Annotated in this window: 50 protein-coding genes and 1 pseudogene (1 of these 51 running past the window's edge); 29 read left to right on the forward strand and 22 right to left on the reverse strand. The window is 68.9% G+C overall.

Features of this window, described 5'->3' with window-relative positions; all coding sequences use genetic code 11:
- Positions 1-108 precede the first annotated feature (108 nt).
- Both HWX62_RS06310 and HWX62_RS06315 read left to right on the forward strand, forming a co-directional pair.
- The gene (locus tag HWX62_RS06310) at positions 109-963 is read left to right on the forward strand and encodes a DJ-1/PfpI family protein (RefSeq protein ID WP_175931923.1); all 855 of its coding nucleotides are present in this window, start codon (positions 109-111) and stop codon (positions 961-963) included.
- Between the two features lie 67 nt (positions 964-1030).
- Entirely contained in the window at positions 1031-1504 is a 474-nt protein-coding gene (locus HWX62_RS06315) for a nuclear transport factor 2 family protein (protein ID WP_175931922.1), read from the forward strand.
- Between the two features lie 99 nt (positions 1505-1603).
- Here HWX62_RS06315 and HWX62_RS06320 read toward each other — a convergent pair whose 3' ends face one another.
- Positions 1604-2551 carry a helix-turn-helix domain-containing protein gene (locus tag HWX62_RS06320; protein WP_175931921.1) on the reverse strand — a complete coding sequence of 316 codons (948 nt, stop codon included), beginning with the start codon at positions 2549-2551 and terminating at the stop codon, positions 1604-1606.
- A gap of 159 nt (positions 2552-2710) precedes the next feature.
- Positions 2711-3232 (reverse strand): GNAT family N-acetyltransferase, encoded by a 522-nt coding sequence (locus tag HWX62_RS06325; protein WP_175931920.1) that lies wholly within the window; start codon positions 3230-3232, stop codon positions 2711-2713.
- A gap of 280 nt (positions 3233-3512) precedes the next feature.
- Between HWX62_RS06325 and HWX62_RS06330 the strand changes: the two genes are divergently transcribed.
- Positions 3513-3896: a hypothetical protein gene (locus HWX62_RS06330; RefSeq protein WP_175931919.1), complete on the forward strand. Its 384-nt coding sequence runs from the start codon at positions 3513-3515 to the stop codon at positions 3894-3896.
- A gap of 167 nt (positions 3897-4063) precedes the next feature.
- Here HWX62_RS06330 and HWX62_RS06335 read toward each other — a convergent pair whose 3' ends face one another.
- A complete protein-coding gene (locus HWX62_RS06335) occupies positions 4064-4921 on the reverse strand; it encodes a helix-turn-helix transcriptional regulator (RefSeq protein WP_175931918.1) in 858 nt (285 codons plus the stop codon).
- Between the two features lie 95 nt (positions 4922-5016).
- Between HWX62_RS06335 and HWX62_RS06340 the strand changes: the two genes are divergently transcribed.
- A complete protein-coding gene (locus HWX62_RS06340; RefSeq protein WP_175931917.1) occupies positions 5017-5910 on the forward strand; it encodes an SDR family oxidoreductase in 894 nt (297 codons plus the stop codon).
- Between the two features lie 44 nt (positions 5911-5954).
- Here HWX62_RS06340 and HWX62_RS06345 read toward each other — a convergent pair whose 3' ends face one another.
- Positions 5955-6944: a zinc-dependent alcohol dehydrogenase family protein gene (locus tag HWX62_RS06345; protein WP_175931916.1), complete on the reverse strand. Its 990-nt coding sequence runs from the start codon at positions 6942-6944 to the stop codon at positions 5955-5957.
- Between HWX62_RS06345 and HWX62_RS06350 the strand changes: the two genes are divergently transcribed.
- Together HWX62_RS06350 and HWX62_RS06355 are read left to right on the forward strand one after the other, a co-directional pair.
- Positions 6943-7236 (forward strand): hypothetical protein, encoded by a 294-nt coding sequence (locus HWX62_RS06350; protein ID WP_175931915.1) that lies wholly within the window; start codon positions 6943-6945, stop codon positions 7234-7236. The two genes, HWX62_RS06345 and HWX62_RS06350, sit on opposite strands and share 2 nt — an antisense overlap.
- A 64-nt stretch (positions 7237-7300) precedes the next feature.
- The gene (locus HWX62_RS06355) at positions 7301-10336 is read left to right on the forward strand and encodes an amino acid adenylation domain-containing protein (RefSeq protein WP_175931914.1); all 3036 of its coding nucleotides are present in this window, start codon (positions 7301-7303) and stop codon (positions 10334-10336) included.
- Here HWX62_RS06355 and HWX62_RS06360 read toward each other — a convergent pair.
- The 3 genes from HWX62_RS06360 to HWX62_RS06370 all read right to left on the reverse strand — a co-directional run bounded on the left by HWX62_RS06360 (position 10290) and on the right by HWX62_RS06370 (position 13413).
- Positions 10290-11192: a LysR family transcriptional regulator gene (locus HWX62_RS06360; protein WP_175931913.1), complete on the reverse strand. Its 903-nt coding sequence runs from the start codon at positions 11190-11192 to the stop codon at positions 10290-10292. The two genes, HWX62_RS06355 and HWX62_RS06360, sit on opposite strands and share 47 nt — an antisense overlap.
- A gap of 80 nt (positions 11193-11272) precedes the next feature.
- A complete protein-coding gene (locus tag HWX62_RS06365; RefSeq protein ID WP_175931912.1) occupies positions 11273-12652 on the reverse strand; it encodes an FAD-containing oxidoreductase in 1380 nt (459 codons plus the stop codon).
- Between the two features lie 182 nt (positions 12653-12834).
- Positions 12835-13413, reverse strand: a complete 579-nt coding sequence (locus HWX62_RS06370) for a hypothetical protein (RefSeq protein ID WP_175931911.1) — start codon at positions 13411-13413, stop codon at positions 12835-12837.
- Positions 13414-13682: 269 nt separating this feature from the next.
- On the opposite strand from HWX62_RS06370, the gene HWX62_RS06375 reads away from it, so the two are divergent.
- From HWX62_RS06375 to HWX62_RS06395, 5 genes are all read left to right on the forward strand, one after another.
- A complete protein-coding gene (locus HWX62_RS06375) occupies positions 13683-14321 on the forward strand; it encodes a LysE family translocator (RefSeq protein ID WP_175931910.1) in 639 nt (212 codons plus the stop codon).
- A gap of 308 nt (positions 14322-14629) precedes the next feature.
- Complete coding sequence (locus tag HWX62_RS06380) at positions 14630-15424, forward strand: DUF3348 domain-containing protein (protein ID WP_175931909.1); 795 nt, start codon at positions 14630-14632, stop codon at positions 15422-15424.
- 10 nt (positions 15425-15434) lie between these two features.
- Entirely contained in the window at positions 15435-18242 is a 2808-nt protein-coding gene (locus HWX62_RS06385; protein WP_175931908.1) for a DUF802 domain-containing protein, read from the forward strand.
- Between the two features lie 3 nt (positions 18243-18245).
- Positions 18246-18890: an OmpA family protein gene (locus HWX62_RS06390; protein WP_175931907.1), complete on the forward strand. Its 645-nt coding sequence runs from the start codon at positions 18246-18248 to the stop codon at positions 18888-18890.
- Positions 18887-19513 carry a DUF2894 domain-containing protein gene (locus HWX62_RS06395; protein ID WP_175931906.1) on the forward strand — a complete coding sequence of 209 codons (627 nt, stop codon included), beginning with the start codon at positions 18887-18889 and terminating at the stop codon, positions 19511-19513. The genes HWX62_RS06390 and HWX62_RS06395 overlap by 4 nt, the downstream gene beginning before the upstream one ends.
- A 33-nt stretch (positions 19514-19546) precedes the next feature.
- On the opposite strand, the gene HWX62_RS06400 is transcribed toward HWX62_RS06395, so the two are convergent.
- From HWX62_RS06400 to HWX62_RS06420, 4 genes are all read right to left on the reverse strand, one after another.
- A complete protein-coding gene (locus tag HWX62_RS06400) occupies positions 19547-20119 on the reverse strand; it encodes an NADPH-dependent FMN reductase (protein WP_175931905.1) in 573 nt (190 codons plus the stop codon).
- Positions 20120-20173: 54 nt separating this feature from the next.
- Complete coding sequence (locus HWX62_RS06405; RefSeq protein ID WP_175931904.1) at positions 20174-20764, reverse strand: histone acetyltransferase; 591 nt, start codon at positions 20762-20764, stop codon at positions 20174-20176.
- 454 nt (positions 20765-21218) lie between these two features.
- On the reverse strand, positions 21219-22502 hold the full coding sequence (locus tag HWX62_RS06415; RefSeq protein ID WP_175931902.1) for an isoprenylcysteine carboxylmethyltransferase family protein: 1284 nt from the start codon (positions 22500-22502) through the stop codon (positions 21219-21221).
- Between the two features lie 127 nt (positions 22503-22629).
- Entirely contained in the window at positions 22630-24963 is a 2334-nt protein-coding gene (locus HWX62_RS06420; protein WP_175931901.1) for a collagen-like triple helix repeat-containing protein, read from the reverse strand.
- A 364-nt stretch (positions 24964-25327) separates the two neighbouring features.
- Here HWX62_RS06420 and HWX62_RS06425 point away from each other — a divergent pair, with 364 nt between their 5' ends.
- Positions 25328-25726, forward strand: a complete 399-nt coding sequence (locus HWX62_RS06425) for a carboxymuconolactone decarboxylase family protein (protein WP_126367561.1) — start codon at positions 25328-25330, stop codon at positions 25724-25726.
- Between the two features lie 58 nt (positions 25727-25784).
- Here HWX62_RS06425 and HWX62_RS06430 read toward each other — a convergent pair whose 3' ends face one another.
- The 3 genes and pseudogenes from HWX62_RS06430 to HWX62_RS06440 all read right to left on the reverse strand — a co-directional run.
- Entirely contained in the window at positions 25785-26768 is a 984-nt protein-coding gene (locus HWX62_RS06430) for an alpha/beta fold hydrolase (protein WP_175931900.1), read from the reverse strand.
- 7 nt (positions 26769-26775) lie between these two features.
- Positions 26776-28359: an NAD(P)/FAD-dependent oxidoreductase gene (locus tag HWX62_RS06435; protein WP_175931964.1), complete on the reverse strand. Its 1584-nt coding sequence runs from the start codon at positions 28357-28359 to the stop codon at positions 26776-26778.
- Positions 28360-28413: 54 nt separating this feature from the next.
- Positions 28414-29259: pseudogene (locus tag HWX62_RS06440) on the reverse strand (SDR family NAD(P)-dependent oxidoreductase); the annotation flags it as partial.
- Between the two features lie 88 nt (positions 29260-29347).
- Between HWX62_RS06440 and HWX62_RS06445 the strand changes: the two are divergent.
- The 3 genes from HWX62_RS06445 (at position 29348) to HWX62_RS06455 (ending at position 30691) form a co-directional block, all read left to right on the forward strand.
- Positions 29348-30007 (forward strand): TetR/AcrR family transcriptional regulator, encoded by a 660-nt coding sequence (locus HWX62_RS06445; protein ID WP_175931899.1) that lies wholly within the window; start codon positions 29348-29350, stop codon positions 30005-30007.
- 85 nt (positions 30008-30092) lie between these two features.
- On the forward strand, positions 30093-30365 hold the full coding sequence (locus HWX62_RS06450) for a type II toxin-antitoxin system Phd/YefM family antitoxin (RefSeq protein ID WP_175931898.1): 273 nt from the start codon (positions 30093-30095) through the stop codon (positions 30363-30365).
- A complete protein-coding gene (locus HWX62_RS06455) occupies positions 30362-30691 on the forward strand; it encodes a type II toxin-antitoxin system RelE/ParE family toxin (RefSeq protein ID WP_175931897.1) in 330 nt (109 codons plus the stop codon). Before HWX62_RS06450 ends, HWX62_RS06455 begins: the two co-directional genes overlap by 4 nt.
- A 30-nt stretch (positions 30692-30721) precedes the next feature.
- Here HWX62_RS06455 and HWX62_RS06460 read toward each other — a convergent pair whose 3' ends face one another.
- Positions 30722-31663, reverse strand: coding sequence for a LysR family transcriptional regulator (locus tag HWX62_RS06460; RefSeq protein WP_175931896.1), 942 nt, complete (start codon positions 31661-31663; stop codon positions 30722-30724).
- Positions 31664-31789: 126 nt separating this feature from the next.
- Here HWX62_RS06460 and HWX62_RS06465 point away from each other — a divergent pair, with 126 nt between their 5' ends.
- The 11 genes from HWX62_RS06465 to HWX62_RS06515 all read left to right on the forward strand — a co-directional run bounded on the left by HWX62_RS06465 (position 31790) and on the right by HWX62_RS06515 (position 47796).
- A complete protein-coding gene (locus tag HWX62_RS06465; RefSeq protein WP_175931895.1) occupies positions 31790-32434 on the forward strand; it encodes a glutathione S-transferase in 645 nt (214 codons plus the stop codon).
- A gap of 36 nt (positions 32435-32470) precedes the next feature.
- On the forward strand, positions 32471-34540 hold the full coding sequence (locus HWX62_RS06470) for a pyridoxamine 5'-phosphate oxidase family protein (protein ID WP_175931894.1): 2070 nt from the start codon (positions 32471-32473) through the stop codon (positions 34538-34540).
- Positions 34541-35131: 591 nt separating this feature from the next.
- On the forward strand, positions 35132-37363 hold the full coding sequence (locus HWX62_RS06475) for a TonB-dependent siderophore receptor (RefSeq protein WP_175931893.1): 2232 nt from the start codon (positions 35132-35134) through the stop codon (positions 37361-37363).
- Between the two features lie 60 nt (positions 37364-37423).
- On the forward strand, positions 37424-38068 hold the full coding sequence (pnuC, locus tag HWX62_RS06480) for a nicotinamide riboside transporter PnuC (RefSeq protein WP_175931892.1): 645 nt from the start codon (positions 37424-37426) through the stop codon (positions 38066-38068).
- A 36-nt stretch (positions 38069-38104) separates the two neighbouring features.
- Positions 38105-39295: a phosphotransferase gene (locus tag HWX62_RS06485; protein ID WP_175931891.1), complete on the forward strand. Its 1191-nt coding sequence runs from the start codon at positions 38105-38107 to the stop codon at positions 39293-39295.
- Positions 39296-39535: 240 nt separating this feature from the next.
- The gene (locus HWX62_RS06490; protein WP_175931890.1) at positions 39536-40855 is read left to right on the forward strand and encodes a TolC family protein; all 1320 of its coding nucleotides are present in this window, start codon (positions 39536-39538) and stop codon (positions 40853-40855) included.
- A 26-nt stretch (positions 40856-40881) separates the two neighbouring features.
- Positions 40882-42351, forward strand: a complete 1470-nt coding sequence (locus HWX62_RS06495; protein ID WP_175931889.1) for an efflux RND transporter periplasmic adaptor subunit — start codon at positions 40882-40884, stop codon at positions 42349-42351.
- On the forward strand, positions 42344-42487 hold the full coding sequence (locus HWX62_RS06500; protein WP_175931888.1) for a hypothetical protein: 144 nt from the start codon (positions 42344-42346) through the stop codon (positions 42485-42487). Before HWX62_RS06495 ends, HWX62_RS06500 begins: the two co-directional genes overlap by 8 nt.
- Entirely contained in the window at positions 42480-45692 is a 3213-nt protein-coding gene (locus tag HWX62_RS06505) for a CusA/CzcA family heavy metal efflux RND transporter (RefSeq protein ID WP_175931887.1), read from the forward strand. Before HWX62_RS06500 ends, HWX62_RS06505 begins: the two co-directional genes overlap by 8 nt.
- Positions 45692-46375, forward strand: a complete 684-nt coding sequence (irlR, locus tag HWX62_RS06510) for a heavy metal response regulator transcription factor IrlR (protein ID WP_175931886.1) — start codon at positions 45692-45694, stop codon at positions 46373-46375. The genes HWX62_RS06505 and irlR overlap by 1 nt, the downstream gene beginning before the upstream one ends.
- On the forward strand, positions 46372-47796 hold the full coding sequence (locus tag HWX62_RS06515) for a heavy metal sensor histidine kinase (RefSeq protein ID WP_175931885.1): 1425 nt from the start codon (positions 46372-46374) through the stop codon (positions 47794-47796). The genes irlR and HWX62_RS06515 overlap by 4 nt, the downstream gene beginning before the upstream one ends.
- 37 nt (positions 47797-47833) lie before the next feature.
- Here HWX62_RS06515 and HWX62_RS06520 read toward each other — a convergent pair whose 3' ends face one another.
- Positions 47834-48121, reverse strand: coding sequence for a DUF4148 domain-containing protein (locus tag HWX62_RS06520; RefSeq protein WP_175931884.1), 288 nt, complete (start codon positions 48119-48121; stop codon positions 47834-47836).
- Positions 48122-48287: 166 nt separating this feature from the next.
- On the opposite strand from HWX62_RS06520, the gene HWX62_RS06525 reads away from it, so the two are divergent.
- Entirely contained in the window at positions 48288-48647 is a 360-nt protein-coding gene (locus HWX62_RS06525; protein ID WP_244135980.1) for a hypothetical protein, read from the forward strand.
- Between the two features lie 298 nt (positions 48648-48945).
- A complete protein-coding gene (locus HWX62_RS06530) occupies positions 48946-49557 on the forward strand; it encodes a hypothetical protein (protein ID WP_244135981.1) in 612 nt (203 codons plus the stop codon).
- A 22-nt stretch (positions 49558-49579) separates the two neighbouring features.
- Here the strand turns inward: HWX62_RS06530 and HWX62_RS06535 are convergent, their stop codons facing one another.
- Together HWX62_RS06535 and HWX62_RS06540 are read right to left on the reverse strand one after the other, a co-directional pair.
- Entirely contained in the window at positions 49580-50305 is a 726-nt protein-coding gene (locus HWX62_RS06535; RefSeq protein WP_175931883.1) for a hypothetical protein, read from the reverse strand.
- A 164-nt stretch (positions 50306-50469) separates the two neighbouring features.
- Positions 50470-51765, reverse strand: coding sequence for an aminotransferase class I/II-fold pyridoxal phosphate-dependent enzyme (locus HWX62_RS06540; protein ID WP_175931882.1), 1296 nt, complete (start codon positions 51763-51765; stop codon positions 50470-50472).
- A gap of 133 nt (positions 51766-51898) precedes the next feature.
- Here HWX62_RS06540 and HWX62_RS06545 point away from each other — a divergent pair, with 133 nt between their 5' ends.
- The gene (locus HWX62_RS06545) at positions 51899-52567 is read left to right on the forward strand and encodes an O-methyltransferase (RefSeq protein ID WP_175931881.1); all 669 of its coding nucleotides are present in this window, start codon (positions 51899-51901) and stop codon (positions 52565-52567) included.
- 9 nt (positions 52568-52576) lie between these two features.
- Here the strand turns inward: HWX62_RS06545 and HWX62_RS06550 are convergent, their stop codons facing one another.
- The 4 genes from HWX62_RS06550 to HWX62_RS06565 form a co-directional block, all read right to left on the reverse strand.
- On the reverse strand, positions 52577-53728 hold the full coding sequence (locus tag HWX62_RS06550; RefSeq protein WP_175931880.1) for a DUF1176 domain-containing protein: 1152 nt from the start codon (positions 53726-53728) through the stop codon (positions 52577-52579).
- Between the two features lie 174 nt (positions 53729-53902).
- The gene (locus tag HWX62_RS06555) at positions 53903-55126 is read right to left on the reverse strand and encodes an RtcB family protein (protein ID WP_175931879.1); all 1224 of its coding nucleotides are present in this window, start codon (positions 55124-55126) and stop codon (positions 53903-53905) included.
- A gap of 199 nt (positions 55127-55325) precedes the next feature.
- A complete protein-coding gene (locus HWX62_RS06560) occupies positions 55326-56078 on the reverse strand; it encodes a class I SAM-dependent methyltransferase (RefSeq protein ID WP_175931878.1) in 753 nt (250 codons plus the stop codon).
- 13 nt (positions 56079-56091) lie between these two features.
- A protein-coding gene (locus HWX62_RS06565) for a LysE family translocator (RefSeq protein ID WP_006490488.1) crosses the window boundary here: on the reverse strand, positions 56092-56427 show its 3' portion. 291 nt of this gene lie beyond the right edge of the window; only the last 336 of its 627 coding nucleotides appear in the window; its start codon lies beyond the right edge, outside the window; it ends in the stop codon at positions 56092-56094.

A 56427-nucleotide genomic window follows, 5' to 3' on the forward strand; every position in this document is an offset into this window, starting at 1 on the left:
CGTCGACATCCCGATTTCATGTCCGCCACGCCATTCGCCGTGACGGTTATTTCATCCGGCCGGCGGGGTTGCGCTCGCCCATGGGCCGAAGTGCAAGGAGAAATCATCTTGACCGACAGTAGCGACAACCATGCGCCCGCCGGGCCACTCACACGGGCAGGCCGTTCCCGCCGCGATGTCCTGAAGGTCGGCGGCGCCGCGACGCTCGGCGCCGTGCTGGGCGGCGGCGCGTGGCTCGGGCACGCCGCGCCCGTGCCGGCACCGACGAACAGCGCGGGGCTGCTTGCCCCGAACGAGCCGCTCGATATCCTGATCGTCAATTACGACGGCGGCACGCTGCTCGACTTCGCGGGCCCCAGCGAAATCTTTCACCGGCTGCCGAATACGAACGTTCGCTACGCGAGCCTCGATGGCGGCAACGTGACGCTCGAATTCGGCGTCGTGTACGGCAAGACCGAGCGATTGGCGGATATCGACAAGACCGACGTGATCCTCGTGCCCGGCGGGTCCGATTTGTCGGCGCCGATGCGGCCGGCGTATCAGGCGCAAATCCGGCGTCTGGCGGAAAGCGCGAAACACGTGACGTCGGTGTGCAACGGCTCGCTCGTGCTCGCCGCGACGGGCGTGCTCGAAGGCAAGCGCAGCGCGTGCCATTGGGCGTTCGTCAACAAGCTGGCCGAATACGGCGCGATTCCCGTTCCCGAGCGCTTCGTCGAAGACGACAACGGCCGCTTCATGAGCGGTGGCGGCGTGACGGCGGGCATCGACTTCGCGCTGCGCGTGGCAGCGAAGCTGCGCGGTCAGCCGGCGGCCGAATACACGCAGCTCGTGATCGAATACGATCCCGCTCCGCCGTTCCACTCCGGTCATCCGGGAGATGCACGGCCCGAACTCGTCGCGATGGTCGACAAGAAGCTGCCGGGCGCATCGAAGGGGCTCGCGTGTATTCCCGGCGTGCGCTGACACGCTTGCCGGCAACGCGCGCAGCGTTGCCGCCTCTTCAATTCAAACCCTGTTCGGAAATCACCCGATGCGACAGATTCATCCGTGTACGGCTGCGCTTGCAGCCTGCGTGTCCTTGTTTGCACTCACGACGCCGGCGCTCGCCGCAGGTTCGCCACGCCCGCCCGAAGCGGCCATCAAGGCCGAAAACGCGCGATGGGCGGATGCCTTTGCGCGAGGGGATTACGACGCGATCGGCCGCCTCTATACCGACGACGGCGCGCTCTTGCCGCCGGGAGGCGATAAGGTCATGGGCCGCCGCGCGATCACCGAGTACTTCACCAACGCGTATGCCGGATCGAAACCCGGCACCGTATCGTTCAGCAATGACGAGTTCTACGGCAATGAGCGGGTCGTGACGGAGGTGTCGGATGCGGAGGTTCGCGACGGTGATGGAAAGCTGAAGGTCCGCGCCAAGCAGACGCTCGTCTTTCTGAAGCAGGGCGGCGTGTGGAAGCTGCATCGCGACATGTGGAACGCTTACCCGCCGGTCAAGGATTGACGTTCGTCGACGTCCGGCGCAAGGGCGCGCGACGTGCCCATGCGCCCATCGCCGGTTAGCGGGAAGCGGACCGCGCGGCGCGCCGATCGGCACGCTCGATCAGCGCGCCGCGTTCGACCTGCTCTCGCGTCGAATCGCCTGCGGCGGGTGTCCGAGCAGCTTGATGAAGGCTCGGCGCATCCGTTCCGGATCGCTGAATCCCACCGCCAGCGCAATCCGTTCGATCGGTTCGCTGCCGCCCTGCAGCCGCAGCTTCGCCGCTTCTACCCGTAGACGCTCGACGGCCCGCGCCGGCGTCTCGCCGGTTTCCCGGCGAAATGCGCGCCCGAACTGGCGCACGCTCAAGCTCGCCGCATCGGCGAGCCGTTCGACCGGCAACGCTTCGGTCAGATGCTCGCGGGCGAAATTCAGCGCGATGCGGATGCGATCCGATTCCGGCTCCATTTGCGACATCGCGGAGAATTGCGACTGCCCGCCGGGACGGCGATACGGAACGACCAGAAGCCGCGAGACTTCGCGAGCGACCTCCGCACTCAGATCCCGTTCGATCATGCCGAGCGCCAGGTCGATGCCGGAGGCGATGCCCGCCGACGTCCAGACGCGGCCTTCGACGACATAGATGCTGTCGCCGTCGACGCGCGTGCGAGGGAAGCGCGACTGCAACTGCGCGGCGTATCGCCAGTGCGTCGCCGCTCGCAAACCGTCGAGCGAACCGGTTTCCGCGAGCAGGAATGCGCCCGTGCACACGCTTGCCACCCGCGACGCCCTGGCGGCCAGCTTGCTGGCCGCGGCGATATTGTCCGACGTCTGCATCGGCGCGATATCGCCGCCGACGAACACGACGGTGTCGAACGCGCGCCGTCCGATCGGTTTCGTGTCGATCGACAGGCCGGTATTGCCGGGAATCGGGCCGCCGGACGGCGAGATGACGTGAAGATCGTATGGCGTGTGGCCGGCGGCCGTGGCCACCTGATTGAAGGCCGACAGCGGCCCGCCGAGATCGAGCGCGTCATGGCCGCGGCAGACGAAGAATCCAATTCGATGCATGACGAAGCAATGAGTCGATCATCCCGGAACGGCCGATTTTACCGGGAACCCTCGCATCACGACAGTTGGCGCGAAACGTGGGAAAAACGTCCTTTACGCCGTCGTCGATCGACTGTATCCGCTCGCGGCGGGCCGATGCAATGCCGCCAGAGGCGACGCTCAGCGGCGGTAGATGAACTCCAGATCGGTCGATTCGCCGACCTTGAAATCGTACGTGCCGACACGCTTGAAGCCGGCCTTCTCGTAGAACGCGATGGCCTTCGCGTTGCCCGACCACACACCGAGCCATACCGGGCCGGGGCGCGTCGCGGCGAGATATGCGAGCGCGGCGTCGAACAACGCGCGTCCGGCGCCGGTTCCCTGCGTGCCGCGTCGAAGGTAGATCTGGTGGATTTCCCCCGCACCGTCGGCCACTTCCGGGTGCGGCAGCTTGCACGGCCCCGCGTGCGCGTATCCGACGAGCGTGCCGTCGTCGTCTTCCGCGACCCACGTCCGGCACTGCGGGTCGCCGAGCTGCCGGGTGATCGTTGCAACCGAGTAGGTACGGGCTTCGTATTCGGCCAGATCGTTCGGCGGGTAGTCGATGCCGAACCCGTCCTGCAGAAAGGTTTCGCGAAAGGTATCGCGTTTCAATTCGGCAAGCGGGACGGCGTCGGCCAGTGTCGCAACGCGGATCAACATGGAGCCTCTGTCGGTTCGGTGTCGGGCCGACAGTTTATCCCGCGATCCCGGGCCGGCGCATCGCCACGTGTCGGCGCGCGACCGTCGCGGTCGGCCGCACGACGATCGCGTGCACATCGGCGGGAAAACGCGATCTTGCAGCGCAGCGAAACGCGGCGACGCTCGCGTTGCCGCGCCTGCGTAACGAACCGAAACCGCCCGTGCGACGATCATGCGGATGCCGATGGTTGACCGCCGGCGGACATGCTAGGATTTCCGTCAAACAACTCCGGAGACTGCGATGCCGTTCATCTGCGAAAACGTTGAATGTCGTGCCGTGCTGGCTCGCGGGCAGGTCAGGCACCATCAGGAGGGCGCGGGCTGGTGCTTTTATTGCCCCGACTGCAACACCCGAAACGAGTTGATGAACATCGGCATGGCCGGCGGCCCGGTCGAGCTGGTGCAGCCGGAGCGGGCGAGCCCGCCGCACAAGGTCGTCGCGAGGGCCCGGCCGCTGGATGACGGCCGATACGCGGCGCAGTTGAGCGTCCAGCGGGCGCTCGCCGTGAAAGGGACCTACGCGGCCGAAGAGCACTGGGATCAGCTCGGCATATTCGGCGACGCGCAGGAAGCCGTCGCGCATGCGAAGTCGTTCGCCACGGACTTGCTGCAGCGCGCCGCGTAGTCGACGCATTGCCGTGAATGAACAAGGGGCGTCGCGCATTCGTGCGCGACGCCCCTTCGCGTTGTGCGCCCGCGTTCGTCAGTCGAGAAAACCGAACGAGCAGGACGGCGTCATGATCCGCTGATACGCGCGGTCCTGAATCAGGCGCCCAGGAAAGCCGCGTGCGCTCACGCAGCCGGCGCCTGCGCTGCGCGGGTCCGTTCGCGCGCCGCGACGAGTTCCCGGATTCGCGCACGGTCGGCCGGCGTTGCCGGCGTGAAGATCACGAGGCTCAGTTCCGGGTTGCCGGTGACCGAGAACGCCGAATAGTCGAGCGCGATCCGGCCGGCTCGCGGATGGCGGATCTCCTTCGTTCCTTCGTCGTGCGTACGAATATCGTGGTCGCGCCACATCGCGTCGAATTCGGCGCTCGTCGCGCGCATCTCGTCGACGAACGCCTGCACGGCCTGCGTCGCGCCGCTGCGCGCGACGTCCGCCCGAAACGCGCCGACCGCGAACCGCGCGACGCGCTCCCAGTTCGGCTGCGCATAACGCACGCCCGCGTCGACGAAGATCAGCCGCAGGATGTTGCGTGCGGCGGGCGGCAGCGCCGCATAGTCGGTCAGCGTCGCGGCCGCCGCGTCGTTCCACGCGACGACGTCCCACGTCGCGGACCGTATGATCGCGGGGCTCGCATCGAGCGAATCGAGCACGCGCTGCAACCGCGGCGTCACGCCGGCCGGCGCGTGATAACGCACCTCGGGCGGATGCCCGAGGCCGAGCAGGAACAGGTGCTCGCGTTCGGCTTCGTTGAGCATCAGCGCGCGGGCGAGCCGGTCGAGCACGTCGGCCGACGGCGCGCCGCCGCGCCCCTGTTCGAGCCACGTGTACCACGCGGCGCTCACGTGCGCGCGCTGCGCGACTTCCTCGCGGCGCAGGCCCGGCGTGCGGCGGCGCGTGGCGGGCAGCCCGAGCGCGACCGGGTCGAGTTTCTCGCGGCGGTCCCGCAGGTACGCGCCGAGCAGGTTGTCGGGAGCGTCAGCCATATCCTGTTAGTTCGTTTACCGGTAAACCGTCACGGCTTCACCGCGACCGGCCATCGGCAGATAGTAAGCCTCCATTTCATCCGGAGGTGCTGAACATGCGTGTCTTTGTTACGGGAGCGTCGGGATTCGTCGGCTCGGCCGTCGTGGCCGAACTCATCGCTGCCGGGCACTCGGTGCTCGGGCTCGCGCGGTCCGACGCGGCCGCGGCGTCGGTTGCCGCGGCCGGCGCCGACGTCCATCGCGGGTCGCTGGAGGATCTCGACAGCCTGACGCGCGGCGCCGAAGCCGCCGATGCGGTGATCCACACGGGATTCAATCACGACTTCTCGCGTTTTGCGCAGAACTGCGAACTCGACCGCCGCGCGATCGAGACGATCGGCGCGGCGCTCGCCGGTTCGGCACGGCCGCTGGTCGTCACGTCGGGCCTCGCGCTCGTCGCGTCCGGGCGCGCGGCGACCGAGGACGATCCGCACGTGCCGGTGTCGGCGAATTATCCGCGTGCGTCCGAAGCGACCGCGGTCGCGCTCGAAGCGCGCGGCGTGCATGCGTCGGTCGTCAGGCTGCCGCCGTCCGTGCACGGCGACGGCGATCATGCCTTCGTGCCGCGCCTGATCGCGTTCGCGAGGGAGAAAGGGGTGGCGGCGTACATCGGCGACGGCGCGAACCGCTGGCCCGCCGTGCACCGGCTCGACGCGGCGCGCGTGTACCGGCTCGCGATCGAACGCGGCGCGGCCGGCGCACGCTATCACGCGGTCGACGATACGGGCGTGCCGTTCCGCGAGATCGCGGAGGTGATCGGCCGGCGGCTGAACGTGCCGGTCGTCGCGAAGTCGGCGGCGGAAGCCGGCGAGCACTTCGGCTGGTTCGCGATGTTCGCCGGCATGGATGCACCGGCAACCAGCGAGCGCACGCGGGCGTCGCTCGGCTGGGCGCCGACGCAGCCGGGATTGCTGGCCGACATCGACCGGCCGCGGTATTTCGAAAGCTGACGCGCGGCGCGGGCCGCTCGCCGGAGGGCGGCCCGAACAGCGGCTCAGACCGTGACGACGATTTTCCCGACCTGCGCGCCGGCTTCCATATACCGGTGCGCCTCGGCGATGTCGTCGAATGCGAACGTGCGATCGATTCGCGGCTTCAGCGTGCCGGCCGCGAGCCCGTCGACGATGAAGCGCTTCGCGCGTTCGAGCCGCTGCGCGTCGCCGGTGATCTCGAACAACTCGTAACCGCGCAGCGTCAGGTGGCGCGCGAGCAGGTCCATCACCGGCACCGGGATGTCGCGCGTGTCGAGCGCGCCGTACTGGAAGAACGTGCCGTTCGTGGCCAGCGCGCGCAGCAGGTTCGCCGCGTCGGGGCCGCCGACCGGATCGAACGCGATACGCGCGCCGATGCCGCCCGTGATTTCCGCCACCTGCCGCGGCAGGTCGGCGGGGTTGCCGACGATCACGTGCCGCGCGCCCGCATCGAGCAGCGCCTGGCGCTTCGCTTCGCCGCGCGTCAGCGCGATCGGCACCGCGCCGACCTGGTTCGCCACCTGGATCGCGGCCTGCCCGACGCTGCTCGATGCGGCGCCGACCAGCACCGCATCGCCGCGCTTCAATCCGCCGAGTTCGATCAGCGCACCGTAGGCCGTCACGAACATCATCCACGTCGCGGCCGCCTCCTCGAACGACAGGCTGTCCGGATGCCTGACCGCCGCATGCGCGGGCACGTTGACCACCTCGCCATACATCCCGTAGTCGGCGAACGAGAAGGCCGGCACGACGCTCACCGCGTCGCCTTCGGCAAACGCCGTCACGTTGCGGCCGACCGCCGCGACCACGCCCGACGCCTCGTAGCCGAGCGATGCCGGAAAGCGCGGCATGAACGTGTATTCGCCGCTGCGGAACATGACTTCCGCGCGATTGAGGCCGATCGCCTTCACGCGCAGCTGGATGTCGTCGGGGCCGGGCGCGGGCACGTCGACGGTGTCGATCTGCAGGACTTCGGGGCCGCCGATGCGGTGGAAACGAACGATGCGGGTCATGGCGCGCTCCTTCGATGAACGGGTGTCGATGAAGCAGCATCGTAGGCGGGCGCCCGCGCCGGATAAACGTGCGGCCGGATCATTGATTGTTATTCGACGAATAACAATAGCTCCGATCGGACGCGGGGGCCTGTCGGGATTCGATGCACTACGCTGGTTTGGCAACCGGCATCGCGACTCGCGACACATCGTGGAATGCTGCCTGGAACGCATCAAACGTCGTCATCGTTTCGCCGCGCGTGACGACACGTTTCGTGCCCAACGACATTGCATTGGCGGCGTTCACCAGTGAATTGCTTTTTGCGCGCGCCGCTCTATATTGAGATTTGCTCGTGTCGACGTGAGGAATAAAGAGGATGACTATGCAATCGAACGTGCTCGAAAAATTCCAGGTCCACGCGAAACGCGACGGAGATGCGCCGGCCGTGGTGTCGGAATACGCCCACGTGAGTTACCGAGAACTGGACCGTCGGAGCGACGCAGTGGCCTGCGCGTTGCAGGCGCGGGGAATCGGACGCGGCAGCCTGGTCCCGATCGAGGCGTCTCGGAACGCGGAATTCATCGTCGGCATCCTCGGCATCCTGAAGGCCGGTGCAACCTATGTGCCGATCGACGACCGTTATCCTGCCGCCCGCAAGCAGCACATCCTGCAGCAATGCAATGCCGCGCTGGTATTGACGACACGCGCGGCGCCACGCGATGCGGCCATGCCGTTTGCGAGTGTGGCGGATCTGTCCGCGCAAAGGGCGGAACACGACGACGCGGGCGTGACGCCACTCGCCGATGCGCGCGACGAAGCGATCTACGTGATCTTCACGTCCGGCTCCACGGGTGCGCCGAAAGGCGTGATCGTCGAACACGCCGCGGTGGCGGCTCTCGTCGACTGGCACAACACGCGTTTCGCGATGAATGCGGCGAGTCGCGCGACGCTGATGGCCGGCCTCGGCTTCGATGTCTCGCAGTGGGAAATCTGGTCGACGCTTTGTGCGGGCGCAACGCTGTTCTTGCCGGACGACGAAACCCGGCTCGACGCGGACGTGCTCGTGGCGTTCTTTGTCCGTCACGGGATCACGCACGCCTACGTGCCCACCGTGATGGTGGCCGACGTGGTCAGTGTCGGCCAGCCGGCGGACCTGAAACTGAAGTATCTGTTCACGGCCGGTGAGAAGCTGGGCCCGGTCGACACCGACAACATCGATTACACGCTGATCGACTACTACGGGCCGACCGAAGCGACGATCTTCGCGACGTGTCACGTCGTGCCGAGCGCGACGCTTGGCCGTCCGGCGTCGATCGGGCGGCCGGTCGGCGATACGGAGATCCTGATTCTGAACGACGCCGGGGAAGCGGTGACGGGCAGCGACGTGGGAGAAATCTGTATCGGCGGGCCGAGCCTGGCGCGTGGCTATCTGGGCAATCCTGCGTTGACCGGCGAGAAATTCCGTCCGCACCCGCGGCAGCCGGATCGGCTCATCTATCACACGGGCGATCTCGGGCGCTGGCTGAACGACTGCGCGATCCAGTTCCTCGGGCGGTCGGACGATCAGGTCAAGATTCGCGGCAATCTTGTCGAGCTGAGCGAAATTCAGGCCGCGCTCATCCGATCTGGCGAGGCACGCAAGGCGGTGGTGCTGGCGTTGCCCAACGCGGCCGGCGCCGGGACGGAACTCGTCGCGTTCGTCGTGCCGCGCGATCCGGTTGGGTCGCCCGCACGGATAATCGAGGCGCTGAAGGCGAGCGTGCGGCAAGCGTTGCCCGATTACATGTGGCCGGTCGGCCATGTGCTGGTGGACGACGTGCCGGTGACGGCGAACGGCAAAACCGACCGGGCCGCGCTTGAACGTCGTTACCTCGACGCGACGCGCGATCGGACGGCGCAGGAGCCGTACACCGCCGCCGAGCGGATCGTCGCCGATGCATTCGCCGCGTTGATCGGCCACGCGTCGTTCCGCAAAACCGACCGTTTCTTCGACATCGGCGGGAATTCGCTGCTGACGGCAAAGCTTGCGAGGGCGCTGTCGGATGCGGTTGGGACGAAGATGCTGATCCGGGACGTGTACGAGCACCAGTCGGTGGAAGCGCTCGCCGGCGAGATCGAGCGGCGCGTCGCGACGACGGCGCTCGCGATCGAGCGCGAGCCGGTGTATGCGCTGGAGAACGACATCCGCGTGCCCGAACAGGCGGATTTCAGCGGCCCCTTCGACGACGCGCTGCTGGCGGCCCCGCGCGCGATTCTGCTGACGGGCGCCACGGGATTCGTCGGCGTCCATCTGCTGGCCGAGCTGCTCGCGACGACGTCGGCGGTCGTGCATTGCCTGGTGCGCGCGCCGGACGCGGCGTCGGGGTGGGCGCGGATCGTCGAAAAACTGCGCGCTTACGACGTGAGCCTCCGGCCGGACGAGCGATCGCGCATCCGCGTGTGGGCGGGCGACCTCACGCAGGCGCGCTTCGGCCTGGACGAGCACGACTACGCGACGCTGGCCGATGCAATCGACGTCGTGTACCACTCCGCCAGCGCGGTCAATTTCATCCAGCCGTATTCATACATGAAGAAGATCAACGTGGACGGCCTGACGCAGATCCTCGCTTTTGCCGGACACCGGCGAACCAAGGCGCTGATCCTGCTGTCGACGATCTCGGTGTACAGCTGGGGGCATCGCTTCACCGGCAAGACCGTGATGACCGAAGCGGACGACATCGACCAGAATCTGCCGGCGGTGCTCGAGGATATCGGCTATACGCGCAGCAAATGGGTGATGGAGAAAATGGCCGACCTGGCCGCGCAGCGCGGGCTGCCGCTGATGACCTTTCGGCTCGGCTACGCGACGTTTCACGGCGAGACCGGCGTGAGCGCGGATTATCAGTGGTGGGGGCGGCTGGTGAAGACCTGCATCGCGCTCGGCGCCGTGCCCGACCTGCACGACCTGCGCGAAGGGCTGACGAGCGTCGATTACATGACGAAGGCGATTGCGCGGATTTCGCGCGATCCGGCCGCGCTGAGGCGCAAGTTCAATCTGATCAACTCGCCCGAGACGGATATCACGCTGAAGGAATTCTTCTCGCGACTCGAACGCTACTTCGGCATGCGGTTCCGGGTCGTTCCGTACCGCGAATGGCTCGATGCGTGGAAGACGGATATCGACGCGCCGCTCTATCCGCTGCTGAGCCTGTTCGACGACAACGTTCGCGACGGCATGAGCACGGTCGAGCTGTATCAGAACAATTACGTATGGGACTGTCGCAACGCGATCGAATTTCTCGAAGGCAGCGGCATCGAACAGCCGGCGTTTTCGCGCGAGCAATTGGCGCGGTACCTGACGCGTTCGATCGGTTATCGGGTCGGCGCTACGCCGGATAACGCCGCGCGAACAGCTCGGTCAGCCAGTCGATGAACGCGCGCACCTTGTCGGGCAGATGCGCGCGGTTCGGGTACAGCACCGACACCGGCTTCGGCACGGCCGGCACGCCGGGCAGCAGCTCGATCAACTGGCCCGAGTCGATGCTCGGCTGCAGCGCGGGCCGCAACGCGTGCACGATGCCGAGGCCGGCGAGCCCGCACGACAGCAGCGCTTCCGAGTTGTCGGTGAGCAGGCTGCTCGCGAGCTTCACCGCGACGGGTTCACCGTGCGGGCGGAACGTCCATTCGAGCACGCGGCGATTGCGGCCGGTGAAGAAGTTGACCGCGCGATGCGTGCGCAGATCGTCGAGCGTGCGCGGCAAGCCGTGGCGCGCGATATAGGCGGGCGACGCGCACGTGGCCATCGGCACCGCGCCGACGGTGCGTGCGACCATGCTCGAATCCTTCAGCGCCCCGACCCGCACCACGCAGTCGATGCCTTCGCCGATCAGGTCGGCCGGCTGGTCGCTCGCGCCGAGCACGAGCTCGATCTGCGGATAGCGCTGCTGGAACTCGGGCAGTGCCGGAATCACGACCGTCTTCGCGAGCGCGAGCGCGATGTCGATCCGCAGCCGGCCCTTCGGCACCGCGCGTTGCCGGGGAAACGACGCGAATGCCTCGTCGATGCTGCCGAGCAACTGCACGCAGCGCGCGTGAAACGCCTCGCCTTCGGCCGTCACGCTGACGCGGCGCGTGCTGCGGTTCAGCAGCCGGACGCCGAGCTCCTGTTCGAGCTGCTGCACGGCTTTCGTGACGGCCGGCCGATGCAGCTGCAGCGCGTCGGCGGCCTGCGTGAAGTTGCCGCGCTCGACGATCTGCACGTAGATCTGCATCGTTTGCAAGCGGTCCATGGCGTTCCCGGAGGCTGTGGCGAGCGGCCATCTTCGCACACCGCCAGGAATCCGGTGCGCGGCCGCCCGCCTGCCGTGCGTCATTCGACCGGATGCAGGTCCTGCAGCAGCGTCGGCACCAGCTCCGACACGGTCGGATGAATATGCATCGCGCGGCTGATCGTCGTGTACGGCGCGCCGGCGGTCATCACGTCGAGGATCGCGTGCACGACTTCGTCGCCGGTCACGCCGAGGATCGACGCGCCGAGGATCGCGTGGCTGTCCGCATCGACGATCACCTTCATGAAACCCTGGCTTTCGCCTTTCTCGACCGCCCGGCCGACGCGCGTCATCGGGCGCGTGCCGACCAGCAGCCGGCGGCCCGTCTGCTTCGCTTCCTCGAGCGTCATGCCGACGCGGCCGAGCGGCGGATCGATGTACATCGCATAGGCCATGATGCGGTCGGACACCTTGCGCGGATCGTCGTCGAGCAGGTTCGCCGCGACGATCTCGTAGTCGTTGTACGCGGTGTGCGTGAACGCGCCGCGCCCGTTGCAGTCGCCGAGCGCCCAGATGCCGGGCACGTTCGTGCGCAACTGCTCGTCGACGGTGATGTAGCCGCGCGCGTCGGTGTTGACGCCCGCGCGGTCGAGCCCCAGATCGTCGGTGTTCGGCACGCGCCCGACCGCGAGCAGCAGGTGCGAGCCCGCGACCTCGCGGCCGCCGCCCGCGCAGTCGAGGCCGACCGCGATGCCGTCGCCGTCGCGGCGCGCGCTCAGGCAGTTCGCGTCAAGCTGCACGTCGATCCCTTCCGTTTCGAGGATCTCGCGCACGGCCTGCGACACGTCTTCGTCCTCGCGGCGGATCAGGCGCGAGCCTTTCTCGACGATCGTGACCTTCGAGCCGAAGCCGCGGTACATCTGGCCGAATTCGAGCCCGACGTAGCTGCCGCCGACGATCACGAGATGATCGGGCAGGAAGTCGACGTCCATCATCGTCGAGTTGGTCAGGTACGGTACCGAGTCGAGGCCCGGCATCGCGGGCACCTGCGCGCGTCCGCCGACGTTGATGAAGATGTGGCCGGCTTCGAGCACGTCATCGCCCACGCGCACCGCGTTCGCGCGTTCGAACCGGGCATGACCCTGAAATACGGTCGTGTTGTCGAGGCCGCGCACCCATTGCTCGACGCCGTGGTTCGAGCGGCCCGAGATCGCATCCTTGCGCGCTTTCACGGCTTTCATGTCGACGGTGACCGGGCCGCCGACCGACACGCCGTATTCGCCGGCACGCCGCGCGAGTTGCGCGGCGTACGCGCTCGCGATCAGCGTCTTGGTCGGGATGCAGCCGGTGTTCACGCAGGTGCCGCCGAAGCGGCCGCGCTCGACGATCGCGACTTTCATGCCGGCGCCGGCGAGCCGCGCGGCGAGCGGCGGCCCGGCCTGGCCGGTGCCGATGACGATCGCATCGAAGTGTTGCGTCATGACGTCCTCCTGTGCGGGGGCAACAACGAGGAAAGGGGCAGGCGCAAGCCGCATGCCGTGCCGGCGGTCGCGCGGGCGACGAGCGCCTATGGTAGACCTGTTGGCCGGGCGTCGCGAGCGGCCGGCGGGCGACGCGTCGCGTTGAAAAACGGCACCGCCGCCGGCGTCGCGGCGCGCGGCGTCTAGTCCTTGCGCCGCCACTGTCCGAACGACACGGGCCGGTGCGCGTCGGCGCGCGTGACGGTGACGTGGTCGGGCGTGTCGTCGAGCGGAAACGATTCGGTGACGATCCGGTTCGCAAAGAGCCAGCCGTGCGTGTGCGGGTCGTAACGGAACGTGACGTAGTCGGTCCAGTGCTGCCCGCACGCGACGGCGTTCTGTACGGTGAAATAGCGGCCCTTCACCGACAAGCCGTTGTCGGCCGCATCGTCGGGATCGAACGGATCGCACTGGCCGCCTTCGTTCGCGCGCAGCACGACCTGGTCGTTGCGTGCGGCGAGCCGGTACGTGTGGTCGGCCTGTTCCTCGTAGATCAGCAGCGGGCGCGGCGACGGCTGCTCGCGCGTATCGACCGCGCGATGCACGACGACGAGAAAGCTGTGCCGTCCGTCGTCGAGATCGGGGCCCGGTTGCGTGCTCAGCGGCTGGTAGCCGGGTGGCAGTTGCGCGGCGATCGGCTTCGGCAACGTGTCGGCGCGGACGCCGGACGGGAGTGCGGCGAGCAGCGGGAGCAGCAGGGCGGAAAGGCTAAGAGCGCGCATGGTGGGCGGTCGGGTCGAAAGGAGGAGAGGGAATGAGTCGCGCGGGGGCTGGAGGTCGCGCCCGGGAGACTCGGTGCCGGCACCGGCTTGAACGCGACGAGCGGCACGGATCTCGATCATGGGCGGCGCGCAATGACGGGAAACAGGGCCAGCATAGCAGCGCGCGGGCGCTTTCGGGCACGCGCGAAGCGTGCCAGAATCGACGACTTCACCGTCGGAAACGACACGCAGGCGTCGGCGCAGCGGCGTCGCTGACCAAGGGGACTTCGATGACCGCATCGGCTGCCGTATTCGCCATCCTGGCTGCGCTGTTTCTCGGCGCGATGATTCCGGGCCCGAGCTTCGTGCTGGTTGCCCGCAATTCGATCGGGCTGTCGCGTCGCGACGGGCTCGCCACCGCGCTCGGCATGGGCATCGGCGGCATCGTGTTCGGCGGCGTCGCGCTGGCCGGGCTCTACACGCTGCTGCAGGCTGTCGAATGGCTGTACGTCGGCCTCAAGGTCGCGGGCGGCCTTTACCTGATCTACATGGCGTCGAAGATCTGGCGCGGCGCCGATCGGCCGATCGCGATGGACGATCCGCAGGCGATGGCCGGCGGCAGCGCGCGCAAGTCGTTCTGGACCGGCCTCACGACCCAGCTCAGCAACCCGAAGACGGCGATCTGGTACGGCAGCATCTTCGCGGCGCTGCTCCCGCAGCATCCGCCGCTGTGGTGCTACCTCGTGCTGCCGCCGCTCGTGTTCGCGGTCGAATTCGGCTGGTACACGCTCGTCGCGCTGTGCTTCTCGACGCGCCGGCCGCGCGAGCTCTACCTGCGCGCGAAGAAGTGGATCGACCGCCTCGCGGCCGGCGCGATCACGCTGCTCGGGCTGCGGCTGATCCTGAACGCGCCGAAAGCGGGGATCTGAGCACCTGCCTTCCCGATCTGTGCCAGTGCGCGCGGCGACGGCGATGGCCGTCGCGGGGTGCCGACACGCACCGGGTGGTTTGCCCGCCCGAACGCACGTCGGCGTCGCGCCGACGCATGGCTTCCCGATGGCGCGGCCGCTCGCCGGCCGCCGCCGACCGTCTCTGCGGCCCTTGCCGCCCTCGCCGAGCCTTGTGCGGCGGGCGTTCGCGTAAGTCGCACCGTGCGGCCGACGGCGCCGCTTCGCCGATTCTGGCGGTCGACCGCCCGACGACGTGTAAACTGCTGCCTTTTTTGACGGTTTGCAGCATGGTGCAAGCATCTCCGCGCCCGGCGTTGAGCGGTCCGACGCTCGTCCGGCTGCTCGCGCGCCTGGCCGATGCCGACGTCGCGGAATCCCGGCAGACGCTGTCCGACCGGCTGAGCCAGTGGCTCGGCTGGACCGACGCGATCACGTTGTCGTCCGCGCTGAATGCGAGCGCGCCGAGCGTCACGGCCGGCGTGCGCGGCTACGACGCCGAGCGCGACTGCGCGCGCGTGCGCCACGACCTCGCGCAGGCGATCGCGGCCACCCGCCGGCCGCCGGCGCGGCGCCGGCCGGGCGAGTTGCCGCCGCCGGCCGCCGACACGGCCGATTTCGCGGACTTCCGCCAGCGTTATCTGACCCTGCAGCAGGACATGGAAACGGCGATCGGCCAGTTGCGCGGCCGCCTGCGGGTCGCGCTCGCCGCGCGCTCGTCCGCGATGGCGCGGCTCGCGACGCTCGACGCGATCATGGAGCGCGTGCTCGGCGCGCGCGAGCGCAGCCTGCTGTCGGCCGTGCCCGGGCTGCTCGGCACGCGCTTCGCGCGGCTGCGCGAAGCGGAGCGGCAGGCGCTGGCCGATGCCGAATCCGCGGCCGCGGCCGACGCGGCGCCCGACGCCACCGACGCGCCGGCTCCGGCCGATGAAAGCCCGGTGGCCGACACCCCGACTGTCGCGGCGATCGTGCCCGGCACATGGCTCGATACGTTTCGCGACGAAATGCAAAGCATCCTGCTTGCCGAACTCGAAGTCCGGTTTCAAACGGTAGACGGGCTGCTCGCGGCCCTTCGCACCTGCTAATCAACACGCTATGTCCAGAATTCGTCTTGATCTCGTTGTCTTCGTCGCCGGTCTGCTCGCTGTGGGCTGGATCGGTGCCGGCTATGTCGCGTCGAACCCGCTGGCGGCGGCCGTCACGCTGCTGATCGGCGCGTGCTACGTCGCCGGCGCCTGGGAGCTGCTGCGCTACCGGCAGGCGACCGCCACGCTGTCGCACGCGCTTGCCGGCCTGACCGAGCCGCCCGCGAAGCTCGACACGTGGCTCGACACGCTGCATCCGGGCCTGCGCGGCGCGGTGCGCGCACGGGTCGAAGGCGCGCGCGTCGCGCTGCCGGGCCCGGCGCTCACGCCTTACCTCGTCGGCCTGCTGGTGCTGCTCGGCATGCTCGGCACGCTGCTCGGGATGGTCGTCACGCTGAAGGGCACGGGCGCCGCGCTCGAGAGCGCGACCGATCTCGATGCGATCCGCGCGTCGCTGATCGCGCCGGTGAAGGGGCTCGGGTTCGCGTTCGGCACGTCGATCGCCGGTGTGGCGACATCCGCGATGCTCGGGCTGCTGTCCGCGCTCGTGCGCCGCGAGCGGATCGACGCGGCCCAGCAGCTCGACGCGAAGATCGCGACGACGCTGCGCGTGTATTCGTCCGCGCACCAGCGCGACGAATCGTTCCGGCTGCTGCAGCGCCAGGCCGACGTGATGCCGGCGCTGGTCGACCGGCTGCAGACGATGATGACGACGCTCGAGGCGCGCAGCGTGGCGTTGCACGATCGCCAGCTCGAAAGCCAGCAGGCGTTTTTCGACCGGACCGAGCGGGCGTATGCGGGCCTCGCGTCGAACGTCGGCGATGCGCTGAAGGAAAGCGCCGCCGAAAGCGCGCGCGTGGCCGGCGCCGCGTTGCAGCCGGTCGTCGCCGCGACGATGAGCGGGCTCGCGCAGGAAATGGCCGCGCTGCGCGACACCGTGACGGGCGCGGTGCAGCGTCAGCTCGACGGGCTGACCGAAGGCTTCGAGAAGACCACCGGCAACGTGACGGCCGTGTGGAACCGCGCGATCGACGAACAACGTCAGGCGGGTAGCGCCGTCGCGCAGCAGTTGCAGACGACGCTCGGCCAGTTCACCGAGACGTTCGCGCGGCGTTCGTCGGATCTGCTCGACGGCGTCGCGACGCGCCTCGAATCGACCGAAGGCCGCCTGTCGGATGCATGGCGCGATGCGCTGGCGCGCCAGGAGCAGGTCGGCGAGACGCTGGCCGGCCAGCACGCGCGCGCGCTGGGCGAAGCCGCCGCGACGTTCGAGCGCCATTCGGCCGCGACGCTTGCCGCGATGCGCGAGTCGCACGCGGGTTTGCAGACGCAACTGGCCGCACGCGATGAAGAACGTCTCGCTGCGTGGAACGATTCGCTCGCCGCGATGGCCGCGAAGCTCGGCGAAGAATGGCAGCGCGCGGGCGTGCATAGCGCGGGCCGTCAGCAGGAAATCTGCGACGCCCTCGCGCAAACGACGCGCGATCTCACGGCACAGGCCGCGACGTTCGAACAACGCTCGAACGATCTGCTGTCGACCATTCGCGAGTCGCACACGGGCTTGCAATCGCAACTGGCCGCGCGCGACGAAGAACGTCTCGCTGCGTGGAACGAGTCGCTGGCCGCGATGGCGGCGAAGCTCGGGGAAGAATGGCAGCGTGCGGGCGTGCATAGCGCGGGCCGTCAGCAGGAAATCTGCGACGCACTCGCACGAACGACGCGCGACCTCGCCGCACAGGCGTCGACGTTCGAACAACGCTCGACCGATCTGCTGTCGACGATTCGCGAGTCGCACACGGGCCTGCAATCGCAACTGGCCGCGCGCGACGAACAACGTCTCGCTGCGTGGAACGAGTCGCTGGCCGCGATGGCCGAGAAGCTCGGCGAAGAATGGCAGCGCGCAGGCGTGCATAGCGCCGGCCGTCAGCAGGAAATCTGCGATGCACTCGCACGAACGACGCGCGACCTCGCCGCACAGGCGTCGACGTTCGAACAACGCTCGACCGATCTGCTGGCGACGATCCGCGAGTCGCACGCCGGCCTGCAATCGCAACTGGCCGCACGCGACGAGGCCCGCCTGTCCGCCTGGAGCGAGTCGCTCGCCGCGATGGCGGCCGCGCTGCGCGACGAATGGGCGCAGACGAGCGCACAAGCCGCGGCGCGCCAGCAGGACATCTGCGACGCGCTGACCCGCACCGCGAACGACATCACCGCGCAGGCGCAGGCCCACGCGAGCGATACCATCAACGAAATCGCGCGTCTCGTGCAGGCCGCGTCGGAGGCGCCGAAGGCCGCGGCCGACGTCGTCGCCGAGCTGCGCCAGCGCCTGTCCGACAGCATGGTGCGCGACACCGCGATGCTCGAGGAACGCAGCCGCCTGCTCGCGACGCTGGAGACGCTGCTCGGCGCGGTCAACCACGCGTCGACCGAACAGCGCGCCGCGATCGACGCGCTCGTCAGCACGTCGGCCGATCTGCTCGATCGCGTCGGCGCGCGCTTCAACGACACCGTCGATGCCGAAACGCGCAAGCTCGATTCGGTGACCGCGCAGGTCACGGCCGGCGCCGTCGAAGTGGCGAGCCTCGGCGACGCGTTCGGGACGGCCGTGCAGGTGTTCGGCGAATCGAACGACAAGTTGCTGACGCATCTGCAGCGCATCGAGGCCGCGCTCGAGAAATCGCTCGCGCGCAGCGACGAGCAGCTCGAGTACTACGTCGCGCAGGCGCGCGAGGTGATCGACCTGAGCGTGATGTCGCAGAAGCAGATCGTCGAAGACCTGCAGCAGCTCGCCGGCCGGCGGGCGCCCGTCGGAGCGTAACGCATGCACGACGAAATCGACGGCGGCGCGCAATCGGCGCCGGTGTGGCCCGCGTTCGCCGACCTGATGTCGGTGCTGCTCGGCGCGTTCGTGCTGATCCTCGTCGGCGTGATCGGCATGCAGCTTCAGCTCACGTCGAAGCTCGAGGAAGCGGTGCGTGCGCGCCAGCTCGAGGCGCAGCAGCGCAAGTCGCTCGAACAGGCGCTCGCCGGGCCGCTCGCGGCCGGCCGCGTGACGCTCGTGAACGGGCGCATCGGCATCAGCGGCAACGTGCTGTTCGCGCTGAACTCCGACCAGTTGCAGCCCGCGGGCCGCGACCTGCTGAAGACGCTGGCCGGCCCGCTGGCCACGTACCTGAAGACGCGCGACGAAATCCTGATGGTCAGCGGCTTCGCGGACGACCAGCAGGTGCACGCCGGCAACCGCCTGTTCGCGGACAACTGGGAACTGTCGGCCAAGCGCGCGCTGACGGTCACGCGCGCGCTGATCGACGCCGGCGTGCCGCCCGCGTCGGTGTTCGCGGCGGCGTTCGGCTCCGAACAGCCGGTCAGCTCGAATGCGGACGATGAAGGCCGCGCGAAGAATCGCCGCGTGGAGATCGCGCCGGTGCCGCGCAAATCGGCGTCGAACGGAGGGAAGGCAAAGTGACGGGCGATGCGACGCAGGTGCGCGCGACGCTCGACGCATGGCGCGAGCAGGGCGCGGACCGGCTCGATCCCGTGCGGTTTCACCGGATCGACGCGCTCGCGCGCCGCGCGGCCGTGCTCGACGGCGCGGCACGTGCGCTGCTCGACGCGCGGCTGGCGGCGTTGATCGAAGGGTTTGCGCAGACCGTCGCACGCGCCGATGACGCCGCAGCGACGCGCGAGACGGCGCAAGCCGCCGCGCCTGTGCCCGCGCGCGGCGCGCTTGCCGCGCTCGTCGAAGGGCTCGGCCGCGATGCGCAGGCCGACCGGCGCGGGCTCGATCCCGAACTGGTCGACTACTTCCGCGCGACGTGGTCGAAAGTCCGTACGGAACAGCAATACCGCCAGTCGCTCGACCAAGTGCCGCGCAACGCGGGGCCGCTCAATTCGAACAGCCTCGTGCACCGCTCGCTTGCAACGATGCGCGAGCTGTCGCCGGACTATCTGCAGCAGTTCCTGTCGTACGTCGATGCGCTCGCATGGCTCGAGGATCTCGCCGGCGGCGGCGCGCAGCCCGAGAAGGAAGCGCCGCGCGCGAAGGCGGCCAAGCCGGCGAGAAAGACGACGCGCGCCAAGGCGCGATAACGCCGCGGCGTATGCGGCCGGCGTGCGGATCGCCTACCGGTTCGGCGTGGGGTCGTCGATCGCCGCACCGAGCGCCCGCATCGCATCGACCAGCGCCGACGCGAACGACGGATGCGCGGCGATGCCCGCCGCGTCGAGCCGGCTGCCGAGGATCGGCAGCGCGATCGATGCGGGCTCGACGATGCGCGCCGACATCACCGACAGCGTTTCCCGCAGCGCCGCGTCCGCATGCGTCGCGCGCGGCGACGCGTTCAGCACCGCGACCGGCTTGTACACGATGGCCTCGCCTCCCACGATCCAGTCCAGCGCGTTCTTCATCACGCCCGTGACGCCGTGCGCGTATTCCGGGCTGGCGATCAGCACGCCGTCGGCCGCGTTCAGGCGGTCGATCAGATCGCGCACCGCGGCGGGCGTCGGATATTCGATATCGGGATTGAACAGCGGGAATTCGCCGAGACGATCGAAGCGCGCGATGCGCATGCCGCGCGGGGCGACGAGCGCGGCGGCGTCGAGCAGCGCGGCGTTGCACGACTGCGCGCGCAGGCTGCCGCACAGCGCGACGATATCGAGCGGGCGGTTGACGTCGGTGCGGGGATCGAGGGTCATCGAAGGGCGTGTCGATTGGCGGGTTGAGCCCGCGCATCGCGCGGCTTCGGCGGATTATCGCATCGGCGCTCGGGCCGCGTCGCTCATCCCGGCCGCCTGCGCGAAAGTGCCGATGTCCCATCCGTTCCCGAGCAACAGCCGCCGCGTGTGCAGCGCGCCGTGCACGTCGTCGGCGACGGTGGCGCCGAGATAGCGCAGCGCGCGGCCTTCGACATCGACGAAGCCATGCCGGTAATCCTGCGCGAGCGCCGTCCACAACCGCGCGGCGCCGACCGACTGGCGCGCGCCGCTGATCAGGCACAGGCCCGCGTCGAGCCCCCAGCGGTACAGCGTCGTCGCGAGGCCCTTGCGTTGCGCCGAGCCGCGCAGCCGCGTATGCGGCGCGCGCAGGTAGCGGTCGGCGCGGCGCGGGATTTCGGGCAGGCGGTTGAACACCGTGTAGCCGGCGAGCTGGCGCGCGGCCGGATCCTCGACGTACAGGAAGTATTCGCCGTCCGCCTCGCGGTGGCGGACGATCAGGCCCGAGCGGCCGAGCGCGACCGCCGGCAGGCCGTGCAGGCGATGGCCCGCCTGGTGGAGGCGTTCATACAGGGTGTCGAGTTCGTCGTCGATGTCGTGCTGGGAGTGCTGTACGTCGATACGCATGGCAAAAAGCCGCCCGTCCCGGGCGGTTCGGGAAAGAGGTTCATCGCAAAAGGGAACGGAAGCGGGTGCGGCCCCCGGGCTCGGCGACGCGAGCCGGGGCCGCGAATCAGCTGGGGATGTGCTGGAAACCGGCGGCGATCGCGGCGAGGCCCGCGATGCAGAGTGCGAACAGGATCAGGACTTTGTGGATCACGCCTCTTTCCTCATGAACGCGCGGCGCCGGCAGGCGGCATCGCGGAGACGGTGAGCGGCGGGCACGGCCCGCACGGCCGTCGCGCGGGGCGACGGTCGGGTGTCCGGCGACGGATCGTGCGCGGACGGCCAGCACCATACGCGACGTGTCGGCGGCGAGCAATCGGACGGGAGGAGAAAGGCGACGAAAAGCGGAGAATCGGGGTGTTTCGCGACAATTGGCCGCATGGGGCGCGTTGAAACGGGCGCCCCGCCCGCTGCGTCACACCGCCTGCCGCCCGCCGAACGCCTGCCGGACCCGCGCGAACAGACCGTGCCGCTCGATCCATTCGGCATACGCGCGATAGTCGGGATCGCGCATCAGGTGACGCTCTTCCGTCTTCGCCCGCGTGTAGTAGATCAGGTTGACGGCGACGAGCCCGGCGCAGTGCATGAGTCCGATCTGCCAGCCGAGCGGCTCGACGAACGGCACCGACACCATCCAGTACGACAGGTTCTTCGTGATGTACGCCGGATGCTTCGTGAAGCGGTACGGGCCCGACGTGATGATCCCGCGGTTGGTGAGGTTCGAGAATCGCAGCCCGAACGAGATCGTGCACAGCGCGTAGGTCAGCAGCAGCAGGATGATCACCGTGCCCCAGATCACGCGCAGCGTCGGCGCCGACAGCAGCCAGTTGTCCCAGAACATCGAGCCTTCGTAGCGGATGTAGTTGTTCGAGATCAGCGACCAGAACGGCTGGTAGCAGATCAGCGCGGCCACCCAGCCGAGCGTCGTCGGCTCGACGGTGCGCACGTGGCTGTCGAGGATGCGGAACGTGCAGAGGTAGCCGACGGTGCCGAACATCAGGTCCATCGTGAACGACAGGTCGTACATGAACACGAAGGTCGCGATCGTCATCGGCGCGTGCATCGCGTTCGCGAGCGACGCGCTCAGGTGATCGGCGTCCTTGGAGAGATAGACGGTCATCAGCGGCAGGAAGAACGCCTTCACGCCCCAGCCGGCCAGCATCTCGCGCACCGGCTTCCAGCTCGCGGGCCGCTCGCGGCGAAACAGGAGGCGGCCCCACAGCAGGTACGCGTCGTCGGTCTCGCGCTGGTGGCGGTCCATCCATGCGAAGTAGAACGGCGCGGCGACGATCACGTACGGCGCGAGCGAGCGCAGCAGCGACCAGAACGGCAGGTAGAACGCGCCGTGGTATTCGGGCAGCAGCCAGTAGATCGCGCCGATGCCCGCGTAGATCGACGTCAGCGCGCCGAGCCGCGTCGCGACGCGTGCGACGCTCAAGGGCCGGACGGCCTGTCGCGACAGCCCCGCACTCGGGCGCAGGTAGACGCGCGAGATGAAGAGTTCGTGCAGCGCGATCGTGCCGATGATCGCGAGGCTCGCGATGACCGCACGCGTGGCCGCGTCGAGGGCCGGGTGGTCGCGCGTGATCCACAGCGCGAAGAGTCCGGCCGTGATGCCGAGCAGGCCGGCGCGAAACGGCGTGGCGGAACGGGGTGGGTGGTCCGGAGCAGCGACGACGCCGTCGAGCGTGGAGTTCATGATCGGATCCTCGTAGGGATGAGGGCCGGCGCCCCCGCTTGGCGGGTGACGCCGGCCGTCGGCCGGGCTTGGTATGGATGCGCGCCCGGCCATTGGCCTGTCGTTCTGATACGTGATGCGTTAACGCTTACTTCTTGGTGCCGGCGCCCAGCAGACCGCCGAGCAGGTTGGTCACCGGCGACAGCAGGTTGCCGGTGCCGCCCGCGGCGCCGCCGGTGGAGCCGCCGGTCAGGCCGGTGACCACGGAGCCGCCGCCGCCCGGCGTCGTCGCCGTGCCGCCTGCGCCGCCGGTGGCGCCCGCGGAGCCGGACGGCGTCCCCAGCGCACCCGTGACCGTGCCCGTCAGCACCCCGCCGAGCGTGCCCGACACGTTGCCGCCCGGCGTCGTGACGGTGCCGGTGAGGCTCGCGCCGAGCGGCGTCAGCGAGTTGACGAGGTTGGTGACCGGCGCGAGCAGGCCGCCGAGACCTGCGCCACCCGTGCCGCTGGTGCCGCCGGTCCCGCTCGTTCCGCCCGTGCCGCTGGTCCCGCCCGTGCCGCTCGAACCGATGCCGCCGAGTGCGCCCGTCACCGTCCCGAGCAGGCCGGTGATCGGTGCGAGCGGGCCGCCGCTGCTGCTGGTGCCGCTCGTGCCGCTGGTGCCGCCCGAACCGCTCGAGCCGCCGCCGCCGAGGCCGCCCGTCAACGTGCCGAGCAGGCCCGTGATCGGTGCGAGCGGGTTGGTGCCGCTGCTGGAGCTGCCGCTGCCGCTGTACACGAGACCGCCCGTCGCGGTCACCGTGTTGCCGAGCTGGCCGACGCTGTTGCCGAGAGCATCGCCGACCGGGTTGCCGGTCGCGCCGCCGATCTTCGTGCCGGCGAGGCCCAGGCCGCTGCCGAGCGTGCCCAGCAGGCCGCTGAGCGGTGCGCCGAGCAGCGTTGCGTTGCCGAGCGTTTGCGTGACGCCCGGCGTCGTGACGCCACCCGTCAGCGTGTTCGTGATCGGGTTGATCACCTTGCCGAGCTGCGTTTCGAGCTGCTGGACCGGCGAGCTGTTCAGCGCCGTGTTCAGCGCCGATGCGGTCGAATTGACCGCGGTGCCGACCGTGTTGACGAGGCTGCCGACCAGCGTCGTCGCCGGTGCGAGCGGCGACAGCGGACCGGTGCCGAGGCTCGTCACTGCATTGCCGAGGTTGTTGACCGCGCCGCCGGCGCCGGTCAACAGGCCGGTGGTCGACGTGAGCGTCGGTCCGAGCGGGTTCGCCGACACGCCGATCGAGCCCAGGCCGGCCGCGATGCCGTTGCCGAGCGACTGCACGCCGTTGCCGAGGCTGCCGACCGCGTTGCCGACACTGGTGGCCGTCGTCGGGTTCGTGCCGGGGATCTGCACGCCGCCGATCTGAGCGCCGCCGTTCACGACGGTCGTGCCGAGCGCCGTCACGAGGTTGCCGGATTTCTGGAGGACATTGCCGAGGGGCGTGACGCCGGTGCCAGAGGTGCCAGAGGTGCCCGAGGTGCCAGAGGTGCCCGACGTGCCGGAGGTGCCGGAGGTGCCGGACGTACCCGACGTGCCAGAGGTACCGGAGGTGCCCGACGTACCGGAGGTGCCGGACGTACCCGACGTGCCAGAGGTACCGGAGGTGCCGGAGGTGCCTGACGTGCCGGAGGTGCCCGACGTGCCGGAGGTGCCTGACGTGCCGGAGGTGCCGGAGGTGCCCGACGTGCCGGAGGTGCCTGACGTGCCGGAGGTGCCCGACGTGCCGGAGGTGCCTGACGTGCCGGAGGTGCCCGACGTACCGGAGGTGCCCGACGTACCAGAGGTGCCCGACGTACCAGAGGTGCCCGACGTACCCGACGTGCCGGAGGTACCTGACGTACCGGAGGTACCCGACGTGCCGGAAGTACCCGAGGTGCCCGAAGTACCGGAAGTGCCCGACGTGCCGGAGGTGCCCGAGGTGCCGGAAGTGCCCGACGTGCCGGAAGTGCCCGAGGTACCGGAAGTACCCGAGGTGCCGGAAGTACCCGAGGTACCGGAAGTACCCGATGTGCCCGAGGTACCGGAAGTACCCGATGTGCCGGAAGTACCCGAGGTACCGGAAGTACCCGAGGTGCCGGAAGTACCCGAGGTGCCGGAAGTACCCGAGGTGCCGGAAGTACCGGAAGTACCCGACGTACCGGAAGTACCGGAAGTACCGGAAGTACCGGAAGTACCGGAAGTACCGGAAGTACCGGAAGAAGCGCCCGACGTACCGGAGGTGCCCGACGTACCGGACGTACCCGAGGAAGCGCCCGAAGTGCCGGAGGTGCCCGAACTGCCGGAAGTCCCCGACGTACCCGAAGTCCCCGAGCTGCCGCTCGTCCCGGAGGTGCTCGGCTTGATCGTCGGCGGGGTCGTCGGTCCATCGACCGAACCGCAGCCGTACAGCGCGAGCAGTGACGAGACGGCCATCGTTACCGTCGTCTTCTTGAAGAGATTCTGCATGTTGGCCTCGACATTGGAAGTGTGTCCCAAGCCATCTCTGCAAATTCCGCGCCATGACAGGTTTCGCGAAACGGTGGTGCGATTTGTTGCGGAAATCGGGAATATCGACGCGATTTAAACGGAGTAATGGCGGTTTCGCGCGACAGGCACGCGCGGTGCGCAAACATCGAAGCTGCGATGTTCCCGTAAGGCGCCGTAACGCGCGGCGGGATGTTACGTAGCGTTCGGCCGCCCGTGACGCGAACGGCCGAGAACCGAGGGCCGCATCTTTGACGAAACGCGACGTCCCGCCGAACATGGCGCGATATCCGCCCGCCGCCGTCGGCGCGGCAGCGGCGGCGGCTCCAACCACCAGGACACCGACATGAGCGAACAGGACAGGGAATACGGCAAGGCGCGGCGCATCGACGTGATGGGCGAGGCGTTCGTCGAGCGCGCGATGCGCGACCTCGATGGATTCTCGCGTCCGCTGCAGAACTGGCTGAACGAGCATGCGTGGGGCAGCACGTGGCAGCGGGGCGGGATCGACCTGAAGACGCGCAGCCTGTGTACGTGCGCGATGCTGGCGGCGCTCGGCCGCAGCACGGAACTGAAGGGGCACATTCGCGGCGCGCTCAACAACGGCGCGAGCCTCGTCGAGATTCGCGAGGTATTGCTGCACAGCGCGCTGTACGCGGGGGCGCCGGCCGCGGTCGAGGCGTTTCGCAGCGCGCGCGAGGTGCTCTCGGATCTCGGGCTGTCGATACCCGACGACGAGGCCTGATTCCGTCGCGGCGCCCGCTGTCCGGCACGCATATCAGGCTCCGCTTCGCCGCCGCGATCTACGCGATGCGTACCGTCTGCGCGGCGGCGTCGACCGGCGCGGCGGCGACGTCGAGCAGCCAGTCGGCCGTCGCTTCCGGCATCGTGACCGGCAGCATGTGCCCGCCCTCGACGACCTTCAGCCGTACGCGCGCCGACTTCTTCGCGAGCGCGTCGCCGTGCTCGCGCCAGTTCAGGATCGGATCGGCGCGGCCGTACAGCACGTCGACCGGCAGCGCGAGCTCCGCATAGCGACGCTCCATCGCGGGCAGGTCGACGGGCGCCGACAGCAGGTCCGTCGCCGTCGCGTAGAACACGTGCGGGCGCATGCCGAGCAGGCCGCCGCCCTTGACCGGGAAGTCGCGCGGCACGGCTTCCGGCGCGAACACCTGGCGCACGGCCTGGCGGCCCGTCAGGATCGTCAGCGGGATCGCGAAGGTCCACGACACGAAACGGCGCACGAGCGGCGACGGCAGCATCAGCGGCTTGAACGGCGCGGGCGGTTCGGTCTGCTCGTGCGACAGCGGCGCGATCAGCGCGAGCCGGCTCACGCGGTCCGCGTGGTTGAGGCCGACCGCCAGTGCGATCGCGCCGCCGAGCGAGTGGCCGACCAGCACCGGCTTGTCGAGCTTCAGCGCGTCGATGAACGCGGCGACCGTGCGGGCCTGCGCGAACACGTTCGCCTGCGAGGCCGCATCGCGCAGCGAGCGGCCGGCGCCCGGCCGGTCGATCAGGATCACGCGGTGCCGCTGCGCGAGCCGCGTGAGCGGCAGGTACGCGAAATTGCGCCATTGCCCCGCGAGCCCGTGAACGAACACGATCGGCGGCCCGTTGCCGTATTCGACGTAGTGGATGCGGTCGCCGTCGATATCGACGAAGCGGCCTTCGGGCGGAAACGCGCGCGTCACGCGACGGGCCACGTAAGCGGAAAACAGCGCGAGCGCGGCAAGCACCGCGACGACGCCGAGCAGTACGTTCTGGATCAGATGGAGCGAAGGAGTCATGTGAGCCTCAGCGGGTTTCGAGTGCGGGTTCGGTGGCCGGCGCGGTGGCGCCCGGGGCGGCTTGGGCGCGGCGCTCGAAATGCATCGCGGAATCGGCGAGTGCACTGAACTTCAGCGACGCGAGATCGAGCACGTAGTTCTGATGGAATTTCCACGGCTTGCGGTGCCCCTGTTTCGGCAGGATGCCGGCCGCGCGCTGGATGTAACCCGAACTCAGGTTGACGGCCGGCACGTCGCCGAGATCGCCCGCGCGCAGCCGCGGCACGCACGTGTCGTACCCGTTCGCGCGCATGTGGTTGAGCAGCCGGCACACGTAGCGCGCGATCAGCTCGGCCTTCAGCGTCCACGACGCATTCGTGTAGCCGAACGACGACGCGAGATTCGGCACGTCGCTGTACATCATCCCCTTGTACGACACGGTCTCGGGCAGATCGACCGCGCGGCCGTCGACCGTCACGCGCGCGCCGCCGAGCAGCTTCACCTTCAGCCCGGTCGCGGTGACGATCACGTCCGCGTCGAGCTGCTGGCCGCTCTTCAGCGCGAGGCCGGTCGGCGTGAAGCGCTCGATCTCGTCGGTGACGATCGATGCGCGGCCCGCGCGGATCGCCTTGAAGAGGTCGCCGTTCGGCACGAGACACACGCGCTGGTCCCACGGCATGTAGCGTGGCGTCAGGTGTTTCGCGACGTCGAAGTCGGGGCCGAGCTGCTTGCCGGCCGCGCGGATGATGAATTTTTTCGTTTGCTCGGGTTTGCGCCGCGACACGTTGTACAGGTACATCGTCAGCAGCACGTTCTTCACGCGCACGAGCCGGTGCGCGAGCCGCGACGGCAGCGCGCGGCGCAGCGCGTTCGCGATCTTGTCGCGCGCGGGCAGCGACACGATGTAGGTCGGCGAGCGCTGCAGCATCGTCACGTGCTGCGCGTCGGCCGCCATCGACGGCACCAGCGTGACGGCCGTCGCGCCGCTGCCGATCACGACCACGCGCCGGTTCGCGTACGACAGATCCTTCGGCCAGTGCTGCGGGTGCACGAGCGTGCCCTCGAACGTGTCCATGCCGGCCCAGTCGGGCAGGTAGCCGGCGTCGTAGTCGTAGTAGCCGCTGCACATGAACAGGAAGCGGCAGGTGTAGACGAGCGTGTCGGTCGCGCCGTCTTGCGTGCGCTCGATGCGTACCGTCCAGCGCGCGCGGTTCGAATCCCAGTCGGCCGCGACGACCTTGTGGCCGTAGCGGATCGTCTTGTCGATGCCGTAGGTGCGCGCGGTGTCGCGAATGTAGTCGAGAATCGTCTGGCCGTCGGAGATGGCCTTGTCGCTGTGCCACGGGCGGAAGCTGTAGCCGAGCGTGAACATGTCGGAATCCGAACGAACGCCCGGATAACGGAACAGATCCCAGGTGCCGCCGATCGCGTCGCGCGCCTCGACGATCGCCACGCTCGCATGCGGGCAGCGCTGCTTCAGGTGATACGCGGCGCCGATGCCGGACAGGCCGGCGCCGACGATCAGCACGTCGAGGTCGCGGTTATCGGCACTGTCGCGGCGGGCGCCGGGGGCGGGCGGCGCGTCGCGCCGGTCGGTCGTCGTCGAGGTCATGCGGGGTCCTGGGTCGGCGTGGGGGGGGCGCGCGGTCGGCGCGTGCGCGCGTTCGAGGTTGCGGGCGCGGGCGCGGCGCACGTGGCGCACCATCAGCCACTGGTAACCGGCGCCGAGCACGCGCGCGATCCGGTCGAGCCGGCGCGCGTCGGTGCCGACCAGCACGCGGCGCGCATTGCGCTCGACACCCGCGAGGATCTGCCGCGCGGCCTCGTCGGCCGTCGTCGCGTTGATCAGGCGGTTGGCCTGGCGGCGATGGGTCGCTTCGTCCTGGCCCGTCAGCGCATGGATGCCGGCGTCGACGCGGCCCGCGTCGACGATGTTCGTCGCGACGCCGCCCGGATGCACGCAGGTCGCGCTCACCGGCGCGCCGTCGAGTTCGAGTTCCATCCGCAGCGCCTCGGTGAAACCGCGCACCGCGAACTTGGTCGCGTTGTACGCGCTTTGCGTCGGCATCGCGACGAGCCCGAACAGGCTGGACGTGTTGACGACGTGCCCGTCGCCCGACGCGCGCAGATGCGGCAGGAACGCCTGTGTGCCATGCACGACGCCCCAGAAATTGATGCCGACGATCCACTCGAGATCGGCAAGACGCGCGGTTTCGGCGCTGGCCGCGAGCGACACGCCCGCATTGTTGAAGATCAGATTGACCTTGCCGTGCTCGGCGCGAACGAAATCGGCCCACGCGAACACCGCGTCGCGGTCGGCGACATCGAGCCGGCGCGTGCTCACGTGCACGCCGTGCTGCGCGCAGACGGCCGCCGTCGTGGCGAGCCCGGCTTCGTTGACGTCGGCGAGCGCGATCTCGCAACCACGCCGCGCCAGCTCGACCGCGAGGCTGCGGCCCATGCCCGAACCGGCGCCCGTGATCGCGGCGACCTTGCCGGAAAATCCCTTCATCCGTCGTCCCTCCCGTTCCGCTTGCGCTGTACTGGCGGCGCATCTATTGTGGTGTTGTTCGTCACCACTTTAGTTTTCGGGTGTCCTGATGTCAAATAGCGGAATGGAGAAAGCACTCGAAACGGAAAAAAGGGGCCGGTCGTATGGCGGCGTGGCGCCCGAGGTACGGGCCGCCGAGCGGCGCGACGCGTTGATCCGCGCGGCGACGCGCGTGTTCGGCACGGTGGGTTTTCGCAAGGCGACCGTGCGGTCGATCTGCCAGGAGGCGAAGCTGAACGACCGCTATTTCTACGCGGCGTTCGACAGCACCGAGGATCTGTTGCGCTGCACCTATTTGCATCACGCGCAGCAGCTGCATGACGCGGTCGCGCAGGCGGTCGCCGCGCGCGGCGGCGATCTGCGCGAGCGTGTCGATGCCGGGCTCGCCGCGTTCTTCGCGTTCCTGCGCGACCCGTGCGCGGCGCGGGTGCTGCTGCTCGAAGTGATGGGCGTGAGCGCCGATACCGACATGACGTACCAGCGCATGCTGATCGACTTCGGCAAGCTGATCATGGCGATCGGCGCGCCGCGCGAGGCCGTGACGCCGGCGGAGCGCACCGAGCAGCGGCTGATCGGGCTCGCGCTGGTGGGCGCGATGACGAACGTCGGCGCGGCGTGGCTGCTGACCGACTATCGCGATCCGGAGGCGCAGATGATCGCGAGTTGCAGGAAGGTGTTGCTGGGGACGTTGGGGGACGCGGGCGGGTAAGGAGCGGTCGGCTATCCGTGCCTGGTGCGAGACTGAATTCAGACTATAATCGGTCTCATCCGATGTCCCGCAAAGGACGTATTCCATGAAATTCTCGACTCAAGTCAAGCCGATCAGCTATCTCAAGAGCCACGCGGCCGAGATCGTCAAGGACATCTCGGAGAGCCGCGAGCCCATGCTCATCACCCAGAACGGCGAGGCGAAGCTCGTCGTCATGGACGTCAAGTCGTACGAGGAGCATGAAGAGACCCTCGCGCTGCTGAAGCTGCTTGCGCTTGGCAATCGCGAGATCGACCAGGGTCACTTCCGTCCCGTCGAGGATGTCTTCGCCGACCTCGACAAGGACGACGCTCAATGACGTTGCGCGTTGTCGTTCTTCGCTCGGCGGAAGAAGATCTGAAAGCGTTGAAGCGTTATCTCCTGTCGAACTTCGGCTCGGAAACCTGGCAGGCCAGCTATGGCCAGATCAAGGACGCCATCGCATCGATTCGTGTTTTTCCGGCTCAGGGCAGGGTTCCGGACGAGCTTGCGCATATCAACCTCACTCAGTATCGCGAAGTCGTTGCCGGAATGAATCGCCTCATTTACGACGTGCGCGGCGACACGATCCATGTGCATATCGTGTGCGATACGCGCAGGGATCTGAAGTCGTTGCTCATGAGACGGCTGATGCAGGCGTATTGAACGCCGCCCCCGCGCTTCTTCGTTTTTTCGCTACTTCGAACGTGAGCGTCTTGTCGTGGGCGCTATCGGAATTTCCCCCAGCCTCGCCTTCATCGCGTCGATGAACGCCCGCACTTTCGGCGACGGCAGCCGCGTCGACGGATACACCGCGTGAATCCCGGCCGGCGCCGTGTGCCATCCCGGCAATAGCCGCACGAGCCGGCCGGCCGCGACGTCGTCCGCGGTCGAGAAATCCGTCAGCAATCCGAAGCCGCCGCCCGCGAGCACGATCGCGCGGCACGCGGTCGCGGTGTTCGACACGACCGGCGCGACACAGCGCACCGATGCGTGACCGCCCCGCGCGTGATCGAGTTCGAGCGTATGCGGGCGCGGCAGCGACGACAGCATCACGAACGGCAGCGCGGCGAGCGCATCCGGATCGCGCGGCAGCCCGTGCCGCGCGACGAACGCCGGGCTCGCGACCAGCCATTTCTCGTAGGTGCCGAGCTGCACCGCGCGATAGTTCGAATCGGCGAGGCGGCCGATGCGGATCGCGACGTCGAGGTTGTCCGCGACGAGATCGACGACGCGGTCGTTCGCGACGAGTTCGACGGCCAGCGCCGGATGCCGGTCGCGCAGCGCGACGACGGCCGGCGCGACGACCAGCGCGCCATAGTCGATCGGCACGCTCACGCGCAGCGTGCCGCGCAGCGGCCCGGCGTCGGACGATACCGCGTCGAGCGCAGCTTCGGTGGCGCGCACGATGTCGCGGCACGCGTCGTAGAACACGCGTCCGGCATCGGTCACGCTCAGCCGCCGCGTCGTGCGCACCAGCAGGTTCGCGCCGACCTCGGATTCGAGGCGCTGCATGTGCGTGCTGACGACCGTCTTCGCGAGACCGAGCCGCTCGGCCGCGGCCGTCAGCGAGCCGGCCTCGACCACCGCGACGAAGATCGCCAGCCGGTTCAGGTTCACGTCGCGCAGATCGGCCATCGTCGATTGTCCTATGAAAGCGGAGAATGTTTCCGCGATTATCCGTCTTCTGGCGACGAACGGCGAGCGCTACGCTGGAGCCGTTCGTCGCCGATCCCCGGCGGCGCGAGATTCCGGAGTGTTTCCATGTCTGCCGCCAGCAAGCCTGCCTCGCCGATCCGCGTCTATTCGTTCCTGCTGTCCGGGCACGCGCACCGCGTGCGGTTGTTCCTGTCGCTGCTCGGTCTGCCGTCGAAGACCATCGACGTCGATCTCGCGGCCGGCGCGCAGCGCGAACCGGCGTTTCTCGCGTTGAATCCGCTCGGGCAAGTGCCGGTGATCGACGACGGCGGCACCGTGATCGCCGATTCGAACGCGATCCTCGTGTACCTCGCGAAGCGCTACGGCGACGCACACTGGCTGCCGGACGATCCGGTCGGCGCGGCCGTGGTGCAGCGCTGGCTGTCGTACGCGGCCGGCCCGATCGCGTCCGGTCCGGCCGCCGCGCGGCTCGTGACGGTGTTCGGCGCGCAACTCGACTCGGACGCGGCCAAGCGCACGGCCGCGAAGGTGCTCGACGTGATCGATCGTGAGCTGGCCGGCAAGCCGTTCGCGGCCGGCGCGCAGCCGACGATCGCGGACATCGCCGCGTACACGTACATCGCGCACGCGCCGGAAGGCGGCGTGTCGCTCGAACCGTATCCGCACGTGCGCGCATGGCTCACGCGGATCGAGGCGTTGCCGGGCTTCGTCGCGATGCCGACGACGCGCGCGGGTCTGCTCGCCGCGTAACGCCCCTCGCCACCGCCGCTATCCAGGGAGAACGCGATGAACGCGCCGACCGCCGTCGTACCGGGTTGGGAACTCGATACCGCGCCGTTTCATGCGGGCGAGCTTGCCGTGCAGCAGCGCGCAGGCGTGACCGACGCAGCGAGCGCGGCCGGCCGGCGCGGGATCCGGCGCTTCATGCCGGACCAGCACCGGACGTTTTTCGCGCAACTGCCGTTCTTCGTGCTCGGCGGCGTCGATGCGCACGGCCAGCCGTGGGCGACGCTGCGCGTCGGCGAGCCGGGTTTCGTCACGTCGCCGGACGCGCGCACGCTGCGCATCGCGGCGCGCGCGCTGCCGGGCGATCCGCTGGCCGGCGCGTGGCAGGCGGGCGCACCGCTCGGCGGGCTCGGGATCGAATTCGATACGCGGCGGCGCAATCGCGTGAACGGCGTCGTGCGCGCGGTCGACGGCGATGCGTTGACGATCGCGGTCGAGCAGAGCTTCGGCAACTGCGCGAAATACATCCAGGGCCGCAAGCCGACCTTCGTCGCGCGCGACGTCGAGGCCGCCGCCGTGCCCGACGTGGCGGACGCGCTGAACGATGCGGATCGCGCGCTGCTCGCGCAGGCCGACACGTTCTTCGTCGCGAGCGCGAACACGTCGGCGGAGGCGGGCGCGGCGCGCGGCGCGGACGTGTCGCATCGCGGCGGGATGCCGGGCTTCGTGCGCGTCGACGATGCGCGCACGCTGACGACGCCCGATTTCAGCGGCAACCGGTTCTTCAACACGCTCGGCAACCTGCAGCACGATCCGCGTGCGGGGCTGCTGTTCATCGATTTCGACGGCGGCGATTTGCTGTATGTCGCCGCGCACGCGGAGATCGTGTGGGACGGGCCGGTCGTCGCGTCGTTCGACGGCGCGCAGCGCGTCGTGCGCTTTCATGTGCGGGAAGTGCGGCGCATGCGCGCGGTGCTGCCGTTTCGTTGGTCGGCGGTCGAGCGTGCGCCGCAGTTCTCGGCGATGGCGTCGGCATCGACGTCAGGCGCGGCAGTGGCATCGGTCGGAGCGGCGCCGTCCGCGGCTGCGCCTGCGGCGGCGCCCGCATGGCGATCGCTGCGCATCGCGAGGATCGTCGACGAAGCGCGCGCGATCCGGTCGTTCCATTTCGAACCGGCGGATGGCCGCGCATTGCCGGCGTACGAAGCCGGACAGCACCTGACGCTGCGCCTCGCGCTGCCGGACCGCGACGCACCGACGATCCGCAGCTACACGCTGTCCGACGCGCCGGGCGGCGCGCATTACCGGATCACCGTGAAGCGCGAAGGGCGCGTATCGGCGTGGCTGCACGATCACGCGCAGGCCGGCATGACGCTCGATGCGCAGATGCCGCGCGGCCGCTTTACGTTCGACCTCGCGAGCCCGCGCCCGGCCGTGCTCGTGTCGGCCGGCATCGGCATCACGCCGATGGTCGCGATGCTGCGCCGCGCCCTCGCCGACGGCACGCCGTCGCGCCGCATCTTGTTCGTGCACGGCGCGCGCGAAGCGGCCGACCGGCCGTTTGCCGCCGAACTGGCGCGCATCGCGGCCGTCGATGCACGCGTGTCGCTTCACTGGTTCGACAGTCGTCCCGACGAAGGCTCGGCCGCGCGGGCAGGCCGCATCGACGTCGGGCAACTGAAGCGGCTCCTGTCGTTCGACGATTACGATTTCTACCTGTGCGGGCCGGCGGCGTTCATGCGCGACCTGTACGACGGACTGCGCGCGTTGAACGTGCCGGACGAGCGCATTCGTTTCGAGGCGTTCGGGCCGTCGAGCGTCTCGCGCAGTGCGACCCGTGCGGCTGCCACGCCCGCGGCGGCGAGCGTGCCGGTGATGTTCCGGCGTACGGGGCGCGACGCCGCGTGGACGCCCGCCGACGGCACGCTGCTCGAATTCGCCGAAGGGCAGCGCGTGGCCGTGCCGTCCGAGTGCCGCGCCGGTTCGTGCGGCACGTGCGCGACGCGCGTGCTGTCCGGCGCGGTCGACTACGCGCAGACGCCCGATGCGCCGGTCGAACCCGGCTGCGCGCTGCTGTGCGTCGCACGGCCCGCGCAAGGGGCCACGGAGCCGCTCGTGCTCGACTGCTGATGCGCGTTGCGACGTGCCGCCGCGGATCGCCTGCCGCGCGAAAAGCGCGCGCAAAGGCTTCTTTTTTTCGGATGCCGCCAGGATCGACGATAGCGTCAACCGATTCGATGAAAGGATCCCATCGGCCCCGATGTCCGCGTTCCCGCCTCGCCCCGTCTCCCGTTCCGCCGGATTCCGCGGCCGTTCACCCGCCCCGGGGTAAAATGCGCGCCACGCCGCGATGTCGCGCGCCGGGCAGGCCGCCGTTCCGACGAACGGCCGGCGCCAGTGCCTGCCGCCCGCACCGGGGCGTTCGAAGCGTTCCCCGCATGACACGACCGCGCAATGCAGCCGGCCATCCGACCCGCCGTCGACGAACCTGTCGGCGGCTGCGTCGGTTCCGGCGCGTCATCCGAATCCGATGTCCCATCCTGCGTTGTTCCGACCGGCCGGCCCGCTTGCACGCCGCCCGGTCCGGTTCGTCCGATGAATATCGTGTCGACGCACGCGTGCGTCGACGGGCGCGGCGGTGCTGGCGGGCGCACGCTTCGCAGCTTCATGGCGGGTTTCCGGTTTCGACAGGGTCGAGTGGCAAGTTTTCCATCCAGAACAATGACGGTGAATAGAACAACAGCGGCGCCCGCACGGCGGCGGCGCCCGAAGGTCGGGCTCGGTGTGGGTCTCGGCGTCACGCTTTTCGCGGCGCAGGCTGTCGCGGCCCAGGGTGACACGCCCGCATCGGGCGCCGACGCGACCGGCAGCGCGACGCTGCCCGCGATCACGGTGAGCGGCGAGCGCGGCCACCCGTTGCGGGCGCGCGAAGCATCGGTCGCGGGGCTCGACGACGCGCCGCTGCACGACACGCCGGCGTCGGTGAACGTCATCACGCGCGCGCTGATCGACGATCAGCAGGCAAAGCGGCTGAGCGACGTCGTGCGCAACGATGCGTCGGTCGTCAACGACTATGCACCGGTCGGCTATTTCGAAGGCTTCGCGATCCGCGGCTTTCCGGTCGATCTCGCGAGCGCGATCCGGATCGACGGGCTGACGGTGTCCGGCGAGCAGAACGTGCCGCTCGAGAACAAGGAACGCGTCGAGATCCTGAAGGGGCTCGCGGGCATCGACGCCGGCGTCGTCGCGCCGGGCGGCGTGATCAACTTCGTGACCAAGCGCTCCGCGAACGTCGCGAGCGTGACGGGCGGCGTCGACAGCCGCGGCTCGACGTCGGCGGCCGTCGATCTCGGTCGCCGCTTCGGCCCCGACCATCAGTTCGGGTTCCGGATCAATGCGGCCAAGGAGAACATGCACTCCTATATCGACGGCACGAACGGGCGGCGCACGTTCGGCTCGATCGCCGCCGACTGGGACATCGGCCCGCGCGCGAGCCTGCAGCTCAATGCCGAATTCCAGCAGTGGATCCAGCGTTCCGCGCCCGGCTACCAGTTGCTCGGCGGCACCGTCGTGCCGTCGGTCAAGACGACGTCGAAGGCGCTCGGCACGCAACCGTGGGCGAAACCGGTGACGACCGATGCGCTGAACCTGAACGCGCGTTTCGACTACCAGTTCAACGACGACTGGAAGGCCTACGTCGCCGCCGGCCGCAGCCGCACGATGATCGACGACAACAGCGCGTTCGCGTACGGCTGCTATTACGCGGCGAGCTGTGCAGCCGGCGCGACCTCGCCGTTCTTCTTCGGTGCGAATGGCGACTACGACGTGTACGACTTCCGCAGCCCCGGCGAATACCGGCGCAACGACGATCTGCGCGCGGTCGCGACCGGCAAGTTCGCGACGGGCCCGCTGCGGCACGAGCTGACGCTCGGCGTGAGCGTGCAGCGCCGCGTCGTGCACATGGCCGACGCCGTGTACGACTACGTCGGCAGCGAGAATATCTACGGGCCCGACCTGACCTTCCCGCCGTCGCCGAATTCGCCCGGGCCGTCGTATCCGCGCCTCGACGCTTGGCAGTACGGCGTGTTCGGGCTCGACCGCATCAGCCTCGGCGAGCACTGGCAGGTGCTCGCGGGCGGCAAGGAAGTGCTGCTGCGCCAGCGCAGCTGGAGCAGCCTCGACGGCGACGCGACGCATACCGACCGCTCGGTGTTCCTGCCGCAGGTCGCGCTCGTCTACAAGCCGGTGAACGTGCTGTCGCTGTATGCGTCGTACAGCAAGGCGCTGTCGCTCGGCGATCAGGCGCCCGTGCGCGCGACCAACGCGTATGCGTTTCTGCCGCCCGTCGAATCGCACCAGATCGAGGTCGGCGCGAAATACGACTGGCTCGACCGGTTGAGCCTCACGGCCGCCGTGTTCTCGATCAGCAAGCCGTTCCAGTTCGCCGATCCGGATGCGTCCGGTACGTCCTACACGTTCGTGCAGCGCGGCACGCAGCGGCACCAGGGAATCGAGCTCGGCGCGGCCGGCCGCGTGACCGACCGGCTGGGGCTCACGGCCAGCGTCGCGGCGATTCGCGCCCGTGCATACGATTCGGGCTCGCCGGCCTACGAAGGGCACCAGATCATCAACGTGCCCGCGCTGCGCGCGTCGCTGTACGCGGACTACGCGGTGCCGGGTGTCGCGGGCCTGAACGTGCTCGGCGGCGTCGAGTACAGCGCGGCGCGCAACGCGAACGAGGAAGGCACCGCGCGCGTGCCGTCGTGGTTCGTGTTCAATCTCGGTGCGCGTTATACGACGAAGATCGGCGGCCATCGCACGGTGTTGCGCGTGTCGGTGGACAATCTGTTCAACAAGTTCTACTGGCGCGACGCAGGCGAACAGCAGGGCGATGCGTACCTGTTCCCGGGTGCGCCGCGCACCGCGCGTGTATCGTTGACCTATGATTTCTGATCGACCGGAGGCGGCCGCGTGACGCGCGGCTCCCGGCAGCCCACCAGGAGAGCACAGACGATGTCCCCACTCGAAATCGCCGGCGTGATCGTCAGCGCGCTCGCGATCTGGCTGACCGCGAAGCGGCGCATGCTGTGCTGGCCAGTCGGCCTCGCGTCGGTTGCGCTGTACGGCTGGATCTTCTTCGAGGCGAAGCTGTACTCGGACATGCTGCTGCAGGGCGCGTTCGCGGTGCTGCAGGTGTACGGCTGGCAGCGCTGGCTCGCGCAGCGCGCGAGCGAGGCCGGCAGCGGCACCGACGGCGAGGCGGCGCCGGCCGGCGATGTCGCGCCCGTCACCGGCGTGCGGCCGCTCAAGATGCTGCCCGACCTGATCGCGGCGGTCATCGGCAGCGCGCTGCTCGGCGGCATGATGGCGCGCTGGACCGACGCGGCGCTGCCGTTCGTCGATGCGTCGCTGACCGCATTCAGCCTCGTCGCGCAATACTGGACCGCGCGGCGTTACATCGCGTCCTGGGGGCTGTGGATCGTCGTGAACGTCGTGTACGTCGGGATGTTCGTGTTCAAGGAACTGTATCTGACGGCCGGCCTCTATGCGCTGTTCATCGGGCTGGCGGTCGTCGGCTGGCGCGACTGGAGCCGCACGGCCGCCGCATTGCGCGCGGCCGCCGGCGGCCCGCTCGCATCGGGTGGCGGCGCGCGCTGATCCGCGCGCGGATACAACTACGGAGCAACGTCGTTCATGTCATTCCCCCTCGAGCCCGACGGGCCCCTGTCGCGCGACGTGGCGCCGCCGCAATTCGGCGTGGACGGCGAGCAGGCCGAACGCGACTGGCCGCTGATCACGCACGACGAGGTGGTGGCCGTGCTTGCGCGGATCGACGGCGCGGGCGAGCCCGTGCGGCTGACGTGGCACAGCCCGCGGCAGTTCGCGGCTGCCGTGCTCGTGCGGATGGCGGACGGCCGCGGGTTGTTCGTCAAGCGGCATCACGCGAGCCTGCGCGATGTCGCGGGGCTCGAGGAAGAGCATCGTTTCATCGCGCATCTGCGCGAGCGCGGGATGCCGGTGGTGGACGTGCTGGCCGATCGCAACGGTGCGACCGCGTTCGCGTTCGGCGAGTGGACGTACGAAGTGCACGTGCTCGCACCCGGCGTCGATCCGTATCGCGGCGTGATGTCGTGGCAGCCGTTCACGCATCCTTCGCATGCGTATGCGGCCGGCCGCGCGCTGGCCGAGCTGCATCGCGCGTCGGCCGGCTACGATGCGCCCGCGCGGCCCGTGCGCACGCTGCTGTCGAGTTTTCGCGTGCTGTCGTCCACCGATCTGGCAGGGGCGCTCGAACGCTGGGTCGATGCGCAGCCGCTGCTCGTGCGCGCGCTCGGCTCGCGCGACTGGCGTGGCGACGTGGCCGACGCGATCGGCCCGTATCACGCGCGTCTCGTGCCGTTGCTGCCCACGTTGCCGCCGCTGTGGACGCATGGCGACTGGCATGCGTCGAACCTGCTGTGGACGGATGCGGGGCCCGGCGCACAGGTGCGCACCGTGCTCGATTTCGGCTTGTCGGACCGCACCTGCGCGGTGATGGACCTCGCGCTCGCGATCGAGCGCAATACGGTCGACTGGATGGCGCCGGCCGATGCGCGGCGCATCGAATACGAGCAGATCGACGCGCTGCTCGACGGCTACGAATCGCTCGAACCGCTGAGCGACGACGCGTATGCGGCGCTGGTCGCGCTGCTGCCGATCGTGCATACGGAGTTCGCGCTGTCGGAAGTCGCGTATTTCGGCTGCATCATCGATGCGCCGGCGATCGTCGACATCGCGTACGACGGCTACCTGATCGGGCACGCGCGGTGGTTCGGGGAACGTGACGGGCGGCAATTGCTCGGCTGGCTCTTGCAGCGGCGGCGGGCAAAGCAAGGGCGCGCCTGATCCGCGCGCGGGCCTGCCGCGCACGCGTGCCGATTCCTCGACGATCTGCAGTCTTCCGCGCGGCCACCGCACTGCACATTCAACCTTCCGCTTGATCTTCGGCGCGGCATGCCGTTCCCGCAGGGCGCCGCACGCCTGCGTGCTGCTGCGCCCAACATGACGGAAATATCATCTTCGCCTCATGTTCGCACTGCGGCCTGTCCGTAGCATCGGTCGCGAACCGTTATCGCAGAACCGAACATGCTCAAGCTCAACCTCGCCGTGGCCATCGTTTTCGCGATGGCCGCGACGGCTCGCGCGCAGCCGCCGCTGGCGCCGGGGCCGACCCAGGCCTCCGCGGGCGCCGCCGCGAGCGCGCCGATCGGCGCACCGCCATCCGATCCGCTGCCTGCGTCGTCGTTGACGCTTGCCGATGCGCTCGCGGTCGCGGCCCGGAACAATCCGGCGCTGCGCGGCGCGCGTGCCGACGTCGATGCGTCGGCCGGCGCACTGATGCAGGCCGGCGCACGCCCCAACCCCGAAGTGTCGTTCCTGCAGGAAGGCTTCAGCCGCGCCGAACGCACATCGACCGCGCTGATCAACCAGACCATCGAACTCGGCGGCAAGCGCCGCGCACGGCTCGACGTCGCGTCGTACGGCCGCGAGGCGGCGAGCGCATCGCTCGACGAGCAGGGCGCGGCCGTGCGCGCCGACGTGATCGCCGCGTTCTACGGGTTGCTCGCCGCGCAGCGCCAGCTTCAGGTGACCGAGGAATCGGCCGCGATCGCCGCGCGCTCGGCGGATCTCGCGGGCCGCCGCGCGCAGGCCGGCAAGGTGTCGCCGGTCGAGGCGACCAAGGCGCAGGTCGCGGCGGCCGGTGTGCGGATCGAAGTCGTGACCGCGCGCGGCCGTGTCGAAGTCGCACGCGAGAAGCTGAACGCGGTGATGGGCGAAGCGCGCGACGGCCGGCTCGCGGTGCGCGGCGACCTGGAAACCGTGCCGCCGGTCGCGCCGCTGTCCGCGCTGGCCGCGCGGCTCGACGACGCGCCGCTCGCGCGGGCCGCGCGCGCCGAGATGCTGCGCTCGAACGCGGCCGTGTCGCTGGAGCGCGCGCGGCGTATTCCGGACGTGACTGTCAGCGCGGGCGTGAAGCGCGTGACGACCGGCGGCGTGTCCGATAACCAGGCCGTCGTCGGCGTGTCGATCCCGATTCCGCTGTTCAACAGCAACAAGGGCGCGCTGCTCGAGGCGACGCACAAGGCCGAGCGCGCGAACGCCGATCTCGATCGCGAACGCACGCGCCTGCGGCTGGCGCTGACGCAGGCGTACGCGGATTTCGAGGCGGCCGAGCAGGAAGCGCAGCGGCTGAAATCCGACATCCTGCCGGCTGCGCGTCTCGCGCTCGATGCGATGTCGCGCGGCTACGAACTCGGCAAGTTCAGCTTCCTCGACGTGCTCGACGCGCAGCGCACGCTGTTCCAGGGGCAGTCGCAATACGTGCGTGCCCTCGCCGATGCCCATACGGCCCGCGCCGATATCGGCCGGCTCATCGGCACGCCGCTCGCGGCCGTCGCGCAATGAGCGCCTCTCTTACCTGAAGGATCATCATGTCACGCAGCAGAATCTTCGTTATCGCGGCGGCCGCGCTCGGCGGCGCAGGGATCGTGATCGGCGCGCTCGCCGTTACGCGGGGCGGCAGCAGCGCATCGATGCCGACGGCCGCCGACGCCGCGCAGCCGGCCGAGGGTGCCGGCGCGCGCGGCGGTGTCGTGGTGAAGCGCGGCAAGCTCGCCGTCGAGATCGTGATGACGGAGAAGCCCGGCGACGCGCGGCTCGTCGTCTATCCGTTCGTCGACGGCAAGCCGGTGGACAAGGGCGTGACCGTGTCCGGCACGCTCGTGCGGTACGACCGCACGCATGAACCGTTGCGGTTCGACGCGGCCGGCCCGAAGTTCGTGTCCGCGCAGTCGATCGCGAAGCCGCACGTGTTCGATGCGACGATCGACGTGAAGGCCGGCAACGACGCCGCGTCGTTCCCGTTCGCGCGCGCCGACGGCGCGATCGCGCTGACCGACGCGCAACTGGCGACGTCGAAGATCGCGCTCGCGAAAGCCGGCCCTGCGCAGATCGCGACGCCGTTCCAGCTTCCCGGCGAAATCAAGTTCAACGAGGATCGCACCGCGCACGTGGTGCCGCGCGTGGCGGGCATCGTCGAGCAGGTATCGGTGTCGCTCGGGCAGAACGTCGCGAAGGGGCAGGTGCTCGCGGTGATCGCGAGCACCGATCTGGCCGACCGCCGCAGCGAACTGCTGACCGCCGAGCGCCGGCTGTCGGGGGCGCGCGCAACCTACGAGCGCGAACGCACGCTGTGGCAGGAACGCATTTCGGCCGAGCAGGATTATCAGCAGGCGCAGGTGCAGTTGCGCGAGGCCGAGATCGCCGTACAGAACGCGCGGCAGAAGCTCGCCGCGCTGAATGCACCGGTCGGCGCGGGCGCGCTGAACCGGTATGAACTGCGCGCGCCGTTCGCGGGCACGATCGTCGAGAAGCATGCGACGCCCGGCGAGGCGATTGCCGCCGATGCGAGCATGTTCGTGATCTCCGACCTGTCGACCGTCTGGGCCGAGATGGCGGTGCCGGCGCAACGGCTCAACGACGTGCGCGTCGGTCGCGACGCAACGGTGATGGCCACCGCGTTCGAATCGCGCTCGAGCGGCCCGATCGCGTACGTGGGGTCGTTGCTCGGCGAGCAGACGCGCACGGCGCCGGCGCGCGTCGTGCTGCCGAACCCGGACCGCGTGTGGCGCCCGGGCATGTTCGTGAACGTGTCGGTCGACGCGGGCAGGCAGGACGTGCCGCTCGCGGTCGCGAGTGATGCGCTGCAGGACGTCGACGGCGCGCCGTCGGTGTTCGTGCGCTCGCCGAAGGGCTTCGTCGCGCAGGCCGTCGAAACGGGGCGGCGCGACGAACGCGCGACCGAAGTGCTGAAGGGGCTCAAGCCCGGCCAGGAATACGCGGCATCGAACAGCTTCGTGCTGAAGGCGGAGCTCGGCAAGGGGAGTGCGGAACATGAATGAGCAGCAATACGTGCGCGCCGTGGCGCGACTGGCAGCCCGCTATGCGGCCCGCTTTCCGGTCCGCCGGGTGACGGGCCGCGCGGCCCGCCCGGTGCGGGCGACCGTGCCCCGCTTCAAGGAACCCCGACATGTTTGAGCGCCTGATCCGCTTCGCGATTGCGCACCGCTGGCTCGTGATGCTGGCGATCGCGGCCGTGGCCGCGCTGGGCGTGTTCAGCTACCAGCGGCTGCCGATCGACGCGGTGCCCGACATCACCAACGTGCAGGTGCAGATCAACACGTCCGCGCCCGGCTATTCGCCGCTCGAGGCCGAGCAGCGCATCACCTATCCGGTCGAGACCGTGATGGCCGGGCTGCCGGGGCTCGAGCAGACGCGCTCGATCTCGCGCTACGGGCTGTCGCAGGTCACCGTGATCTTCAAGGACGGCACCGACATCTACTTCGCGCGCCAGCTCGTGAACGAGCGTATCCAGGAAGCGAAGGACAAGCTGCCGGCCGGCATCGCGCCCGCGATGGGGCCGACGTCGACGGGCCTCGGCGAAATCTACCTGTGGACCGTCGAAGCCGATGCCCGCGCACGCAAGCCCGACGGCACGCGCTATACGGCGGCCGACCTGCGCGAGCTGCAGGACTGGGTCGTGCGGCCGCAGCTGCGCAACGTGCGCGGCGTGACCGAGGTCAACTCGATCGGCGGCTACGTGAAGGAGTACCGCGTCGCGCCGAATCCGGCGAAGCTGATGTCGTACGGGCTGACGCTGGCGGACGTCGTGCGCGCGCTGGAGCGCAACAACGACAACGTCGGCGCCGGCTACATCGAAAAGCGCGGCGAGCAGTATCTGGTGCGCGTGCCGGGGCAGGCGCGCAACGTCGACGATATCGCGAACATCGTGCTCACCAATGTCGGCGGCGTGCCGGTGCGGATGAAGGACGTCGGCGTGGTCGACATCGGCCGCGAACTGCGCACCGGCGCCGCGACGTCGAACGGCGAGGAAGTCGTGCTCGGCACGGTGTTCATGCTGATGGGCGAGAACAGCCGAACGGTGTCGAAGGCCGTCGCCGCGAAGATGGAGGACGTGAACCGCACGTTGCCGGCCGGCGTGAAGGCGATTCCGGTGTACGACCGGACGGTGCTCGTCGAGAAGGCCGTCGCGACGGTGAAGAAGAACCTGCTCGAAGGCGCGGTGCTCGTGATCGCCGTGCTGTTCCTGTTCCTCGGCAACATTCGCGCGGCGCTGATCACCGCGCTCGTGATTCCGCTGTCGATGCTGATGACCTTCACCGGCATGGTCAACGCGAAGGTGAGCGCGAACCTGATGAGCCTCGGCGCGCTCGACTTCGGGATCATCGTCGACGGCGCGGTGGTGATCGTCGAGAACTGCGTGCGCCGGCTCGCGCATGCGCAGTCGGCGGCCGGGCGGCCGCTCACGCGAGACGAGCGCTTCGCCGAGGTATTCGGCGCGTCGCAGGAGGCGCGTCGCGCGCTGATCTTCGGGCAACTGATCATCATGGTCGTGTACCTGCCGATCTTTGCGCTGACCGGCGTCGAAGGCAAGATGTTCCACCCGATGGCGACGACCGTCGTGATGGCGCTCGCCGCCGCGATGGTGCTGACCGTCACGTTCATTCCGGCGGCCGTCGCGTTGTTCATCGGCGCGCGGGTCGAGGAGAAGGAGAACCGGCTGATGGGCTGGGCGCGGCGCGCGTACGAACCGGTGCTCGCCGCGTTCATGACCCGCCCGGCGCGCGTGATGATCGGCGCGGGTGCGATCGTGCTGGTCACGCTCGGGCTCGCGACGCGGCTCGGCAGCGAATTCATCCCGAGCCTGAACGAGGGCGATCTGGCCGTGTCCGCGCTCCGGATTCCCGGCACGAGCCTGTCGCAGTCGGTCGAGATGCAGAAGTCGATCGAGAAGACGCTGAAGGCGCGCTTCCCCGAGATCGAGCGCGTGTTCGCCCGTACCGGTACGGCCGAGATCGCGGCCGACCCGATGCCGCCGAACCTGTCGGACGGCTACATCATGCTGAAGCCGGCCGACACGTGGCCCGACCCGAAGAAGCCGCGCGAGCAGCTCGTGCGCGAGATCGAGGACGCGCTCGCCGGGCTGCCGGGCAATGCATACGAGTTCTCGCAGCCGATCCAGCTGCGTTTCAACGAGCTGATCTCGGGCGTGCGCAGCGACGTCGCCGTGAAGATCTTCGGCGACGACATGGCCGTGCTGAACCGGACCGGCGAGCAGATCGCGGCCGCGTTGCAGAAGGTGCCGGGCGCGTCCGAGGTGAAGGTCGAGCAGACCACGGGCCTGCCGGTGCTGACCGTCAACGTCGACCGCGACAAGCTCGCGCGCTACGGCGTGAGCGTCGCGGACCTGCAGGACTCCGTGGCCGCGGCCGTCGGCGGGCAGAAGGCCGGCACGCTGTTCCAGGGCGACCGTCGCTTCGACATCGTCGTGCGGCTGCCCGACGAACTGCGCACCGACATCGAGGCGATCAAGCGGCTGCCGATCGCGCTGCCGGCGCCTGCGGCCGGCGCCAGCACGCCGCTCGCGGCGGCGCCGTACGTGCCGCTCGCGGAGCTCGCGACGATCGACGTGGCGCCGGGCCCGAACCAGATCAGCCGCGAGGACGGCAAGCGGCGGGTGGTCGTCAGCGCGAACGTGCGCGGCCGCGACGTCGGCTCGTTCGTCGCCGATGCGCGCGAGCAGTTGCAGCAGGACGTGCGCGTGCCGGCCGGGTACTGGGTGTCGTGGGGCGGGCAGTTCGAGCAGTTGCAAAGCGCGAGCGAGCGCCTGAAGCTCGTCGTGCCGCTCGCGCTGTTCATGGTGTTCGTGCTGCTGTTCGTGATGTTCAACAACGTGAAGGACGGGCTGCTGGTGTTCACCGGCATTCCGTTCGCGCTGAGCGGCGGCGTGGTGTCGCTGTGGTTGCGCGGGATTCCGCTGTCGATCACGGCGGCGGTCGGCTTCATCGCGCTGTCCGGCGTGGCCGTGCTCAACGGTCTCGTGATGATCTCGTTCATCCGCAACCTGCGCGACGAAGGGATGCCGCTCGACGCCGCGGTGCACGACGGCGCGCTCACGCGGCTGCGGCCCGTGCTGATGACCGCGCTGGTCGCGTCGCTCGGCTTCCTGCCGATGGCGTTCGCGACCGGCACCGGCGCCGAGGTGCAGCGTCCGCTCGCGACGGTCGTGATCGGCGGTATCCTGTCGTCCACGGCGCTGACGCTGCTGGTGCTGCCGGTGCTGTACCGTGTCAGCCACGCGGTGTCGTGGCGCGCGGCGTGGCGCGGCGGCGTCGGTGCGAGCGTGTTGCGCCGGCTGGGTTTCTTCAAGGGTAATGCGTGATGCGAATTCTGATTGTCGAGGATGAACCGAAGACGGGCGCGTATCTGCGCAAGGGGCTGACCGAGGCCGGCTACGTCGTCGACTGGGTCGAGGACGGCATCACGGGCCAGCACCAGGCCGAAACCGAGGAGTACGACCTGCTCGTGCTCGACGTGATGCTGCCCGGGCAGGACGGCTGGACGCTGCTGCAGAACCTGCGGCGCGGCAAGTCGACGCCCGTGCTGTTCCTCACCGCGCGCGACGACGTCGGCGATCGCGTGAAGGGGCTCGAGCTCGGCGCGGACGACTATCTCGCGAAGCCGTTCGACTTCGTCGAGCTGACTGCGCGTATCAAGTCGATCCTGCGGCGCGGGCAGCCGCGCGATTCGAACACGCTGCGCGTGGCCGATCTCGAGCTCGACCTCACGCGCCGCAAGGCCACGCGGCAGGGCGACACGATCCTGCTGACCGCGAAGGAGTTTGCGCTGCTGTGGCTGCTGATGCGCCGCGAAGGCGAGATCCTGCCGCGCGCGACGATTGCGTCGCAGGTGTGGGACATGAACTTCAACAGCGACACGAACGTCGTCGATTCGGCGATCCGCCGGTTGCGCTCGAAGATCGACGATGCGTACGAACCGAAGCTGATCCACACGGTGCGCGGGATGGGCTACGTGCTCGAGGCGCGCGGCGGCGCGGCCGCATGATCGCGCGCCTGCTGCCGCGGACGCTGCGCGGCCGGCTGACCGCGCTGATCGTCCTGTCCACGTCGGTGATTCTCGCGTCGAGCGGCGTCGCGCTGTACGAAGCGCTCGGCAACCGTGTCGAAACGACGGCCGCCGAGCAGATGGCCGGCATTTCCGCCGCATTGGGCGCGCATCTGGCCGAGGCGCGCACGACGGCCGACGTCGCGCGCAACACCGATATCTGGATCGACCAGTTGCACGGGCATCCGAACATGGATCTCGCGATCTTCGATGCCGCCGGTACGCGCCTCGTCGGCACGCCCGGCTTCCGTCCGTATGCGCCGCTGCTGTCGATGAACGCCGGGCGCGTGCCGTTCCGCGTCGCGCCGCCCGGCGCGCGGCACCAGTATCTGCTGACGACCGTGCCGCTCGCCGGCGCGGGCGCGCCGGTGGTGCGCGTCGCCGTGCAGTACGACCGCAGCGCCGACGTGCTGCTGTTGCGCACGCATGCTTATACGATCGTCGTGATCGAGGTGTTCGGCGTGGTGCTCGCGGCCGCGATTGCGTACGGCATCGCGGCGCTCGGGCTGAGCCCGCTGCGGCGGTTCGCGGCGCGCGCCGAGCAGATGTCGACGAGCCGGCTGGCGCATCCGCTGCCGGAACTCGATACGTCCGGCGAGCTGAAGGAGCTCGAGCATGCGTTCAACGGAATGCTCGAACGGTTGAACGAATCGTTCACGCGGCTGAGCCAGTTCTCGTCGAACCTCGCGCACGACATGCGCACGCCGCTCACGAACCTGCAGGCGGCCGCGCAGGTCGTGCTGTCGCAACCGCGTAGCGCCGACGAATACCGGAGCGTGATCGAGTCGAGCATCGACGAATACCAGCGGCTGTCGCGGATGATCGAGGACATGCTGTTTCTCGCGCGTTCGGAACAGGCCGGCACGTCGATCGGCGTGCGGCGCCTGAATGCGGCGGAGGAGGCGGCGCGGGTGGCCGGCTACTACGAGTCGCTGGCGGAAGACGAGGGCGTCACCGTGAAGATCGACGGCCACGCGTGGGTCGATGCGGATCTGACGCTGTACCAGCGCGCGTTGAGCAACCTGCTGTCGAATGCGCTGGCCTATGCGCCGCGCGGCAGCGTCGTGACGATCGACTGTGTCGAGCACGGCGGCGCGACGACGATCGCCGTGTCTGATACGGGGCCCGGCATTGCCGCCGAGCATGTCGGGCGGATTTTCGAGCGCTTCTATCGCGTCGATCCGTCGCGGCACAACTCGGCGTCGGGCACGGGGCTCGGCCTCGCGATCGTCCGGTCGATCATGGACAATCACGGCGGCGAATGCGGCGTCGACAGCGAGCCGGGCCGCCGCACGACCTTCTGGCTGCGCTTTCCGCGACGGCCGGCCGAGCCGCAACGGCCGGCCGCCATCGGCCCCTGACAGCGCGGCGTGCCGCCTGCGGCCGTGCGGCCGGCGATCATTGCTTCGCGGTCAGATCGTCGTGGTTGTCGGTCTGCGGCTTCTTCTCGCCGCCATGCACCGAGATCCCGTGAAGTTCCTTGTTGCGCGCGACGATCTCGCCGGTCGGCGGATACTGCGTCTTGCTCGTCGGCACGACGCCGTCGTGCTGCGCCTGCTTCAGTTCGTTGACGACCTGCGTGCGTGTCTTGCCCTGCGTGGGCGTTTGCGCGAACGCGGCCGGCGTGGCCATGCCGAGCGACAGCGTGGCGGTGATGAACCATGCTGCGAGTTTTGCCGTTTTCATCGAATGCTCTCCTTGATCGGGGCCGCCGGGTGGCGAACCATGAAGCCAGTATGCGAAAGCAGCCGTGCGCGATCGTGATCGCGAGATGAAAAATGCGTCAGATTGCGCGGGCCGACGGGGCGCCGTGCGGACGCGACCGACATGACGCAACCGTCATGTTCGCGTCATGGATGCGATGAGCGGGAGGCGGAACATGAAGTCTGCCGTTGGCGCGACTGCGCCGGCGGAATCCGTGCCGTCCGCGACAACAGCGTCGATCGCGGGCGGCGCCGTTCAGACCTTCATTCCGGATCAAAAATTGCATCGTCCCGTCATTCGCGTTGCCTTGATCGCAGTCCTGATCGTCCCGTTGTTCGCGGGCTGCACATCGACACGTTCCGATACCCCTGCCGCCGCACGCAAGCCGGTGCCGGCCGACCTGATGCCGGGCGAGCAGATCGACTATGCCGGGCATCGCTGCGGCAATCCGAACCTGTATGTGAAAACGCATCCGTGCCTGTTCCCGCAGCGCAATGTCGCGCCGTGATCGTCGCGCGAGCGTAAAAAAAGCCCGGCACTCGACGAGTCCGGGCCCAATGCGTAATCGTGCCGTGCGGCAACGACCCGCTGCGTGGATGGGAACGGGCAAGGCCCGTCACCGTTTCGATCGTAGCGGTACGACGTATCGCGAACCTGACCGGAACATGACATTTTTGTCATGCGCGTGGAAATCGGCGGCGATTTTCATTCGTACTGCAATGCGAAAGATGCGTGAACGGTGACGAAACCGTCATGAAGCGATCACGAACCCGCACCGCGAAGGGATCAAAGTGAAGGCGTCTGTCATGGAAGTCCTGCCCGGCGCCCGCAACATGAACATTCCGCGTTCGATGATCGCCATTGCTGCTGCCGTGCGGTCGATTGCGGATTTCTCTCACGGAAAGGAGCGTGCGATGCGCAATGTCGCGAAAGGGATCGTGCTGGCGGCGTGCCTGATGTCGACGGCCGCGAGGGCGGCAGGCTGGCCGGAACGTGCGCTGTCGCACGCGCCGGCGCACGACGCCGCTCGCCGCGCGAACGAGCGGATGCGCTGCGAGTTTGCTGCCGTACCGGCCGGTACGTGGACCGCGACGTTCGCACGCGGGCAATGCGAGGTCGACAACGGCCGGCTGATGTTCGTGCCGACGGCTGCCGGCGGCGAGTCGAGCGTCGTGGAGAAACGGATCGTGCTCGGCGACGTCCGTACCGCGTCGCATCAGTCGAGCAAGCTGAAGGAACAACTGCAGCTGACGACACGCGATGCAGTGATCGCGCTGAACGTGCTGACCGACGATGGCAGCCGCAAGTCGCGCGAACACGCGATCGACCTGTGGACCGCGCTGCGCAACGCGGGCGTCCCGCCGGCGAACGGCACGCGCATCGTCGACACCTATCCGGCCGGCGCGACGACCTGGTAGCCGCCGCGCCGTTGCGCGCGGCTTACCCGGCCTTCACCGATCCTTCGATCAGGAAGAACACGATGAAGCCGATGAAGAACGAAGCCGTCGCGAACGGCGTTTCGGGCACCTCGTGCGCTTCGACCAGCAGTTCCTCGGTGACGAGGTACAGCAGCGCGACGGTGCCCAACCCGAGAAGTGCCGCATAGACATTCGCCGGCAGCCCGGCGAACGCCGCATTGCCGGCGACGGCCGCGACGCTCAGCAGCGCCGCGAGCGCGACCGGTACGACGATCGACAGCATGCGGCCGACGCCGGCCGCGGCCAGCGCCGCGCTGACCGACAGCGCGAGGAACAGCACCTCGAGCGTCAGCGCGACGGTCAGGATGATGCCGCTTTCGTCGCTCGCGGAAAAGGCGATGCCGAGCACCAGGCCGTCGACGACGAGGTCGATCGCGGTGACGATGATCAGGCTCATGGGCAAACGCGCATCCTCGAAGCGCGTCTCGATCGCGCCCGACAGCGCGCGGATCGCCAGCATCAGCGCAATGCCGAGCACGAAACCGACGACGACCGGAAACAGCGCATGCGCGCGGTCCTGCGGCAGCAGTTCGAGCGCGGCGGCCGCGAACACGATGCCGCCGGTGAAATGCTGGATCGCGCTCGACGTTTTCGGGCCGGGTGCGCGCCACGCGGCCGCGAGGGCGCCGAAACAGGCCGCCAGCACGGGCGGTAACGTGAGCAGCGCAAGCTTCGCGGTCGGTGTCATGTGGTCTCTCGGCGGTTGGCGTGCCGCAGCGGAAGCTGCGTGACACGATCGTACGCGCCGGGCGTCGCCCCGGCATCAACCGGAGATTGAACACCTTGAAGCCGCTTCAGGGTCAAGCGGCTCGATGCGGGCGCACCGGCAAGCAGCCGGCGCGACGGTTCCGGTCAAAGTTGCGCGAGCGCCTGGTCGAGATCGGCGAGCAGGTCGTCGATATGCTCGATGCCGATCGACAGCCGCACCGTTTCCTCCTTCACGCCGGCCTTCGCGAGTTCGGCCGGCGACAGTTGGCGGTGCGTGGTCGAGGCCGGGTGTGTCGCGAGCGACTTCGTATCGCCGATGTTCACGAGCCGCGTGAACAGCTTCAGCGCATCCTGGAACTTCGCGCCGCCGGTGCGGCCGCCCTTCACGCCGAACGTCAGGATGCCCGGCGCGCGGCCCGACAGGTAGCGCGCGACGAGCGGATGGTCGGGGTGATCGGGCAGGCCCGCGTAGTTCACCCATTCGACATGCTCGTGGCGCGCGAGATGCCGCGCGATCTTCAGCGCGTTGTCGCTGATCCGCTCGACACGCAGCGCGAGCGTCTCGATCCCCTGCAGGATCTGGAACGCATTGAACGGCGAGATCGCCGCGCCCATGTTGCGCAGCGGCACCACGCGGGCGCGGCCGATATACGCGGCCGGCCCGAACGCTTCGGTATAGACGACGCCGTGATAGCTGACGTCCGGCTCGTTCAGCCGCTTGAAGCGGTCCGCGTGCTCGGCCCACGGGAACTTGCCCGAATCGACGATCGCGCCGCCGAGGCTCGTGCCGTGCCCGCCGAGATACTTCGTCAGCGAGTGCACGACGATGTCCGCGCCGTGCTCGAACGGGCGCAGCAGGTACGGCGACGGCACCGTGTTGTCGACGATCAGCGGGATGCCGTGGCGATGCGCGACTTGCGCGAGCGCGGCGATGTCGGTGACGTTGCCGAGCGGGTTGCCGACCGATTCCGCGAAGATCGCTTTCGTGCGCGCGTCGATCAGCGGCTCGAACGACGCAGGGTCGCGCGGATCGGCGAAGCGCGTGGCGATTCCGTATTGCGGCAGCGTGTGTGCGAACAGGTTGTAGGTGCCGCCGTACAGCGAACTCGCGGACACGATGTTGTCGCCGGCCTCGGCGATCGTCTGGATCGCGTACGTGACGGCGGCCTGCCCCGACGCCAGCGCGAGCGCGCCGATGCCGCCCTCGAGCGCGGCGATCCGCTGTTCGAGCACGTCCGTCGTCGGGTTCATGATCCGCGTGTAGATGTTGCCCTGGACCTTCAGGTCGAACAGGTCGGCGCCGTGCTGCGTGTCGTCGAATGCGTACGCAACGGTCTGGTAGATCGGGACGGCGACCGCGCGCGTGGTCGGGTCGGGGCGATAACCGCCGTGCACGGCGATGGTTTCGAGGCGCCAGTTCGGGTTGGCCTGTTCGGTCATGGGTGCTCCGGTCGTTGTTGTGATCGTCGGGCGATTATAGGAGCGCGTGCACCGCTTCCTTTAGAAGGAATGGTGGGTTGCTTATGGACGCGCGGCGCATAGAATGCCTGTTCCCACAGATGAAAGGTGCGCGATGGATCAGGATCGGTGGAACCAGGTGGATGCGTATTTCTCGGCGACGCTCGTGCCGTCCGACGACGTGCTCGATGCCGCGCTGGCGGCAAGCGACGCGGCCGGGCTGCCCGCGATCAACGTCGCGCCGAACCAGGGCAAGCTGCTGCAGCTGCTCGCGACGATTCGCGGCGCGCGGCGGATTCTCGAAGTCGGCACGCTCGGCGGCTACAGCACGATCTGCCTCGCGCGCGCGTTGCCGCCGGGCGGCGCGCTCGTGACGCTCGAGCTGGATCCGGAGCACGCGAAGGTCGCGACGGAGAACATCGCACGTGCGGGATTCGCGGCGGTCGTGTCGGTGATGGTCGGCAGCGCGAAGGACAGCCTCGCGCGGCTCATCGACGCCGGGGAGGCGCCGTTCGACTTCATCTTCATCGATGCGGACAAGGCGAACAACGCCGTTTATCTCGACGCGGCGCTGAAGCTGTCGGGGCCCGGCACGGTGATCGTCGTCGACAACGTCGTGCGCAACGGCCGCGTGGCCGATCCGTACAATCGCGAGCCGGACGTGGTCGGCGTGCGCGACGGGTTCGCGCGCCTCGCGGCCGAGCCGGCACTCATGACGACCGCCGTGCAAACGGTCGGGCAGAAGGGCTGGGACGGATTCTCGATCTCGATCGTCGGCGCGTGACGTGGTGCGTCAGTGCGGGCGGGCTGCCGCGTCGGCCCGTCGATACAGGCGTGGCCACTGATCGTCGAACAGGCCGTTGCACGTGCCGTGCGTGGCGATATCGCCGAGCACGAAGCGCCGGCCGTCGAACACCCACGACGCGGTCGAGCCGCAATCGCCGGCGCTGCGCAGCCGCACCTTGCTCGACAGCGTCGCGCTCGCGGGATCGTAGCCGGCGTCGGTCAGCTCGTTCGCGAACGACGCCGAATCGAGGCCCGCGCTCGCGTTCTCGCCGAAGTTCATCGCGGCCGGCGCGTACGGAGCGGTGCGGCGTACGCGATACCACAGGTCGGTATGGTTATACAGGCTGCTGGTCTGGCACGGAATCGCGACGAGCGCCTCGTCGGACGAGATCGCGATGGCGCGCGACGCTTTCCTGCGGTCGCTCGCCGACATTTCGTCTTCGACATCGGCCGCGCATTGCTTCACGTCGGCGCCGAATTTCGCGAGGACCGCGTCGACGAGCGGACGCTGTTCGGCGGCAGACAGGGCCGACGCGGCCGGTGGCGCGGGCGTGACCGCGGGCGGCAACGCGGGCGCGGCCGGGACCGACGATGCAGGCTTGGTGCCCGGGCGCAGCAGCGCCGTGACCGTGCCGACGCGGCCTTGCGTGTCGTCGATCAGCAGCAACGCGGCATTCAGTCCGGACAACGGCGTACGGGCCGTGGACGCCGATGCCGGATCGCCGAAGCTCAGCAGTTGCGCATTGCGTGCCGCGGCGAGCCACGCGGCCACCGTTGCCGGATCGTGGGTCCGGATCCGGAACGGATGCGCTTCGTCGTCGGACTTGTCGCCGAACGCATGCCATTGCGCCGGCATCGCATCGAACGGCCGGCCGTCGACGCGTGCCGTGCGCAAGTCGACCGGCGCCGATGCGTAGAGATCGAGCGACGGTTGCGCGTCCGGGCCGGCATCGCGCGTCACGCGCAGGATCAGGCCGGCGCGTGCATCGTCGATATCGTCGCCGTGGCTTTCCGCGATACAGCGATTGCCGTTGTCGCACACGACCGACCAGCTCTTGAATTCGCGCTCGACCGGCGGTCGCGACAGCGGGCGGGCCTGCGTGATGATCGGGGAAGCGGCGAGGAGGGCGGCGAGGGCGAGCGACAAACGGTGCGGCATGACGGTTCGGATCGACTGGGAAAAGGCGGGCGGAAGATGCCGGACTGCAAGCGCATCGTCAGCAAGCGGTGCAGGTCCAGTGCAGTGGCGCGAACGGCCTCCAGTATACCGCCGCCGCGCGAATGGTCGATGTGACGAAACGGGGCGCGGGTACGCGCGTCGCAGCACGCCGCGCTATCCCTTCACGCACACCACCTGCCGCAGGGTGTGCACCACTTCGACGAGGCTGCGCTGGGCCGCCATCACCGCGTCGATGTCCTTGTAGGCCATCGGGATTTCGTCGACGACGCCCGCGTCCTTCCGGCATTCGACACCCTGCGTCGCCTTCGCCTGATCGTCGGCCGTGAAGCGGCGCTTCGCTTCGGTGCGGCTCATCGTTCGGCCCGCGCCGTGGCTGCACGAGCAGAAGCTTTCCGGGTTGCCCAGCCCGCGCACGATGAAGCTCTTCGCGCCCATCGAGCCCGGAATGATTCCGAGCTGCCCCTTCTGCGCGGACACCGCGCCCTTGCGCGTCACGAGCACGTCTTCGCCGAAGTGGCGTTCGCGCTGCACGTAGTTGTGGTGGCAGTTCACCGCGTGCTCGTCCACCGCGAACGGCTTCGCGATCGCGCCGCGCGCCGCGCCGATCACCGCATCCATCATCGTCTGCCGGTTGCGCCGCGCGTAATCCTGCGCCCAGCCGACCGCTTCGACGTAATCGTCGAAGTGCCGGCTGCCTTCGGTGAAGTACGCGAGGTTGCGATCCGGCAGGTTCGCGATGTGCTGCCGCATGTCGGCCTGCGCGAGTTCGATGAACAGGCTGCCGATCGCATTGCCGACGCCGCGCGAGCCGCTGTGCAGCATGAACCACACGCGGTCCGCTTCGTCGATGCACACTTCGATGAAGTGGTTGCCGGTGCCGAGCGTGCCGAGGTGCGCGTAGTGGTTCGTCTTTTCCAGCTTCGGATACTTGTCGACGATCCGCTGGAAGCCCGGCTGCAGCGATTTCCATGCTTCGGTCACGACGGGCGGCGTGCGGTCGCCCCATGCGCCCGGATCGCGGCGGCCCGGCGCGCGGCCGTGCGGCACCGCGCGTTCGATCGCGCTGCGCAGCCCGCCGAGCGAGTCGGGCAGGTCGGCTGCCGTCAGCGTCGTGCGCGCGGCCATCATCCCGCAGCCGATGTCGACGCCGACCGCGGCCGGGATGATCGCGCCCTTCGTCGGAATCACGCTGCCGATCGTCGAACCCTTGCCGAGGTGCACGTCCGGCATCACCGCGACGTGCTTGAAAATGAACGGCATCCGTGCGGTGTTGCGCAGTTGCGTGCGTGCTTCGTCCTCGACGGCGACGCCCTGCGTCCACATCTTCACCGGCTTGCCGTTCGCCAGTTCCATTACCTGAAAATCGTCGTTACTCATTCGTTTCACCCTTCGCTCGCCCGCTCATTCGTTCGGCGCAAGCGTTTGCCGCATGATGCTTCCCACTATTCTTGTCCTTTTCTTCGCTCGCTGCCGGGCGACGTGCATGGTCCGAATCGGGGTACGACGCGACTGCGGTCAAGGTCGGTTCGCCGAGCGTTCCACGTGCCGTAGCCGTGCGTGAACGCCATCGCGCCGTTCACGCGTGGCAGACCGCAATGATTTCCGCACTGGTCGCGTCGTCGAACGGCGCGCGTTGCCAGTCGCCGTACCAGTCCGTCGACGAGAATCCGGCCACCGCCACCCTTGCCTGCAGATCGCGTTGCGCGATGAAGCGCAGCCGGCTGGTGTTTTTCACCTGCATGCCGTCGCGACGGAAGCGGTAATACGTGTCGAACGACACGATGGCGCCGTCCACTGCGGTGACTGCATGGTGCAGTTCCACGCTGCCGAATCCGGGTGAATCGATGCGGGACGCCGACGCTTGCGGCGTCCAATCGCGCCACGGTTCGACGCGCGGATTGCGCGTTTCGAACAGGAAGCGCCCGCCGTCGGCGAGCACGCGCCGCACGCCGCGCAGCGTCGCGTCGATGTCGTCGTCGGTCAGCAGGCACTGGAATGCGTGGCCGGTCATCACGACCGCATCGAACGGCGCGCCGGGCGGCAGGCCGTCGAGCGCGCAGGCGAACCAGCGTACGGCGTCGGCGCCCGGCTGGCGTCGCGCGTAATCGACCATCGCCGGTGCGGGATCGATCGCGACGACGTCGTGCCCGGCCGCCGCGAGCCGGCGCGCGAACGTGCCGGTGCCGCAGCCGAGATCGAGGATGCGTTGCCGGGCGGCGCCGATCTCGGCCGCGTAGAACGCGAAGTCCCGATCGCCCGCGTTGAACAGGTCGTACACCGCGACGAGGCGCGGGTCGGTGTAGAGCAGGTCCGCGCCGGCTCGGGTCATGCGGCCGCGCGCGTCAGCGCTGCTGCACGGCCACGCGCAGCCCGAGCGCGATGAAGATCGAACCGATGATCTTGCCCTGCCAGCGCGTGAGCCACGTGAGCCGCTTCACGATCCGGCCGAGCGGGCGGATCGAGCACGCGATCAGCGTCGTGTAGAGCGAGCTGAGCACGACGAAAATCAGCCCGAGCACCGCGAACTGCACGAACGTCGAGCCGCGTTCGGGATGCACGAACTGCGGCATGAACGCGAGAAAGAACAGCGCGGTCTTCGGATTGAGCACTTCGGCGGGAATCGCCTGCAGGTACGCCTTGAGCGGCGTGACGGGCGACACCTGCGGGAGCGACGGGTC

Source organism: Burkholderia sp. BCC0506, assembly GCF_902833145.1.
Classification (GTDB): Bacteria; Pseudomonadota; Gammaproteobacteria; order Burkholderiales; family Burkholderiaceae; genus Burkholderia.

Coding starts and splice junctions, on each gene's coding strand:
- HWX62_RS06345 (WP_175931916.1), bottom strand. CDS start 6,944: ATGACCCGCATCGTTCGTTTCCACCGCATCGGCGGCCCCGAAGTCCTG.
- HWX62_RS06450 (WP_175931898.1), top strand. CDS start 30,093: ATGAAATTCTCGACTCAAGTCAAGCCGATCAGCTATCTCAAGAGCCAC.
- HWX62_RS06420 (WP_175931901.1), bottom strand. CDS start 24,963: ATGCAGAATCTCTTCAAGAAGACGACGGTAACGATGGCCGTCTCGTCA.
- HWX62_RS06375 (WP_175931910.1), top strand. CDS start 13,683: ATGACCGCATCGGCTGCCGTATTCGCCATCCTGGCTGCGCTGTTTCTC.
- HWX62_RS06505 (WP_175931887.1), top strand. CDS start 42,480: ATGTTTGAGCGCCTGATCCGCTTCGCGATTGCGCACCGCTGGCTCGTG.
- HWX62_RS06320 (WP_175931921.1), bottom strand. CDS start 2,551: ATGCATCGAATTGGATTCTTCGTCTGCCGCGGCCATGACGCGCTCGAT.
- pnuC (WP_175931892.1), top strand. CDS start 37,424: ATGTCCCCACTCGAAATCGCCGGCGTGATCGTCAGCGCGCTCGCGATC.
- HWX62_RS06385 (WP_175931908.1), top strand. CDS start 15,435: ATGTCCAGAATTCGTCTTGATCTCGTTGTCTTCGTCGCCGGTCTGCTC.
- HWX62_RS06525 (WP_244135980.1), top strand. CDS start 48,288: ATGGATGCGATGAGCGGGAGGCGGAACATGAAGTCTGCCGTTGGCGCG.
- HWX62_RS06490 (WP_175931890.1), top strand. CDS start 39,536: ATGCTCAAGCTCAACCTCGCCGTGGCCATCGTTTTCGCGATGGCCGCG.
- HWX62_RS06535 (WP_175931883.1), bottom strand. CDS start 50,305: ATGACACCGACCGCGAAGCTTGCGCTGCTCACGTTACCGCCCGTGCTG.
- HWX62_RS06545 (WP_175931881.1), top strand. CDS start 51,899: ATGGATCAGGATCGGTGGAACCAGGTGGATGCGTATTTCTCGGCGACG.
- HWX62_RS06470 (WP_175931894.1), top strand. CDS start 32,471: ATGAACGCGCCGACCGCCGTCGTACCGGGTTGGGAACTCGATACCGCG.
- HWX62_RS06560 (WP_175931878.1), bottom strand. CDS start 56,078: ATGACCCGAGCCGGCGCGGACCTGCTCTACACCGACCCGCGCCTCGTC.
- HWX62_RS06355 (WP_175931914.1), top strand. CDS start 7,301: ATGACTATGCAATCGAACGTGCTCGAAAAATTCCAGGTCCACGCGAAA.
- HWX62_RS06485 (WP_175931891.1), top strand. CDS start 38,105: ATGTCATTCCCCCTCGAGCCCGACGGGCCCCTGTCGCGCGACGTGGCG.
- HWX62_RS06340 (WP_175931917.1), top strand. CDS start 5,017: ATGCGTGTCTTTGTTACGGGAGCGTCGGGATTCGTCGGCTCGGCCGTC.
- HWX62_RS06430 (WP_175931900.1), bottom strand. CDS start 26,768: ATGACTCCTTCGCTCCATCTGATCCAGAACGTACTGCTCGGCGTCGTC.
- HWX62_RS06380 (WP_175931909.1), top strand. CDS start 14,630: ATGGTGCAAGCATCTCCGCGCCCGGCGTTGAGCGGTCCGACGCTCGTC.
- HWX62_RS06530 (WP_244135981.1), top strand. CDS start 48,946: ATGGAAGTCCTGCCCGGCGCCCGCAACATGAACATTCCGCGTTCGATG.
- HWX62_RS06405 (WP_175931904.1), bottom strand. CDS start 20,764: ATGCGTATCGACGTACAGCACTCCCAGCACGACATCGACGACGAACTC.
- HWX62_RS06455 (WP_175931897.1), top strand. CDS start 30,362: ATGACGTTGCGCGTTGTCGTTCTTCGCTCGGCGGAAGAAGATCTGAAA.
- HWX62_RS06370 (WP_175931911.1), bottom strand. CDS start 13,413: ATGCGCGCTCTTAGCCTTTCCGCCCTGCTGCTCCCGCTGCTCGCCGCA.
- HWX62_RS06350 (WP_175931915.1), top strand. CDS start 6,943: ATGGCGCGCTCCTTCGATGAACGGGTGTCGATGAAGCAGCATCGTAGG.
- HWX62_RS06540 (WP_175931882.1), bottom strand. CDS start 51,765: ATGACCGAACAGGCCAACCCGAACTGGCGCCTCGAAACCATCGCCGTG.
- HWX62_RS06475 (WP_175931893.1), top strand. CDS start 35,132: ATGACGGTGAATAGAACAACAGCGGCGCCCGCACGGCGGCGGCGCCCG.
- HWX62_RS06425 (WP_126367561.1), top strand. CDS start 25,328: ATGAGCGAACAGGACAGGGAATACGGCAAGGCGCGGCGCATCGACGTG.
- HWX62_RS06465 (WP_175931895.1), top strand. CDS start 31,790: ATGTCTGCCGCCAGCAAGCCTGCCTCGCCGATCCGCGTCTATTCGTTC.
- irlR (WP_175931886.1), top strand. CDS start 45,692: ATGCGAATTCTGATTGTCGAGGATGAACCGAAGACGGGCGCGTATCTG.
- HWX62_RS06400 (WP_175931905.1), bottom strand. CDS start 20,119: ATGACCCTCGATCCCCGCACCGACGTCAACCGCCCGCTCGATATCGTC.
- HWX62_RS06515 (WP_175931885.1), top strand. CDS start 46,372: ATGATCGCGCGCCTGCTGCCGCGGACGCTGCGCGGCCGGCTGACCGCG.
- HWX62_RS06500 (WP_175931888.1), top strand. CDS start 42,344: ATGAATGAGCAGCAATACGTGCGCGCCGTGGCGCGACTGGCAGCCCGC.
- HWX62_RS06555 (WP_175931879.1), bottom strand. CDS start 55,126: ATGAGTAACGACGATTTTCAGGTAATGGAACTGGCGAACGGCAAGCCG.
- HWX62_RS06360 (WP_175931913.1), bottom strand. CDS start 11,192: ATGGACCGCTTGCAAACGATGCAGATCTACGTGCAGATCGTCGAGCGC.
- HWX62_RS06435 (WP_175931964.1), bottom strand. CDS start 28,359: ATGACCTCGACGACGACCGACCGGCGCGACGCGCCGCCCGCCCCCGGC.
- HWX62_RS06520 (WP_175931884.1), bottom strand. CDS start 48,121: ATGAAAACGGCAAAACTCGCAGCATGGTTCATCACCGCCACGCTGTCG.
- HWX62_RS06330 (WP_175931919.1), top strand. CDS start 3,513: ATGCCGTTCATCTGCGAAAACGTTGAATGTCGTGCCGTGCTGGCTCGC.
- HWX62_RS06495 (WP_175931889.1), top strand. CDS start 40,882: ATGTCACGCAGCAGAATCTTCGTTATCGCGGCGGCCGCGCTCGGCGGC.
- HWX62_RS06335 (WP_175931918.1), bottom strand. CDS start 4,921: ATGGCTGACGCTCCCGACAACCTGCTCGGCGCGTACCTGCGGGACCGC.
- HWX62_RS06390 (WP_175931907.1), top strand. CDS start 18,246: ATGCACGACGAAATCGACGGCGGCGCGCAATCGGCGCCGGTGTGGCCC.
- HWX62_RS06460 (WP_175931896.1), bottom strand. CDS start 31,663: ATGGCCGATCTGCGCGACGTGAACCTGAACCGGCTGGCGATCTTCGTC.
- HWX62_RS06365 (WP_175931912.1), bottom strand. CDS start 12,652: ATGACGCAACACTTCGATGCGATCGTCATCGGCACCGGCCAGGCCGGG.
- HWX62_RS06550 (WP_175931880.1), bottom strand. CDS start 53,728: ATGCCGCACCGTTTGTCGCTCGCCCTCGCCGCCCTCCTCGCCGCTTCC.
- HWX62_RS06325 (WP_175931920.1), bottom strand. CDS start 3,232: ATGTTGATCCGCGTTGCGACACTGGCCGACGCCGTCCCGCTTGCCGAA.
- HWX62_RS06415 (WP_175931902.1), bottom strand. CDS start 22,502: ATGAACTCCACGCTCGACGGCGTCGTCGCTGCTCCGGACCACCCACCC.
- HWX62_RS06445 (WP_175931899.1), top strand. CDS start 29,348: ATGTCAAATAGCGGAATGGAGAAAGCACTCGAAACGGAAAAAAGGGGC.
- HWX62_RS06315 (WP_175931922.1), top strand. CDS start 1,031: ATGCGACAGATTCATCCGTGTACGGCTGCGCTTGCAGCCTGCGTGTCC.